The following is a 56,265-nucleotide window of genomic DNA, read 5'->3' on the forward strand; positions in this document are numbered from 1 at the left end:
CACGCGACGCAAAGGGCCCAGAACGGCGTGGTACTCGTGCCGGGCCTGGTCCAGATTCCCGGCACGCCCCAGTTCGTGGGCCCAGGCCACTCGCGCCCAGAGCGCTGCCGGGGCTTCCTCGCCGACCTTCGCGCAGGTCGACAAGTACGCCTGGTGGGCGGCTTCGACCCCCTTGGAGAAGACGGTCCGGAAGAACATCCTGGCCGAGTGCCCGTTCGGGAGTCGAGCTTGAGGGCGAGGGGCATTCCGCCGAGGCGCCGCGCCAGGGCCCGCGCGTCCGCCATCGGACCGGCGTTGCCCGCGAAGTCGACGAGGACCTCGGCACCGTCCTCGGGGGAGAGGACGTCGACCGGACGGCACGTGGCCTCGCCGCCCCACATCGCGGGGTTGCCGATCCGTGTGGTGACGACGGTCAGCCCGGCCCCGCTGGGCCGGATCCAGCCGGTGCCGTCGCCGGGTGAGCCGTGCAGGGACGCCGTACGGCCGGGCTCGTCGACGTTGTCCACGACCAGGAGCCAGGGCCGCTGCGCGCCGTCCAGGGCGTGCCACACCAGATCCGTGGCGCTGGCCCGCCCCGACCAGGCCTCCTCGATCCGTGGCTCGGGCACGCCGAGGTCACGGGCGACCTGACGCATCCCGGTGACGAGGCTGTCCCGCGTCGCGGCGGAGAGCCAGAAGACCTGGTGGCCCTGGTCCTTGGCGAGCCGGGCGAGGCCGAGCGCGACGGTGGTCTTGCCGCAGTCGCCGAGTCCGTACAGGACCTGGATCCGGTCGCGGTCCGCCGTCAACGCCCGTTGCAGTTCGGCCATCAGGCCGTCACGGCCGCGCACCCGGGGCGGCAACTCTCCGTACGGGGCACGCACGGTGAAGGTGCCGGGTACGGCGGTTGCCGGGGCGGTGTGCGGCGAGGGATCCGGCCCGGACGCGTCCCCGGCACGCGTCCGCCGCCGCCACTCCCGCTCGGCCGCCTTGGCGTCCTCCTGGGCCCGCCGCCAGGCCGCGTCCGGCTGGACCCGGCAGCACTTGAGCAGCGCGGAGACCGTGCTCCAGCTCGGCGCCCGCGAGCCGCCCAGGGCGTCGGAGACCGTGGTGCGGCTCAGACCGCAGGTGCCGGAGACGTCCCGTACGCCGCTGAAGCCGTGCTTGCCGAGCAGGCGCCGCAGCCCCATCGCCAACGCCCGCATCTCCTCGGGCGCTTGCGGCTCGACCGGCTTCAGCTCGTTCATGTGTCCCTCCCCGTGCCACGACCCGACGTCCGAGCGTACGGGCTGGGTCCGACATCCACGCGGCTGTCCGCACATGTCCGCGCCGTCCGCCCCCGGACACCCGGACAACGCCTCCTCCCGCAGGTCCGCGCGGTCCCGTCCGCACCCCGTCCGCACTCGCTTCAAGCCACCGCACCGCCCCCCATATCCAGGTCACCGAGCGGCGGAACGGCCGTCGCGACAGAGCCCGCAGGGGCCGAACGGAGGCAACCGGCAATGACGATCGCGCAGTTCATCGCAGAGCACGGTGAGGATGTCCTGAACGCGGTGCGGTGTATCCGCCTCGCATACGCGGTGTGGAGGGTCACCAAGGACGTACGGAAAAAGCGCCACTCGACCTGACGCGGCGGGCCTGCGAAGCTGGGCAGCGATCTTCGGGACCGGAGCCGAACCGCCGAGAGGAACCGCCGTGTCAGACCACCGTGCCCCGCATCTGCACGAGATCCGGTTGGGGGACGAGGCCATGGGCCCGTACGGGATCGCCACCGGGGCGGACGGTGCCCTGTGGCTCACCCTCAACGGCGGCGGTGAGGTCGCGCGCCTCACCGTGGACGAGGAGTTCACGCGGTACGGCATCGAGGCGCCGGAGTCCGGCCCGACCGTCATCACCCCCGGGCCCGACGGCGCGCTGTGGTTCACCCGCACCAAGGACCACCACATCGGCCGCGTCACGGTCGACGGGAAGGTCGAGGCGTTCCCCGTGCCGACGCCCGACAGCGGGCCGTACGGGATCGCCCCCGGGCCCGACGGCGCGCTGTGGTTCACGGAGTTGAACGCCGACCGCGTCGGCCGCGTGGACGTGGACGGGGAGTTCACCGAGTTCGCCCTGCCGGTCGAGGGCGGGTTCCCTTCGATGATCACGGCGGGCCCCGACGGCGGGCTCTGGTTCACCCTCAACCAGGCGAACGCGATCGGCCGCATCGGCGTCGACGGCCGGGTGGACCTCCATCCCCTGCCCACCGAGGGCGCAGGACCGGTGGGCATCGCCTCCGACGGCGAGGCCCTGTGGTTCGTCGAGATCATGGCCGGGCAGATCGGCAGGATCTCGGTGGACGGCCGGATCGAGGAGTTCGCGCTCCCCGACCGGACCGCCAAGCCGCACGCCATCGTCGCGTCGGCGGCAGGGGAGTGCTGGTTCACCGAGTGGGGCGCCAACCGAGTCGGCCGCATCACGACCGCGCCCCTCAAGCCCCTCGACGCGGCCCTGATCCGTGAGTACGAACTGCCGACGCCGTCTTCCGAACCGCACGGCATCACGCTGGGCCCGGACGGGTCGCTCTGGGTGGCCCTGGAGAAGGGCGCGGTCGTCCGCGTCACTCCCTAGCGGGCGTCAGTTCCCGCAAAGGGCCGCCGACTTGACGTAACCGCCCGCGTTCTCGTCGTCCGTGCCGAGGAGCGCGGTGCGCGAACCCGGCACGCACTCCAGCGCCTCTATCTTGTGGCCCTTGAACTTCCGCAGTACGTCAGGGGACTTGGCGACGGACAGACGCACCTTCCCGGAGCGGGCGCCGACCGCCACCTCGCCCGCGTGCGTGACCGCCGAGTCGAAGGGCCCGTCGTCGCCCGGGTCCGACGCCGAGCTGATCAGAAGCCGGCCCTTGGCCGTGACGGAGATGTCGGAGACGTGCCGCACCTCGCCCGCGGGGTAGGGGGCGCGGTAGCGGGCGGTGGTGACCGGGCCGAAGTCGGCCTCGCCGTACTCGTTGAAGCTGAAGGGGGCCGCGCGCAGCGTCGACGGGCGGCTCTTGCCCGCGCCACGGTCGGCCCAGACCGCGGCCAGCTTGCCGCCCCGCGAGGCCAGCGCGAAGCTCTCGTAGTCGTCTCCGTCGGCGATCGCGGGGAGCGGGGACACGTCCAGTACCTCGGCCGTCGAGCCCGTCCGGCCCGTCGTCCTCAGGTGGTAGACGAGACCCCGGCTCGCCAGCGCCACGTACTCGTCCGACGTGCCCGGCACCGCCTCGATCGCCTCCAGGTCGACCGGCTCGCGCGCCCCCGACCAGACGAGCGGCTCGACCGTGGCCGAGGCGGAGCGGCCGGAGCGGAAGGTGAGCGCGGCGACGCGGTTCTCGCCGGGCTTCTTGTTGTCGCGCACGATCAGGGCGTGCGTGGCGCCGTCCGAAGGGCCGGTGCGCGCGAGCCCGCTGATGCCGGAGGTGATGTCGTCACCGGCTCGCTGCCAGCCGCCGTTCGCGGCGGGCGCGGTGGCGGTGCCCGCCGTGACGAGCGCCGCGGTGGCGGCGGTGAGCATGGTGATGCGGAGGAACATGGATCCAGGCTACGTACGCGAGCGCGGGGCACCCCACCGGGGGTGCCCCGCGCGGCAGTTCCGTGCGGGATGGCGGCCGCTATCCGATGTGGTACGAGTCGCCGTACACCTTCCAGTCCAGCGGCGGGTCCAGGTTGAGGTTCTTCCTCCTGAGGAAGACCCGCTGGGCCGTGTCGACGCGGCTGGTGTCCTCGTGGGCCTCCTCCTGCTTCATCGCCCAGACGCGCGCGTCCAGGAAGGCGTTGAGGTACGTCACCTCGTCGCCGCCCTGCGCCGGCGTCTTCGCCGAACGCAGCGCGCGCTTGCGGATGTTGCGGAAGCTGGTGGAGTCGCCGCCGTCGCCGTGCATCACGATGGCGTCGTAGTAGCAGAACTGGCCGAGCACGCCGATGCCGTCCGTCTTGCCCTGCTTGACGGCCGGGTTGAAGTAGACGCGGTCGCGCTCGTCGTTCTGCGCCTTCTGGAACGCCGGGTCCTCGGCGGCCTTCTCCCAGTCGCGTACGAAGGTGGGGTCGAGCCCTTCGTGCGAGTCGGTGCCGTCGACCCTGCGCAGCGCGGGCAGGTACTTGGCGAGGACGTTGCCCGGCTTGCGCTGGGTGTACAGCTCGACGAGGTCCAGCATGTCGCCGGTGCCGGAACAGAAACCGATGATGCCCGCGGTGTAGCCGCGGCCGTCGTCGATGTCCTCGATGTAGCGGTAGTAGTTCTTCCAGTTGAGGCTGGAGTTCTCCGCGCTGCAGACGAGCTTCATGGCGATCTCCTTCTTCGCCGGATCGTCGAGCCCGATGGCCTTGACCGACAGAGGAGCGGGCGTCGCCGTCGCCGTCCGGGTGGCGAGGAGCGGGCCCGCCACGGCAGAGGCGCCGAGGAAGGCGAGCAGGGTGCGGCGGGAGGTGAGGGTGTGCGGGCGGTGGTGCGGGGAGTGGGGGGTCTGCACGAGGGCCTCCAGGAGGGGGAGTTCGTCGTTCCGCGTACTGTTAGGAAGGTTTCCTACCAGAGATCGGGCATGACGTATACCCGTCAAGACAGGTCCGCTTAGACGGGGCCGGGTAAGCGGAATGGCCGGACATCGCTCTGGCAGCGCTTCCCGCCGCTCCGTACGCTCCCCCTCGCTCACGCTTCACGCACCACGGCACTTCTCCAACCCCCCTCCTTCGCAATGGAACGGAGAACCATGGCTGGTGCACTGCTGCTGACCGGTGCCATCGCGGCGCTGTTCGGCTCCACGCTCCCGGCGCACAGCCCCACCGGGACCCTTGAACCGCCGCCCGACAAGATCGTGATCGAGGTCGCCACGGTGAACGGCTCGGGCTGTCCGCGCGGCACCGCGGCCGTCGCCGTCTCCGAGGACAACACGGCCTTCACGGTCACCTACAGCGACTACCTCGCCCGGGCGGGCGGCGGCGCGGACCCCACCGCGTTCCGCAAGAACTGCCAGCTCAACCTCATCGTCTACGTCCCGCAGGGCTTCACGTACGCGATCGCGAGCGCGGACTACCGCGGTTACGCCTCGCTCCAGCCGGGCGCCAAGGGCATCGAGAAGGCCTCGTACTACTTCCAGGGTTCGTCCAACACGGCCGCGATCACCCATGAGTTCAAGGGCGCCCACCACGACAACTGGCAGGCCACCGATACGACGGACTGGGCGCAGCTGGTCTGGGCGCCGTGCGGGGAGCGGCGCAACTTCAACATCAACACGGAGTTGCGTGTCGACGTGGGCACGTCGGACCCCGCGAAGTCGAGCTTCATGACGATGGACTCGACGGACGGGGACATCAGCACCAAATACCACATGGCGTGGAAGCAGTGCCCGCCGCGCCGTTGAAGCCTTCACGGTGACAGCGGTTTCTTCCGTTTCTTCGGTGTCCTCGGTCTCCTCTAGCCGATCGGCCGGCTTGAGGGGACCGAGGCCTCGATGTGGGCGAGGTGGGCGGCGAGGATCTCGTCGAACGCGGCGCGGCGGTCCACCCCCAGGGGGCGGACGTCGCGGGCGAAGTGGGCCAGGGCGGGGAAGCGTTCGGGGTCGGCGCCGAGTACCGCGACGCGGAACAGCTCCATGCCCTGTTCCTGCTCTTCGGGGGTGGTGGCGCTCATCCCGGCCTCGGAGGCGATCAACGCGGCGATGAGGATCGCGATCCGGTGGTAGCGCGCCGGGATCTCCTCGTCGGGCAGCCCCGACGCGCGCAGGGCCTGTAGTGCCTCTTCCATGATCAGCCGGGAACCGGTGCCGCTCGACGCGTAGCGTCCCCAGACCGCGGCGAGCTGGGGCTGCTGCCCGAAGGCCTCTCTCACGCGAAGGGCCAGGGCCGTGAGGCGCTGCTTCCAGTCGCCTTCGGGGTGGTAGCCGTCCATCGCGGTCAGGAGGATCCGGTCGGCGACAGCGCGCAGCAGTTCGGTCTTGCTGCGGAAGTGCCGGTAGAGGCTGGAGGAGTCGGTCCCGAGGGCCGCGGCCAGCTTGCGCACGCTGAACGAATCCGTGTCGCTCGTGCGCAGCAGTTCCGCCGCCGCGTCCAGGATCTCTTCGGTTGCCCAACGCCTTCGGCCTGCCATTTTGCTCCTCTCGCCGGCCCTCAGCGTAACTTATGCACTTGGTGTTGCACGCACCGCGTGCATAATGAGGACATCGGCATGTCGGGCGGACCGGCATGCCGCTCGTGCCCTGTGGCCCGGGTCGGACGGCCGATGCGTGGCCCGCCCCGGGGGAGACGAAAGGACGCATGACGTGAAGAACCCACTGGATTCGGCTGTGCTGGACGCGGCCATCGAAGACGTGCACCGCGCCGGGGTGCCCGGCCTGTTCGCCGAGGTGCGAGACGGTGAACAGGTCTGGCGCGGCGCCGCCGGGGTCGCCGATGTCGTCACCGGCCGCCCCGTCACCGCCGACATGCGACACCGGGTCGGCAGCATCACCAAGACCTTCACCGCCGCCGCGGTCCTGCAGCAGGTCGAGAGCGGTCAGATCGGCCTCGACGCACCGATCGGCAGATACCTTCCGAAGCTGGTTCCCGGAGAACGCGGTGACGCGATCACGGTCCGGATGCTGCTCAACCACACCAGCGGCCTCGCCGAGTACCTCCCGTACGCCTACCCCTCCCTCAAGGCGTTCCCCGCCCTCGCGGACACCGGGCCCCAGAGCCTGGACGACCACCGGTTCACGCGGTTCGACCCCGCTGAACTGATCGAGATGGGGGTCACCGCACCCGCCTTCGGCGCCCCGGGCGGCACTCCGGGGCTGTACTCCAACACCAACTACCTGCTCCTTGTCCAACTCCTGGAAGAGGTGACCGGTACTACGGCCGAGCAATACATCACCCGGAACGTCATCGAGCGTGCCGGACTCCGGGACGCCCACCTCCCCGCCGGACCACACGTCGGCGGGCCGCACTCGCAGCTCTACGAGGCGTGGTTCGGCATGATCGACCCGCCGCGCGACTACAGCGTCTACGACATGTCATGGGTGGGTCCCTCGGCCTCGCTGATATCAACCGTCACGGACCTCAACCGCTTCTTCGGCATGCTGCTGGCCGGGGAGATCGTCAGCCGGTCGTCGCTGGCGCAGATGCAACGCACCGTCCCGGTCATCTCCCAGGAGGGAAAGACGATCGACTACGGACTCGGCCTGCACCCGATGGAGGGCCCCGGTCAGGGCACCTTCTGGGGCCATGGCGGCACGGTCTGGGGCGGTGGAGCGCTGGCCATGATCCGTGCCGACGGCAAGCGGCAGATGGCGGTCGCGGTGAACATGCAGAGGTGGAACAGACTCGACTCCTCCGGCGTGCCGCAGCCCCACCCCATCGACGCCGCGCTCGCGACGCTGTACCGCGTGGCGATGTACGGCTGACCATGGAGACGGCCGGGCCACCCAGGCCAACCCGGCCGGCCCCGAGCCCTGCGCCTGACCAGATGAACGATGACCGCAGAACGGATGTGTCGCCATGACCGTTACCCCGATCGATCTCTTCGCCTCCTTCATCCACCTCGACCAAGGCGGCCAGGCGTGCGCCGCGAAACCCGTGTTCGACACCGAGCGGGACGGCTGGCAGCTGATGACCTTCCATGTGGAGACCGATGCCGACGTCCACGCCGACCATTGGGAAGTCCACTCCGCCGCCGACGAGGTCGTGTCCTGCCTCAGCGGCGGGATACGTCTCTGCTTCCGCCCGCAGCGGCCGGGTGAGAAGGAGGAGGAGATCAAGCTGACGGCGGGAACGGCGGTCGTCGTCCCGCGCGGGCGATGGCACCGCATCGCACTGGACGCCCCCAGCGACATCATGTCCGTCACCGTTCCACGGGGCAGCCGCCTGGAGAAGTGCGGCGAAGCCTAGCCGGGCCCGTCACATACGGTCATCATCCACAGCGACGCCCGACCCAGGCCGCGGCTCACGTCCGCACATACCCGTGGCTCGCCCTAGAGGTCGTTTTCCTCTGGAGAGTCCGTTTGCTCTCAACATGCCCTTGCGAAGGGTTAGGGCCGAAGGGTTGTCAGGAGTGCATGTGCCCCATGAGGTTCGCGGGAGGCCCGGATTGCCTTCTCATCCCGCAGAACCTGCCTTACTCCAAAAGACGCAACCCGCACCGCTTCGCCCCTGACTGGCGCGCTCAGTTCCTTGAAGCGAGCTACACCTGTGAAGCATCGAGGCTCACGAGAGGGCGCAAACCAGTGGAAAACGACCTCTTAGCAGTGCCTCTGCCAGGGGCCCAGGTACGAACTATCGATTTCGTATCGGCCAGCTCTCGGCACCTTGAGGCGCACCCACTCGCCCTCACGTTCGATGCAGCCGGCGTTGGTTCGCAGCCAAGGTGAATAGGCGATGCGCAGACTCACCGCCCCCTGTTTCCGGGTGCGGAGGGTGAACTTGGCGTTGTCGCTGCTGATCACAGATGCACCAGCGCCGGCGGCCATGGGGCGGGCATTTTTGACTGCGTAGATCCGCCAGTTGGCGTCGTGCCACACCGGCTTCAGCCAGTTGGGCTCGCTCTTTACGAGTCTGGCCTCATCCTTCGCCGCGAAGTCGGGCTCACCGGTCGGCAGAACGACGTACCCCACCGCCCAGTTGTTGAGCCAGGAGCGGTACTTCGCGGCCGAGAACCGGCCCTCGTAGAAGAGGTCACCTCGCTCCACGTCCACCTGCCGATTCCAACCACGGGCGAGATTCACATAAGGGCCAAGCACGGTGGTCTCCCGGTGATTGATCGCTGGCACGACCTCCACGCGGGTTCGGTTTGCGTCCAGCCGGTCCAGCGCCGCCAGTACGCCACGCGCTTCTGTGGCCCACGCCGGCACTGGTGTCGACATCTTCGTCACATGAATGGTGTGCGACGTGACCCACTGGGCGGAGAGCACGAGTCCGACACCGAGCGCCGTCTTTTGTAGCAGGCGCCCCTTCCCGGTGAGTAGCGCGGCGAGCAATACCGGGCCGCCGAACAGCTCAGCCAGCCGGACGACATTGGCTCCCACGGGCGTGGGGATCAGCGCCGACAGGATGATGCCGAGCGTGTAGGTCGCGGCGCTGTAGCGAAGCACCCGCCAATCGGGCGGGGCAAACGCAGCAAGTAGAACACTGAAGAGGATCGGCTTCCACAGATCGCTCGTGGACATGGGCATCACGCCGCCGAAGGGGAAGAGCAGCGTCGTCAAGCCCACCACCGCAGTGGGTGGAGTGCACAGCACGAGGGCTTTGCCGAAGTCTCGGTTCAGGAGCCAGCCTGTGCCACACACGAGAAGGAACAGTCCTGCCACCGGGCTGGCCATAGTTGCCAGCGTGCTGAACACGCCGGCCGCAACAAGCCGCTGGCTTCTTCCCGTCAACATCAGACACGATGCCAAGGCCAGCGCGACACCCAGTGCGAAGGTAGACCGTCCTGAAGCGACGTTGCCCCATAAGAACAGCACCGCCAGGAGCGTGGGCCACATCGGGTTGCGGATGCCGCTGCGCACGAACACGCAGCCGATTAGCCAAGAAGCGGCAATACCTGAGGCCACGGTGACAGTGCGCACGCCGAGCAGCGCCATCAGTTGGGGGGCCAGGACGCTGTAATTTCCTACATGGACGCCGCCGTACCAGGCGAGGCTGTAAGGCGATCCAGGGTGTTCGGCAACAAACCGGGTCCAGGAAACCTGTGCGGCAAGATCCCCGCCTCCAGTGGCGAGGAAGACGGCCCATAGAATGTATGCGGGAAGGGCGAGAACGCTGGCCGAGATGGGAACGCGATGCTGCTTCCAAAAGGGGTGCAGCCGCCTCGGCCCGACGGGAGAGGTGTTCTTTTTTTGGGCAGGCAGCCCAGTCCTCGACGAGGCAGTGGATGCCACTGATGGATTCCGTTCAGTAATTTTGCCGAGAGGCCGCCTACCCTGTAGGTCAATCCCGAATCGGCAGCTATTCTCCAGGAAGCGCCAGCCGGACGTTATGCAGGTAGCGCCTATTTGAGCTTTTCAGATCATCGAAATAAGACTTGTCTCTGTTGATCTCTATTTCCTCCAGCATTTTTTCTGTCGAGAGCCAGATGGCGACTAGGTCAGTCTTCTTCTTGCATCTCACGTCAGACGCTGCGATGGCGATCTCTCGTTTTGTTGGATCGCCCTCTCCTGCCCACTTCCTAGCAGCCCCCCAGGGGGTTGCGTAGTCAAAACCGGCCGCTTTCATGCATGCACTCCACCGGGCGGTAGCGGTTTTCACGCGGTGATCGCGTTTGGCTGCGTCGAATGTACTCGACTTCAGGTCGTTGAACTTCGCGAAAGAGGTCTTTGCGCCACGTGTCAGTCTCCGGCCGGCCTCCTTCTGACAGTCTGCGGCTTGGGAAGCGGCGTCCTTCGATAGGCTTGCCAGTCGCTCTCTCATCTGTTTGACCACGCTCCTGTACTCCGGCGAGGACAGGAGCTCCGCAGGTGTGTGATATCCAAACCTACTGGCGACATTCGGCTCGACGACGCCGAAGTGGAGACGATTTCGCCAACTAGGGACACTTTTGGGCGACTTGATTCGCCTCCACTCATGTCCCTTCTCCCGCATACATGGGCGAACTAGAGCATCAGTTGCCGCATACGTCTTGATAATGTCATTGTCGGATAAGTCGTAGGAATCGAAGGGGAAGACAATGCCCCTGGCCTCTATGGTTGGAGCAGGTACGTCTGCCTCCGGCCCGCCGTCCGCCCGAGCTCCGCCGGAGCAGCCGACCGCGACCAGACCCAGGATTACGAATGAAATATATCCCCTACGCATTTTCATTCTTCCTTAATGCTTTAAATGCCGCCTGGGGGGCGCCGCGCATGCGGCACCCCCCAGGCATGCAGTTTCCTTAGAACCCGTTCAGGGAGCTGGCCTTGTTCTCGAAGTTATTGTTCTCGAAGTCGGCGTCCTCGCTATGGGGCTTCAAGCCGTAACTCTGGCCCTGGTAGTTCACATCCTGGTGCAAGTGGACCCAGTGGCCACACTTGTTCTTGGCGGCGTTGGCGTCGTCGTTCATGGCCGCACCGCTCGACCACTTGTTTCCACTGAAGGTCGAGTCGTTCCCCGAGAATGCACGGGACCCGTCCCTGAAGCCGTTCGTGTCCCAGAGCGTGAAGCACGCCGAGGCCTGCGGACCGCTTTCGGCGGCGGTCGCGGCGGGGGCGATTGCAACGAGGCTGGTGGCGCACACGGCCACAAGGCCGAGCGAAAGAGTGAGCTTGCGCATTATTTCCTCTCGAATTTTACGTCGGTAGCGAGATCCGCAGCATGGGGCGGAATTTTCTGCTCCACTTTCCGGTGGTCCCGTCGGTCGAACGCCTGAATACAAACATTGCATTCCCGTAATGGTCAACGCGTTTATGGCGGTGTCGTGGCATATGGCTAGAAGCGGTCGCCATCTGGGGGGCGAGGCGTCGCTGGCGGTGACGGTGGCATATGGCTAGAAGAAGTCGCCGACTTTAGTGAAAGCCGTCCTGCGAACCATCAACCGTGCCCGTTTGCCGTCCCCTGTGTCACGTAAAGTCCATTTTGTCTGATCAGTGCGCAAGAGGCTGAAAGTGCGCGCCAGGAGGAATGCAAAGTGATCTTCGCGTTTGGCCGTGAGTGTCCGAAAGCGGTAACGTCACGCTCCGAACTCTCACCCCTTCGAGCGGCGTGAAAGATGCGGCCGAAAAGGGGTGGCCTGTTTCCTCCCTTTAGCTCAGCCCCTACTGTTCAGATTCGTAGCAGAGAAATGAGAGGTGTGAGGTGCTGGTAAGCGGCGCCGCTTTGACGGCTATCGGCCTAATGTCCATCTTTGTGTCTTTCGTCATGAGTACCGCGATTGTGCGTCGATTTGCCCAGAGCGCCCTCGAAACCGATGCGCGTGCCACTGATAGGTGCATCAGGAAGCAGAGGACGCAACAACTCGCAGTGGCTATCCGACCAGCTCGTCGCACCCTCGCGACCGGGTTGTTGCTCGCTACTTGCGGCATAGGGATGATGGTCTTGGCCTTCCTGCGTTGACTTCAGCCCTTCCATCTCATCGCTCTCGCCGTCGCAATGGTCCTCATCCGACCTGCGGCCGAGACGGGATAGCGCCCCGTCGAGTGACCGCCCACACTCCCAGCCCGGCGCAGCTGAACCCCGCGCCGAGGGCGCAGACCGCGCCCCAGCCCGCCGCCGCGTACAGTGCGGTCGCCGCGAGTGCCCCGACTGCGCTGCCGATCGAGTAGAAGACCATGTATCCGCCGATGAGCCGGCTGCCCGCGTCCGGGCGCAGCGCGTGGATCAGCGTCTGGTTGGTGACGTGCACCGCCTGCACGGCGAGGTCGAGCAGGACCACTCCGAGGAACAGGAACCAGAGCGAGCTGCGGGCGAAGGCCAGCGGCAGCCAGGAGGCGGCGAGCAGCGCGAGGGCGATCCCGGTGGTACGCCGGGAGAGCCCGCGGTCGTTGAGGCGTCCCGCCGCCCCCGCGGCCAGCGCGCCGACGACACCGACAAGCCCCAGCGCCCCGATCGCGCTGTGGGACATGGAGTACGGCGCCTCGCTGAGCGGCAGAGCGACGCTGCTCCACAGCGTGCTGAACGCGGCGAAGATCAGCAGACCGAACAGGGCCCGGAGCCGCAGCAGCGGTTCCCGCGCGAACAGGGTGATCATGGAGCGCAGGAGCTGTCCGTAGCGCAGGGGCGTGGGCGGAGTGCCGCCGTGGCGCGGCAGCACGCGGGACAGGATCAGCGCGAGCAGAGCGGTGAGCGAGGCCGAGGCGAGGTAGACAGAGCGCCAGCCCGCGAGATCGGCAAGGAGGCCAGACGCGGTGCGGGCGAGGAGGATGCCGATGACCACGCCGCTGGTGACCAGGCCGACGACCCGCCCGCGCTCGGCGGCCGGTGCCAGCGAAGCCGCGAAGGCCACCAGAGTCTGCGTGACGACGGCGAGGAACCCGGTCGCGGCCATGCCCGCGAGGAGGACTGCCGCCGTGGGAGCGGGGGCCACTACGGCCAGCGCCCCTACCAGGAGCAGTAATTGGGCCACGACGAGCCGCCGTCGGTCGGTTATATCGCCCAGCGGTACGAGGAAGAAGAGGCCGAGCCCGTAGCCGACGTGGGTGAGGGTGACCACGCTGCCGACGAGCGCCGGGCTCATTGCGAGGTCGTGGCCGATGGTCACCAGGAGCGGCTGGGAGAGATAGAGGTTGGCGACCGCTGTCCCGCAGGCGAAGGCGAACAGGGCGACTAAGCCACGGGACAGCACGAACCCCTCCAGGGATCTGGTTTCAAGTTGCTACCAATATCGGTGGGAGGGACCTTAACCCGTCTTGGTAGCATGTTGCAACCAGGCCTGTTGGGTATCGGCGCAAGTGAGGCGAGGAACGCCATGGTGACCAGAACCCGCTTCGACGACAGCGACTGTCCCGTCGCCCGGTCCGTGGACGCGATCGGCGACTGGTGGTCCCTGCTCATCGTGCGGGACGCCTTCGACGGGAGCCGGCGCTTCGGGGAGTTCCAGCGCAGTCTCGGCGTGGCAAAGAACATCCTCACCGCGCGCCTGCGCACCCTGGTCGAGGGCGGGGTCCTCGCCTCCGTCCCCGCCTCGGACGGCAGTGCCTACCGCGAGTACGTACTGACTCCCAAGGGCGAGGCGCTCTTTCCCGTCATCGTGGCCCTGCGGCAGTGGGGCGAGGAGAACTTCTTCGCCCCCGGCGAACCGCACTCGGAGCTGGTCGACCGCCGGCAGGGCCGACCCCTGCGCGCACTGGAAGTGCTCTCCGAAGACGGGCGACGGCTGACCCCCGAGGACACCACAGTCCACAAGGTCGCCCGCCCAGAGTGACCGGGGGCTGGGCTACGAAGTCGTCAGCCGGGCATGCACCCGTTCCGCGACCCTGTACGTGTCACCGGCCGGGCGCGTGGCCAGGCGGCCCGGGTCGCGGAGCCAGGCGTCCTCCAGGGCGAACCAGTCGATCTTCCGGGGCTCGCGGGCCTCCGCGAGTGCGGCCCGCAGTTCCTTGAAGTACCGCTCCCAGCGCAGCCGGTAGAGGCCGCCGACGAGCCCCGCCCACTCGCGGTTGGCGTAGTCGCGCAGTCCGGCGTCCGCCCCGGAGCGGTTGCCCCATACGGTGAGCAACGACAGCTGGTCGTAGGCGAGTTGGTCGCGTTCGCGCGCGTCGGCGCCCCACGCGCGGGCGTCCGCGACCCAGCGGCCGAGCAGGTGGCGGGAGTCCGTGGCCACGAGCCGGTCGAGCAGGTCCATCAGCTCCAGCCAGTCGCGGGTGAGCCGGTCGAAGCGGGCCGTGTCCTTGGCGTCGTACGCCTCCTTGACGCGGGGCAGCAGGACGCGGCCGCGGTTGGAGAGCGCCTGCCGGGCGACGTCGAGCAGGTCGCGTCGGTACGCGGTCGAGTCCCGCAAGTCGCGCCGCACGGCGAGCAGTTCAGCAAGCGCGGGCTCGAACTCGGACGGCTCGTACCGCATCTTCTTCGGCGACCAGGACGCCGCCGATCTCGCCGCGAGGTCGGGACGCGCCCCGAAGAGGCCGTCGGCGCCCTCGGCCCACTTGTCGGCGCGGGTCGTTCCGTAGGCGGTCCGGCGCAGTACGTCCCATGCGGCGGCGGCGTGCGGATCGGCGGCGCCGTACCGCGCGGTGGCCCACTCGGCGAACCAGGCTTCGAGGTCCAGGTCGCCCACTCTCCAGGCCAGTTCGGAGAACAGCTCGAAGGCGGCGGGGTTGTTGTCGGCCGCTTCCGGCATCAGGGCGATGCCGCTGAGGGTGCTGCCCTCCTTCGTGCGCCACTTCTCGAAGCGCGCGGCCCACTCAGGGGTGTTGGCGCCGAGCGTGGTGTGGCCGCCGAAGTTCCAGATGGAGCCGAAGGCGTAGGGCGTGGAACCCCAGTCGGCCTCGCGGTCGGTGATGTGCGGGAAGCGGTCGGAGATGCCGTCGACGACGAGCATGCGCTTCTTGTCGACGGCGTCGGTGATGGCCTTCGGCGGGTTGCGCTGCCAGCCGAGGATCACCCAGGTGGCGCCGGGGTGCGCGGTCCGCAGAGCCTTCTCGACGCTCCTGGCCGCCTCGGCCACCGGCACGTCACCGGGTTTGCCGCCCTCGTGGAGCAGGTCCATCTTGTACATCGTGGACGGGCCGAACAGCTCGTCCTGCGCCCGGTAGAACGCGGCGGCCACCCGCGCGAAATGGCCGGTGCGCGGATCCAGCCAGTCGGGGCGCGCGAAGCCCAGCCAATTGCCCTGCGGGACCGTCCTCGACCCGGGGTTCTTCGTCTCGAAGCCGGGCGGCACGGTCCCGAAGTAGCCCGGCAGGACCGGCGTCATGCCCAGTTCGCGCAGCCGGTCGCAGATACGGCGGCCGAGGCGGGCGCGGGCGTCGACGAGCTGCCGGGAGACGGGGTGCGGGAACGACGACATGTTCTGCAGGAGCCACCACGGCTGGTGCGCGGGGGCCGGGATCCAGGCCCGCAACTCCTCGTCCCCGTAGCCGAACTCCTGGAAGGCGCGGTGGTAGACGGCGTCCGCGCCGACGTACACGAGGACTTCGTTGTAGCCGTGCAGCGCGAGCACGTCGATCTCGCGCTCCCAGTAGTCCCAGCCGTGATAGGCGCCCGTGTAGCCGTCGTTGGTGTCGTTCAGGACGAAGCGGTGCGGGGTGTTGGCCCGGACGGTGAGGGGCCAGGCGGGGGCGGGGAGCTGTCGGGGCAGGTCGGTCTGGCTGCCCGCCCAGGTGATGTTGGCGTGTGCGGTGTGCTTCAAGTAGTGGCGCAGGCCGGTGAGTTGGGTGGCGGGTGTGGTCCCGGTGACGGTGATGCGGCCGCGCTCGCCGGTGACCTGGAAGGAGTCCCCGGCACCCGGCTTCGGCGGGACGGTCCGGAAGGTGAGCTGCTTCCAGTGGCGGGGCAGCAGCCGCCGGGCCGCGTCGGCGGCGGCGACAGCGCGGCGCGTGGCGGGAGCGCCGTCCGCGGGAGCGCCGTCCGCGGGGGTGCCGGAACAGGCGACGGCGGCGGTACCGGCGAGGCCGGTGAGGAACGTGCGGCGGTGGAGATGCACGAGGACTCCGTCGGTCAGGAGGGGGCGTACGAGAGGGGTGTACGGGAGAGGCGTACGAGAGGGGGCGTACCGAGATGTCTCCCCCGCACGCCCCCCGCCTCTAACCGTCCGTCAGCCTTCTACCCCCCCCCTCTTCTACCCCCTCCTGTCGGAAAGTCGGCGGTCCTCACCGGGCGGCGTGCCGCAGCTGGGCCCGCCCGGCCCGTCGAACTGCACCGAGCCGAAGAAGTCCTGGTAGGTGGGGAAGAAGTTGCCCTTGCCGGTGGGGCCGGCGGAGGTCACGGCCGTACAGCCCGTGTAGTGCTCATCGGACCAGAGATAGATGGTCGAGGCCGTCCGGTTCCAGTCCGACTTCGCCCGGTCGTTCATCCCGAGTGCCGCGAGATCCGGGGTATTGCCCCGGAGCTTGATCATGTCTCCGGTCCCGTCGAGGCCGGAGAACATGCAGTAGTAGCCGTCGGGGCACCGGTCGTACCCGTCGGCCGCGTGCGCGGGGGAGACGGGGACCGCGACGGCGGCAGCGGCGGCCGCCGCCACGAGCAGTGCGGAGAACTTCTTCTTCATGGACGCTCCTTGTGTTCCGTGAACTCCAAGTGTTCCGTGAACTCCGGCCCGCCTCGCCGATCCGTTCAGCGTGTCGCGATCCCCCACAGGAGGCGTGTGCCGGTCGGTGGGCGTTCGGGCCGGGGTGGTGCCAAGCCCCCCGGTACCCGAACGGGCTCTGGGGTTACTTGTGAGTAAGGTAGAGTCGCCCCTTATGCGCTTTATTCGAACAACTGCTCCCCTTCGGGTGGTCCGGGCGGCAGTCCTGACCACCATTCTGACCGCCGGCCTTCTCGCCGGCGGCGGGGTCTCCCACGCGGCCAGTGCGGTCTCCGAGATATCCGACCCCGGCCAGTTCAAGCTGACCAAGAAGTACGACTTCGCCGACCAGGTCGAAAAGCTCAAGGCCAACAGTAGGTTGACCCCGGTGAAGGACCCGCTGTCCGCCCTGGCCGGCACCGGGCACACGGGCAAGAACGGTCTTTGCTACCCGACCCCCTTCCACCCCGGCATCGGCGCCGAGGGCTACTGCTGGAACAACCAGGACGACTCCACCGGTGGTCCCGAGAGCTGGACCCCCCAGGGATTCGCCGTGAAGGTCGACGATCCTCGCTGGCAGGCAGTCACCTGGCACGCTTCAGAGGCGGAAGGCGCAGAGCGGTTCGCGCGCATCACGTTCGTCGACCGATCGTCCGCCACCCCGCGCTTCAACCACGCACTGCTGGTGCTCCCGGACAAGGTCTCCACCTTCCGGGCCGACGGCATGCACGCCGACAGCGTGGTCTGGAAGGGCGACCGCATCACCATCGGAACGGGAAGGCGCCTGCTGACCTACGACATCAATGACCTGATGAAGGTCCAGGCCCTTGATGGCACGGTCGGAATCTGGGAGGACCAGACGTCCTCCGCCCACTACCACAACTACATCCTGCCCCCTCGGACCGAGCACACCACCACGCCCCTCAGTGGCGACAGGTGCACCGCCGTCACCGGGACGAGTGCCTGCCTGACCTCGCTCAGCTACGACAGCACCGGTGGCGGCTCCCTCGTCTCCAGCGAGTACGTGAAGGACGGGCCGGGCGGCCGGATCATCCGCTGGCCCTACAGCCTCGGCGACACCGTCGGCGAGAGCAAGCAGGCCACCGCCGCCTGGACCTCGCCGATCCACAGTCAGCAGGGCGCCGTCTTCGCCGAGGGCAATCTCTTCGTCAGTGGCTCGTGCCCGGAGAGCTTTGACAACAGCGCCGATCACGGCACCGGCATCGACTCGTGCATCCACAAGGCAGTCCCCGGTGAGAGCCCGCACGTGCTGACCGCGGCACCGGACATGACCCAGAACCTGGCCTATGACCCGGTCGGCAAGCGCGTCTGGGGCATCAACGAACGGTACAAGGCCGACGAGCCTCGGCGCGTTGTCTTCTCCATCAAGACGACGCCCACGCCCATCACCACGGTCCGGTTCAAGAACATCGGCAGCGACAAGTGCCTGATGCAGTACGGCGGGAGCCTGAACTCCGGAGCCAACGCCGTCCAGTGGAGCTGCAACGGCAAGAGCCCGCAGAACTGGTACTGGGACGGCCAGAAGATCCGGAACTTCTCCAGCAACCTCTGCCTCACCGTGTCCGGTGCGAGCAAGTCCAATGGCGCCCAGATCACTCAATGGACCTGCAACGGCAGCACCGCGCAGAACTGGACTCTCCGGAAGAACCAGGCCGGCGGCGGCGCCCACATCGTCAACGCCAACAGCAACCTCTGCCTGACCTCGAACTCCGGCAGCGCCGACAACGGGGCCAACATCGTCCAGTGGGCCTGTAACCCCCAGGAGATCAAGCACTCCTGGAACGGCGGCTGATCCCGCCCCTCCTGCCCGCACGGCCACCTCGGCCAACTCCGCCGCGACGCGGTGGCCAGGAGCGGTAAACGGGTCCCAAGTCCCTGGCCGCAGGGACTTGGGGCCTTCGTCGCGAGGGCCAATGGCGGGCACTTTCCCGTCCGCGGATTGGCAGTGTTGATCGATGCCCGCAGGGCAGACGAATGATCAACAACCGACCGACGCCGACGAGAGAGTGACGTAACACCGTGAGCGCGCCCGAAGCACCAGAAACACCGGCACAGCCCGCTCCGGAGGCCCTCGCCCGGCACCGCGCGCTCTTCCGGGCGATCCAGCGCCGCAAGCACCCGCGCCTGCGCCAGTCGGACATCACGGTGACCGAGGAGGCGCAGGTCAAACGCGCGGTGAAGGCGACCGCGCTGGGCAACGCCATGGAGTGGTACGACTTCGGCGTCTACGCCTACCTCGCCGTCATCATCGGCAAGGAGTTCTTCCCCTCTGGGAACGACACCGCGCAGACCCTCTCCTCGCTCGCCACCTTCGCCGCCGCCTTCCTCGTGCGCCCCATCGGCGGCATGTTCTTCGGCCCGCTCGGCGACCGCGTCGGCCGCAAGAAGATCCTCGCGCTCACCATGATCATGATGTCGACCGCCACGCTCGCGATCGGCCTCATCCCGAGCTACGCCACCCTCGGCGTGTGGGCCCCGGTCCTGCTCGTCCTCTGCCGCATGGTGCAGGGCTTCTCGACGGGCGGTGAGTACGGCGGCGCCGCCACCTTCATCGCCGAGTACGCCCCCGACAAGCGCCGCGGCTTCTGGGGCTCCTTCCTGGAGTTCGGCACGCTCATCGGCTACACGGTCGCCGCGGTCCTCGTCACCACGCTGACCATGCTGCTCAGCGACGACGCCATGCAGTCGTGGGGCTGGCGCATCCCGTTCCTCGTCGCGGCCCCGCTCGGCCTCATCGGCCTCTACCTGCGGCTGAAGCTCGACGAGTCGCCCGCCTTCCAGAAGATGGAGGAGGGCGAGGGCCCCGCCGCCGAACGCCAGAAGAAGTCCTTCAAGGACTCCTTCATCGGCCAGTGGCGGGCGATGCTGCTCTGCATCGCGCTGGTCGCCGCGTTCAACATCACCGACTACATGCTGCTTTCGTACATGCCGACGTACCTCACCCAGCTCGGCTTCGGCGAGACCGGCGGACTCATGTCGATCGTGATCGTCATGCTGATCCTGATGGCGCTCATCAACTCGGTGGGCCGCCTCTCGGACCGCATCGGCCGCAAGCCGGTCCTGATGGCGGGCTCGGTCGGCTTCTTCGTCCTCGCCCTCCCCGCCTTCCTGCTGATCAAGCAGGGCGGCACGGTGGCGGTCTTCACCGGCCTGCTGATCCTCGGCCTCGCCCTGGTCTGCTACCTCGGTGCGATGTCCTCGTCGCTGCCCGCGCTCTTCCCCACGGACGTGCGATACAGCTCCCTGTCCATCGGCTTCAACATCTCCGTCTCGCTCTTCGGCGGTACGACGCCCCTGGTCGTCGCCGCGCTGATCGGCGCGACCGGCAACGACCTGATGCCCGCGTTCTACACGATGCTGGCGGGCCTCGTCGGCATCATCGCGGTCGCCGCGATGAAGGAGACCGCCCGCAAGCCCCTGGAGGGCTCCCCGCCGTCGGTCGCGACGGACGAGGAGGCCAGGGAACTGGTCGCGGCCCAGCGTCAGCCGCGGGACGCGTAACCCACGAACTCCGCCCAGGCCCGGGGCTCCAGCGCGAGCTGGGGCCCTTCGGGGTTCTTGGAGTCGCGTACGTGGATGGTGGCGGGGCAGGGGGCGATCTCTACGCAGTCTCCGTCGCCGCCACTGCTGTAACTCGACTTGCGCCAGGCGAGGGCGACTTCGAGGCAGTCGTCACCGGAGCCGCCGCTGTAGCTGCTCTTGAACCACGCCAGTTCGGGGGTGCCCATCATGCTCCTCGCATCCGCTCCAACAGGCTCACGGAGTCTTCGAACGAGAGAGCCTGTGCGCGCATCTTGGCATACCGCATCTGGAGGATGCTGATCTCTTTTGGGTCGGAGATGAGCTGGCCGCTTCGCTGGCCTTCGGAGTAGGCAAACCACTTGTTGTCGGGCGTTTCCAGCAGTTGCATGGGGCCGTCGAGTCCCGCATGACTCTCCCGCGCCAGCGGCAAGATCTGCACCTCGATGTTCCTGTGCTCGGCGAGCGCCAGCACGTGGTCGATGAGTTCCATGGTGACGTCATGCCCGCCCGCATGGCGCAGGAACAGGTGTTCTTCCAGGATGAAGCTGTACGCCGTGTTGGGCCGCTCAACGAGCAGACGCTGCCGCTCCATGCGAGCCGTCAGCTTCTCCCCGATCTGCTCGTCGCTGAGGGGCGGAAGCCGGTTGGCGAACACCGTGCGAGCGTATGCCGGGGTCTGCAACAGACCCGGGATCACCCGGCATTCGTACGTATAGAGGGCGATCGCCTCCTGCTCCATCTCCGCCCACTGTTGGAACCACTTGGCAAGCCCGCGCTTCCGCGTGAGCTGATTCGCGGCGAGGCGCAACGTGCCGAACGCGTCGAGGGAGGCCTCGCAGCGGTCGACGAAGGCCGGTGGCGGGAACCGCCTGCCCTGCTCGATCGAGGCCAGGAAGTGCGAGGAGCAGCCGACCTCGACGGCCAGTTCCTCCTGGGTCACCGCCGCGCGCTTGCGGAAGCTCTTCAGGACGGCGCCGAAGGTCTTCAGACCGTCCGACGCCTCGGGCTCTTTGCTGCTTGACGACATCTCGGGCAACCCCCGACGCTCGTGTACCGATCCCCGCCAACGCCCCAATGGTCACGGAACGTTACCCGCTCTGTCCACCCTTTGTACTCGTACGCTGACGGAGCGTACGGGTTTGGTTGCTGGTGTAAGGGTCGTGGCGGGGCCACGGTGGGCGCCATGCCAACGCAAGCCCAACCCGCGACGACTGCGCGGGAATTCACCCAACGTCTCAGCGCCACGCCCCGGGGCGCCCGTCTCGCGAGGCGGCTCGCCAGGTTTCACATGGACGGCTGGGGCATCGCGTACGACAGCGAACTGTCCGACACGGCGGAGGCGATCGTGGCCGAACTGGCGGCGAACGCGGCGACGCACGGCCGAGTGCCGGGCCGCGACTTCGAGCTGCGCCTGACGCTGCGAGCGGACACGCTCCGTACCGAAACGCTGCGTATCGAGGTGACGGACACGCGCGGCGAACGTATGCCCCCCAGAACGCCCGAACCCCCGGAGGCCGACGGGGAGTCGGGCCGGGGGCTCGTGATCGTGGCGGCGCTGGCGGCGGAGTGGGGGGTGGTGGAGAGGCAGGTGGGCAAGACGGTCTGGGCGGAGCTGCGCCGGGACCGCGCGACCGCGGTGGCGGTGTCAGAGCAGCAGGACGAGGGCGTAGACGAGGAAGAACGCGGCGATCAGCAGGGAGAGGCCGAGGATGAGGGCGAGGGGGCCCTTCGACCATCCCTTCGGCGGATCGTGGGCGGGCCCCGTCTCCGACATGCCGCCGTCCGCGGGCGGACTCTCGCCCGGCGGCACGCCCCGGCCGGGCTGCGTACCTGAGGTGCCGCGCGGGTCCGGCTCCGGGTCCGGGGCCGGATCCGGGTGCTGGTCCGGGGGTGGGGGAGGAATCATGCGACCCAAGCTCTCACGCTGCTCGCTGTGAGTCGGAGCAAAGCGCGGGCGGCGCACGCGGAGTCCGGGCGGAGATACACCCGGACGGGCCAGCGGTAGCCTACTGCCGACTGACACCGCGGCCCGGTGGGGGCTGGTCGCGCAGTTCCCCGCGCCCCTTACGGGGCCCGGCTGAGCGCCCCTTTAGGGGCGCGGGGAACGGCGCGAGCAACCACGACGCACCCGCACGAAGAACGGACACACATGCCGGCCATCATCGCGCTGCTGGGCACGGTGGGGTTCATCCTCGCTCTGACGGGACAGGGCGGTTGGTCCCGGCTGGGCGGAGCGGTAGCGGGCACCGCCCTGTTCGCTTTGTTGCTCGTCCCGCTCGTCAGTACGGCCGCGCTCTTCCTGGCCGCTACTCCCTGCGCCGCCACGACCGGGCGGCCAGGAGGCATGCCGGCCAGCGACGCCTGCCCGGCGCGGCCACGCCGACAGGACCGTCCCGCCGCCAGAGCGCCTTCGCGCCTCAAGGCTCTCCCGCAAATGGTCATGAGGCGTGTTGGCCTGACTCCTGAGGCAAGGGCCCGCTACGGAGCCGCGCTAGTAATAGCCCTTCGTGCCGTCGAGCAGCTCCCGGACGATGTCCGCGTGCCCCGCGTGCCGCCCCGTCTCCTCGACGAGGTGGATCAGCATCCAGCGGAGGTTGGCGCTGCCGGAGCGGAAGTCCGGGCGGCGGCCCACGTCGTCCAGGGAGGCCGCGGCAACGATCTCGTTGCTGCGGGCGCACTGGGCCTCGTACTCCGCGAGGAGTTCTGCGAGGGGGCGGCCGCCGGTGTGCCAGTCGGCGTCCTCGCTCGACTCGTCGAACGACGGGTTCTGCTTCTCGTCGCCGCCGAGGAACAGCACTTCCAGCCACATGTGCTCGGTCCAGCGCATGTGGGAGATGAGACCGGCCATCGTCATGGCCGGTGAGGTCGGGATGACCGGGCGGCGCGCGTCCTCGTCGCTCAGCCCCTCGCATTTCCAGCGCAGGATCTGCCGCTGCAGGTCCAGCCAGCCGATGAGCGCGGTGCGTTCGTCCGCTTGGAGCGGGGGGCGTTCCAGTTCCGATGTCATGCCGGCGCACGGTACCGGGGCGGTCGGGAGGGGACACCTGGTTTTACGGGCCCTTCTGGGTTACTCGCGGCCCGCGGGTTCGCGGCGCCCCGGGCTGCGGCTGGCCAACATGTCCCACGACCAATCGCGGGAGAGCCCGTCAGGGGCGCGGGAACTGCGCGAGCAACCACGACGCACCCGCAGGGAGACCCCGTAAGAAAGCCGGGCGGGCCTAGGCTGTGTCGTCAGCGCCGTCTGGCCGGGTTCACTTGCTGGTGATGCTCCACGTGCCGTCACCAGTCGCAGCGGCGTTGTCGAGGGCGGTCCACGCGGCGTCGTCGAGCTTGAGGGCGTCGTGGAGGTAGGCGGAGACCGCGTCGGCGACGAGGGCGACGCGGACGGGGTCCTCATCGGTGGTCTCGGCGGCCATCTCGCCGGCGAGGCCGCCCAGGGTGTGCTCGCCCTCGGCGATGGTGAGCAGGCTCTTCGGGGACGGGCTGAGGTGGTAGGCGTCGGTGAACCACTCCGGTCCCCGGGTGGAGAGCTGGGACTGGTCCTTGCCGCCCGCGATGACCAGGGCCGGGGTGGTCATGGTGGAGTAGTCCGGCCTCATGAACGGAAGGTGTTCGGCGGCGAACGGGGTGAGGGTGTCGCCGGTTCCGGTCGCGGCGATCAGCGCGCCGGCCGAGACCGCGGAGTGGGAGAAGTCCTCTCCGGGAATGCCGTCGGCGTCGAGTACGCGTGCGCCGAGGACCGCGCCGGCGGTCTGAGCGCCCCAGGAATGGCCGACGATCGCGATGCGCTCGGGGTGGACGCGGGTCTCCAGGCCCGCCTGGAGAAGGATGTCGCCGAGGTTGTCGAGGACCGCGTGGAGGTCGGCGATCCGGACGCGCCAGATGGTGGCGAAGCGCGGATCGTCCCACCCGATGCCGTTGCGGCGGGAGTCCAGGTGGGTGGGCTGCACGACAGCGAATCCGGCGGCTGCCCACCGGTCGACGAGAGGCTCGTATCCGTCCAGGGACCATGCGTTGCCGTGGGAGAACACGATGACGGGAAGGTGCTGGCCCGTCAGCGGGGCGGTGACCTTTACCTGGAGGTCGAGGCTGCGGCTGGGCGCGGGAACAGTGAGGGGCTTGACCGCGACGATCTGCTGGTCGAGATGGCTGGAAGGCATGGGGGACCTGCGCTTTCTCCCTGGGATCGCTCTGCCATACTTTGGCGGAGCATCGTTCCGCCAAGTTAGCGGAACATTGTTCCGCGAGTAAAGGGAGAGTCTCGTGCCGGAACCGGCCGGAGTACGTCAAGCACAGGCGCAGCGCACCCGCAGCGGCGTGCTGGCGGCCGCGGCGGCGGTCTTCGTGGACCAGGGCGTGCAGGCCCCCATCCGCGATATCGCCGAACGCGCCGGCGTCGGCGTCGGCACCATCTACCGGAACTTCCCGACACGGGCGGACCTCGTCACCGCCGTCTACCGGCACCAGATCGACACCTGCACCGCACTCGCGCCCCGGCTCCTGGAGGAATCGGCCTCCCCGTTCACCGCCCTGACCCGCTGGGCGGACGCGTTCGTGGAGTTCCTGGTGACCAAGCACGGCCTCGGCGCCGCCCTGGGGTCCGGCGATCCAGGGCTGGAGAACCTCCACGCCCTCATGCTCGACACCCTGGTCCCGGCCTGCGCGACGCTGCTCGACGCCTGCGCCGCCGCCGACGAAATCGGCCCGGACATCACCGCCTACACGCTCATGCGCGCCATCGGGAACCTCTGCATCACCGGCCCCGACTACGACCGGGCCGACGCCGAGCACATGGTCGCAACCCTCCTCGCCGGATGCCGCCGCAAGGCATAGCGCGGGCCGGGCCCCCGCACTCGGCCGATCAACTGCCGCCGGGACCGGACGGGCGGCTGCGGCCTAGGCGGCGCCCGGAGAGCAGGCGGCGGGAGGGCGCCGCGCCGTCGTCTCCCGGGGCACGACCCGGTGACTCAGTACCGTCGTCGCCGCCCCGTCGGCCCCGTCGATGATGTGGCGCGCGGCGAGGGAGCCCATCTCGTACAGCGGGAGGCTCACCGTGGTCAGGCCGACGAACTCCGCGGTCCGCAGATCGTCCATGCCCGCCACGGAGATCTCCTTCGGCACGGCGATCCCCGCCTGCCGCAGAGCGCTCAGCGCGCCGACCGCGACCTCGTCGTTGGCCGCGAGGATGGCGTCGGGGAGCGGCGGGCGGGCCAGGAGCCGCAGCGTGGCCGCGTGCCCCGCCTGGTAGTCGAAGCCGCCCGGCACGCAAAGTGCCTCCTCGGCGAGGCCCGCCTCGGCCATGCGCGACAGGAACCCCTCGCGGCGGTGCAGGCTGACGGTCATCCCGGGCGGGCCCTCGATGAACGCGACACGCCGGTGGCCGAGTGAGACGAGGTGGTCGGTGATGTCGTACGCCACCGCGCGGTTGTCGACGACGAAGGACGGGCCGCCGAGGTCGCGCACGGCGAGCGAGACGGTCCGGATGCCCTGCTCCCGCGCCCGGCGCACGGCCTTGGCCAGCCGGGGCGTCTCGGGATCGTCGACGTGGCCGCTACCCGCGAAGATGACGCCCGCCGCGCGGTAGTCCCGCATCGCTTGGAGGCGGCTGATCTCCGTGGTGGTGCGCCGGTCGACGTTGGACAGCATGGTGACGTGACCGGCCCGGGTCGCCACGTCGTCCACGCCGCGGGCGATGACGGAGAAGTACGGGTTGTCGATGTCGCTCACGAGGACGCCGACGAGCCGGCTGTGCGGGGAGACCATCGCGCGGGCGAGAGCGCTCGGCGAGTACTCCAACTCCTCGGCCGCCGCCAGGACTCTGGCCCGGGTCTTCGCCGAGATCGGGTGGTCGGAACCGCTCAGCACGCGCGACGCCGTCGACACGGCCACGCCGGCCACGCGGGCGACCTCCACCAGCGAACTCACGCGTGACCACCTCTCTCCCTGTGGGAAACGTTTGCCTTGTCATGTCCAACTTGGCACAGACGGTGGCATGTTCACAAGCGGCAACCGGCCTTTAATCGTGGGGAGTTGAGGGTTGACGGTTCCGCCTCGTGGGTGTCTAGCCTTTGGCAAGGCATACGTTTGCCCAACCATTGACCAGGGGGAAGTCATGCCCAATCGGATCTGGCGGCTCACCGCCACCCTCGCCTTATGCGCCTCCGCCGCGACGGCGACCGCCTGCGGCAGCGGCCCGGGCACCACGGCCCGCGCCGACGGAACGCTCTCCTTCACCGTGGCGGTCGTCGAGCCGGACCTCACGACCGTGCCGGTCCTGGCGGCCGTCGACGCCGTACGCCGCCAGGGCCACGACGTGGACGTCGTGGAACTCGCCGCTCCCGAACTGGCCATCGAGGGCCTCGCCCAAGGTGAGTACGCGATCTCGGCCGAGGCCACGGGCCCGGCGCTGAGCGCCATCGAACAGGGCGCGCCCATCAAGATCATCGCCGATGTCGTCGGCAACCAGTGGGCGCTCTACGGCAGGCCGGGCGTCGCCTCCTGCGACGACCTCGACGAGCGCCCGTTCGGGATCTTCAGCTCGGGCGCGGTCGCCACCGCCATGGCCAAGGACTGGGTGCGGTCGCACTGCACCGCCGACAACCGCCCCCGCTACCTCACGCTCGGCGGCTCGGACGTCCGCGCGCAGGCCCTCGCGGCGGGGGAGATCGACGCGACACCGCTGGAGCTGTCCGACGCCGTCGCCCTTGAGGCGTCGGAGGAACCGGCCGCCTCCCGGCTCACCAAGATCGCCGACTTCGCCAGGACCCTGCCGGACCTGCACCCGCAGACCGTCTACGCGAACGCCGGGTTCCTCGGCGAACACCGGGACGTGGCCCAGGCGTTCGTGACCGCGCTCGTGCGCGAGCACGCCCGGATCAACGCCCGGCCCCGGCACCTGGCCCGCCTGGCGCGCACCTACCTTCCGGGCGAGGACGAGGCCGATGTCGTCCGCGCCGCCGAGCGGTACCGGAAGGCGGGACTCTTCGACGCGGCGGCCCTGACCCCGCGCAACATGCAGGGCACCATCGACTTCTTCGCCCGCGCGGGCGTCATCGGACGGGGCGTCACCGCGCGGGACGCGGCCGACCTCAGCTTCATCGAGGCGGTGTCATGACCCTCACGGCCACGCCCCGCAGGACGCGCCGCGGGCCCGGCACGCGGGCGGGCCCCCGCCCCGCGCACCGCCCCGGACCGCTGCGGCGCTTCCTCGGCATGAACCTGCCCTACCAGCTCCTGACGTTCGCGGTCTTCGCCGGAGGCTGGGAGCTGTACGCCCGCGCACGCGGCGGCCTCCTGCTGCCCGGCTTCACCGAGACGGTCCGGGCCACGGTCGCCCTCCTCGGCGAGGCGGAACTGTGGCGCGCGCTGTACGTCAGCAACCAGGCGCTGCTGCTCGGGTTCGCCCTCGCCGTCGTCGTCGGCATCCCGGCCGGCACCGCGCTCGGCCGCTTCCGGCAGTTCGAGCGGTACGCGGACGTCTACCTGAACATCCTGCTCGTCACGCCCATGGCCGCGCTCATCCCCCTGCTCGTGATGTCGATGGGCGTCGGACCGGCGTCCCGCGTCGTGCTCGTCGCGCTCTTCTCGGTCGTGATGGTGATCGTGAACAGCCGCGCGGGCGTGCGGCAGGTGGACCCGGCGCTGATCGAGATGGCCCGCTCGTTCGGCGCCGACGAACGGCGGATCTGGACACGGATCCTGCTGCCCGCAGCACTGCCCGCCGTCATGACCGGCATCCGCCTCGGCCTCGGCCGCGCGGTCACCGGCATGGTCCTCGTCGAACTGCTCATGGTCTCCGACGGGCTCGGCGGCCTGATCCTCACCTACCGGGGTCTGCTCAAGGCCCCGCCGCTCTACGGCGTCATCGCGATCATCCTGGCCGAGGCGCTGCTCCTGGTCTCCGCCGCGCACTGGGCCGAGCGCAGGCTGACGCGCTGGGCCCGCCCGAACGAACCCCGCTCCCTGAGCGCATCAGGCCCCCGGACGGCGAGGAGCTTTTGATGATCACCGTGCACGGACTGTGCAAGTCCTTCACCGCGCGGGACGGCGAGACCGTCGAGGCGCTGCGGGACGTCGACCTGGAGGTGGCCGAGAACGAGTTCCTGACCGTCCTCGGCCCCAGCGGCTGCGGCAAGACGACCCTGCTCAGGGCCCTCGCGGGGCTCGTGCCCTGGGACGACGGCGACATCCTCGTCGACGGGGAGCCCGTGCGCGGCCCCGGGCCCGAACGCAGCATGGTCTTCCAGAACTTCGCGCTCCTGCCCTGGGCGACCGTCCTGGAGAACGTCGCCTTCGGCTTGCGCCTGCGCGGCGTCGCCCGCGCCGAGCGTGCCGAACGCGCGCGCTCACTCCTCGCCACGGTCGGGCTCGCGGGGTGCGAGGCCAAGCTGCCCGGCGAGCTGTCCGGCGGCATGCAGCAACGCGTCGGCATCGCCCGCGCCCTGGCCGTCCGCCCTCGGGTGCTGCTCATGGACGAGCCGTTCGGCGCCGTGGACGAACAGACACGCCGGCTGCTCCAGGAAGAACTCCTCGCGCTCTGGGAGGAACACCGCCTGACCGTCGTATTCATCACCCACAGCATGGAAGAGGCCGTGCTCCTCGGCGACCGCGTCGCCCTGATGAGCGCCCGCCCCGGCCGGATCGCCGAGATCGTGCCGGTGGGCCTGGAGCGGCCCCGCTCCCGTGACATCAGCGGGCTCGCGCGCTCGGGGGAGTACGCCGAGATCACCACGTACTTGTGGGAACGGCTGCGCGAAATGCACGCGGAGCACCGGCGGGACGGGGTGGCCTCGTGACGACGTCGGGGCGGGGTCCTCTCATGGCGACGCTGGTGAGCCTCGCGGGCGGCGCCGCGCTCTGGGAGCTTGCCGGGCGCACGGCGGACACGTCGTCGCTGCCGCCGCTGAGCCAAGTGCTCGGCCGGCTCGCGGAGATGACCCGCGAGGGCACGCTCGTCGGCAGCGTGGGCGACAGCCTCGTCAATCTGGCGCTGGGGCTCGCGATCTCCCTCGTCGCCGGGCTCGCCGTGGGCACGGCGATGGGCCGCGGGCGCCGGACCGAGGCGGCGCTCGGCGTGTACGTGCACGCCTTGCTGACCGCCCCTTCGCTGGTCTTCGCGCCGGTCTTCTTCTCACTGCTCGGGGCGGGCCGCGCCTCGATCGTGGCGGTGGTGGTCATGTACGCGGTGTTCGTCGTCATCGTCAACACGGCCTCGGCCGTGCGGACCGTGCCCCCGCACCTGGTCGAGATGGCGCGCTCGTACGGCGCGAGCGAACGGCAGGTGCTGGTGCGCGTCGTGCTGCCCGCCGCGGCCCCCCTCATCATGGCCGGGGTCCGGCTCGGCGTCGGCCGCGCCGTCACCGGCATGGTCAACGGCGAGATGTTCATCGCCGTGGTGGGCCTCGGCCGCCTCGTCACCGAGGCGGGCGGACGCTTCGACAGCGCGGGGGTCCTCGCCGTGCTCCTGATCGTGATCGCCGTCGCGCTGGGGGCCCTCGCGCTCGTACAGGCCGTCGACCGCGTGGTCACCCGCTGGACTCCGACGACATGGAAGGACGCGCGATGAGTGAATCAACGGGGTGGGCGATGAGTGAACCAAAGGGGCGGGCGAGGAACGGCTCGAAGGCGAGCGGCGTGAAACTCGACGCCTACAGCCACATCCTGCCCGCCCGCTACTTCCACCGGATGCGGCAGCTCGCCGTCGACACCGGGGCCCTCCGCCGCTGGCTGGAACTGGACGCCCTGCACGACCTCGATGCGCGCCTGCGCATGATGGACGAGTTCGGCGACGGCTACCAGCAGGTGCTCACGCTCTCCTCGCCGCCGATCGAACTGCTCGCCGCCCCGCCGGACTCCCCGGCGCTCGCGCGGCTCGCCAACGAATCGCTGCACGCGCTGTGCGAGCGCCACCCCGACCGGTTCCCGGCCTTCGTCGCCTCCCTGCCCATGAACAACCCCGACGCGGCGCTCGCCGAACTCGCCTTCGCCCTCGACGACCTCGGCGCCCGCGGCGTACAGCTCTTCACCAACGTCAACGGCCGGCCGCTGGACGATCCTGCCTTCCACGGCGTCTTCGCCGAGATGGCCCGGCGGGACCTGCCCATCTGGCTGCACCCCGCCCGGGGCGCGGGCTTCGCCGACTACGCCACCGAGGACACCTCCCGGTACGAGATCTGGTGGGCGCTCGGCTGGCCGTACGAGACGAGCGCGGCCATGGCCCGGCTCGTCTTCTCCGGCCTGTTCGAACGGCACCCCCACATCAAGATCATCACGCACCATCTGGGGGCGATGATCCCCTCCCTCGAAGGGCGGATCCGGCTCGGCTGGAGCGAACAACTGGGCAGCCGCACCGCCGGAGACGACCTCACACGGCTGCGGAGCACGGCGCTGCCGCGCCCGCCACTGGAGTATTTCCGCCGCTTCTACGCCGACACGGCACTTTCGGGCTCCGCCATCGGCATCCGGTGTGGCCTGGACTTCTTCGGCACCGACCACGTCCTGTTCGGCACGGACTGCCCCTTCGATCCGGACGGCGGGCCCGGATTCATCCGCGAGACGATCCGCGTCCTGGACACACTGGACCTCACGGACACCGCTCGCGAGCAGATCTACCACGGCAACCTGCTGCGCCTGATGCGGGCGGAGACGAAGGGATGAGCATGGTCACCTGGAGACGTGTCACCGCGGCAGCCGTCACGCTGACCGCGGCGCTGCCCCTCCTCGGCGCGGCACCGCCGCCCGCCGCCGCACAGCCGCGTCCCCCCGCCCCGCGCACGGAGATCGCCCGTACGGAGATCCCACGCACGGAGATCGTCAGTACGGCGGCCGACGGCACGCGGGGCGACAGCCGCTCCCTCTCCCCCCGGATCAGCCACAACGGCCGGTACGTCGCCTTCGACTCCGAGGCGTCCAACCTGATACCGGACGACACCAACGGCCGCGGTGACGTGTTCCTCCGCGACCGCCGCACCGGCTCCCTCACCCGCGCCGGAGTCGCCGACGACGGCGGCCAGAGCCAAGAGGGCTCCTGGTACGGGGCGTTGAGCGGGGACGGCCGCGTCGTCGGCTTCTCCTCCGGGGACCCCGCCATGGCGCCCGGCGAACGGCCCGCCGACGGCGACTACGCGTACGTACGCGACCTGCGCGAGGGCCGCACCGAATTCGTCGGCATCGCCCCCGACGGCGTGCCCTTCCGGCGCTCCAGCCTCGCCGCGCTCAGTGGGGACGGCCGATACGCCGCCTTCTTCGGGTACGTCGAGCTGCCCGGGCCCCCCTTCTCCAAGGCCACGCTCTACCTGCGCGACCGCGAGCGCGGCACCACGGAGCAGATCAGCGAGACCCTCGCCCCGGGGCCCCTCCTGAGCGACGTGACGCTCAGCGCGGACGGGAGCCGGGTGGCCTTCCGCGTGTACGACGACAGCAGGGTGAACATGGCGAGCGCGGTGTACGTCCGTGACCGCCGCACGGGCCGGCTCGACGTCGTCGACCACACGCCGGGCGACCCGGCGCCGGTCAGCCGCTGGTACGGGCAGCCGTCCCTCAGCGCGGACGGGCGCTTCATCGCGTACGTCACCAACCGGGACGGCAAGCCCGCCAACCACCCCTACGCCCTGTGGGAGGTCTTCGTCCACGACCTGCGCACCGGCCGCACGGTGCTCGCGAGCACCGCGCCCGACGGAGGCCCGCTCGACAAGGCCGCGAGGTCGCCGCGGATCAGCCCCGACGGCCGGTACGTCGCGTACACCACAGGGGCCTGCGCCACCGCCGAGCCGGAGTGCGGCTCGGCGGCCTACCTGCGCGATCTGCGGGAGCAGGGCCTCGCGGCGACCCGCCGGGTCAGTGTCGCCGCGGACGGCGGCTTCCCCGACCACGGGGCGGAGGCCCCGGTCCCGGCGCGGGGCGGCTGCCGGGTGGCGTTCCAGTCGGACTCCACGAATCTGGTGCCCCACCACCCGGACCGCACCACGGACATCTACCTGCGCCGCCTGTGCTGAGTCCCTAGGAGTACAGGGTGGCGAACAGCCCTCGCTCGGGGGAGCCGTCCGGGGTCTGCCAGACCCCGGCGACGTGGCCGATCGCCTCGGGCGGCGCGACGGGCGCGTCGTTCTGGGCGGGGCGCAGGACGCGCTGGAGACGGAAGGTCATGCCCTGCGGCGCGGGCAGCTCCGTGCTCTCCTGGCCGTCGGCGGCGGCAGTGGTGAGGTCCGGGGTGAGGTCCGGGGTGAGCGGGGAGGCGTCACCGGTGTAGGAGCGGGTGACGTCGCGGTCGAGGGCGTCACTGACGCTCTGGGCCTGGGCCTGGACCCGGCCTTCGACCAGCGCGAGCAACTGGGCGGCGAGCACGGGGTCGTGGCAGCCGTCGTAGGCCCAGCGCGGGCCCAGCACCCCGTGCTCCATGGTGCCGACGAGCGCGTGCTCCGCCCCGTCGAGCGGGGCGCCGCGATAGGTGAGCGGCACCAGGTAGGTGGTCGGTCGGGCGCCGGAGGTATCGGTGACCACGATGAACTCGATGCCGACCTCCCCCTCCGGATCGTCCAGCCGGAAACCGCCGGCCTTGACCAACTCCGGCTCACCGGACCCGGAATACCACGACCGCGAAGGCAGCCAGGAGGTGAGCAGCTCCAGCTTGGTCGGCTTGAGTTCGGTCTGGTGGATGACGGCCATGCCGTTGGTTTCCTTCCGTTGACCGGGCGCGCCCGCGCACCCGGGATGGCGAGGGGCGGGGGACGCTGGACGCTATGGCTTGCGGGCCACCGCGCCGTACGCGTCCACCGTCGTCGCCTCCTGGGTCTCCGGGCGCCAGCGCGTCACCTGCGCCACGCCCGGCTCCAGCAGTTCGAGGCCGTCGAAGAAGGCGCCGATCTCCTCGACGTCGCGTACGTAGTAGGGGATCGCGCCGCTCTTGTTGTACTCGTTCGACGCCGCGATCATGCCCTCGCTCGTGGCCGTCGAGTCGCTGATCACCAGGTAACTCCCGGACGGCAGACCGGCCATGAGCCGGGCCACCAGGTCGCGGGCCTGCTCGTGGTCGGCGACGTGGCCGAGGGTGTTGAGGATGATCAGGGCCACCGGCCGCGAGAGGTCCAGCGTCTTCGCGGCCTCCCGCAGGATCGCCTCGGGGTCGTAGAGGTCCGCGTCGATGTACGCCGTCTCGCCCTCGGGCGTGCTGGTCAGCAGGGCGCGGGCGTGGGCGAGGACGAGGGGGTCGTTGTCGACGTAGACGATGCGCGCGTCCGGCGCCGCGCGCTGGGCGACCTCGTGGGTGTTGTCCGCCGTCGGCAGCCCCGTGCCGATGTCGAGGAACTGCCGCACCCCCTGCTCCGTCGCCAGGTGGCGCACCGCGCGGCCGAGGAACTGGCGGCTGGTGCGGGCCACGTCGACGAGACCGGGGAAGATCTCCTTGATGTGGTCGCCGAGTTCGCGGTCCTTCTCGTAGTTGTCCTTGCCGCCGACGAAGTAGTTCCAAAAGCGTGCGGAGTGCGGCTTGCTGGTGTCGATGCGCGCGCGCACGTCGGCGGCGGAGCCGAGCTGGGGGTCGTTCTCTGACACGAGAGCCTCCTGGGACCTACATCAGGTAGTTCGACGATCAAGCCCCAATCTAGACGGCCCCCAACCGGCGCCGGTCACCAGACCTCTTCGACCCACTCCGGGTGGTCGATGAAGGGGTTCCTGTTGTGCTGGTACTTGTCGAAAATGACCTGGTTGCGGTTCTTCTCGAAGGCGTCTGGCGGGTCCTCGTCGTTCCACTGCTTCAGGACCGAGAGGCGGCCGATGGCGGGCGCGCTTCCGTTGTCCACCTTGTCGTTGGGCTCCAGGTCGGGGAAGCCGGACTCGCCGTCGTAGCGCACGGCCATGTAGAGGATCATGCGGGCCACATCGCCCTTGACCGCGTCGCGGGGCTCGAAGGAGTCGCCGTCCGTGAGGTTGCCCGGCGCCCCGGCGACCGCGCCGCCGCCGTTGTCGAAGTCCTTGTTGCCGCGGATGCTGTTGACCGTGACGTCCTCGGGGCGCAGATGGTGGATGTCCGTGCCGGGGCCGGTCGCCGTGCCGAAGTCGCCGTGGGACTTGGCCCAGACGTGCTCGCGGTTCCAGTCGCCCTGGTCGCCGCCGCTCGCGCTCTTGGCCCGCGAGGTGCCGGTGTAGAGCAGGATCACGTTCGCGCTGTTGGCCGGGTCCTGGTCGGTGGTCTTCAGCGCGTCCCAGACCTGGTCGTACGAGAGCTTGGTCTGGTCGCTGACGATCGTGTGCAGCGCGGACTTCAGCGCGGGGCCGGTCTTGCCGAGCGCGTCCCGGTAGTACGTGTCGTCATAGGCGCCAACGGCCGGGGGAGCCGGGGCCGTTGTGGGGGAGGCGGTGGCCGTGGCCGTGGCCGGCACGGTGATGCCGGCGAGCACGGCGGCGGTCAGGGCGAGGGGTTTCCAGCGGCGTACGCGGGGGGCGGGCATGTGGGGGGTGTCCTTTCCCGGATGGTTTCAAGGGGCCTCAAAGGGCCTCAAAGGGCTTCAAGGGGTGCCTCAAGAGGCGTGCGGTCTACGCGAGTTGACTGATCAACCATCGGGAGGGTGGCATGGATGGGCGTACGGCTGTGTGAACGTCGTGGGTCGGTCGGGTAACGATGTCATGTACGCGTCCGGAGGGCGTCACGGTGTGTCGCGGTACGTCGGGGTGCGGCCTGGTGCGGCCCGGTGCGTCGGGGTGCGGCCTGGTGCGTCGCGGTGCGGCCTATTGCGTCCGGTGATTTACGCGAATGCCCAGGTCAGAGGCGTGACTCCAGCGAGCCGAGGGGGGTGCGGAGTGCTAGCGTGGGGATGAGGAAGCGATGTCATGCGTTGCCAGTCCTGCGGGTTCGAGAATCGCGTCGGCTCTGCCTACTGCGAACAGTGCCGCACCGCGCTGACCCGCCCTTGCGCCTCGTGCGGCGACCCCGTGTCGGCCTCGGCGCAGTACTGCCCGGCATGCGGGGCGTCGACATCGGGCGGAGTCCGGCCGCCCCCGGCCCCGCCCCCGCACTCGCCCCCGCCCCGTCCCTCTTATGCGCCACCCGCCCACCGCGCCCCACCCGCGCACGGAGCCCCACCCGCTCACCACGCCCCGCCCGTTCACCGCCCCCGCCCCCCTGAGGCGACCTCACGCGAAGCCCCCGCCGGGCACGGGCGCGACCACCAGTACACCGGAGTCGTACGAGACTTCCAGGCGCGCCGCGAACAGTGGGGAAACGGCGGCGAGGAGGAGATCTGGCACTTCCGCGTCGAACGCCACGACACCAGCGGCAACGCCCTCAAGCTCATCCCCGTGGAGATGCGAGGCTTCTCCTTCTCCGGCTCCGTGAGCAACGGCGACGAAGTACGGCTGCACGGCCGCTGGCGCGACGGCACCCTGCGCGCCGACGAGCTGACCAACCTCACCACGCACGCGCGCGTACGGGCCAAGGCGTACCGCGGCCTTCGCGTCCTGGCCATCGTGCTGGCCGTCATCGTCGGCCTGTTCGTCATCGGGATGTTCGTGAGCGTCGGGATCTCGGCGTGTACGGGCACCGGGGGCCCGCCTCCGGGATGGCCCGGGGAGCCCTGACATGAGCGACCCGGTGACCACGGCAGCCGTCGACTACCTGCAACGCACCCGGCTCCATCCCCTCTGGCAGACGGGCGCGGAGGCCGTGGTCCCCATGGCGGCGCGCCGCGCGGTGCGCGTGACCGGCGTGGGGCAGCCGGTGTCCACTCAGACCCAGGCCCAGATCCCGCCGCCCGGCGGCAGATCCTCCGACGACCCGGGGTTCGAACCCGCCACGCTGCCCCTGCTCGTGGGGCTCGCCGGGGCGGGCGCGCCCCTGGCGTTCCTCCTCGACGGCAGCGGGCAGGGCACCTCGATCCGCCTCGGCACCTGGGCCCAGGAGGGCATGGACGAGGCGGGCCTGGACGCGCGCCAGCGCATGCTGCTCGGCATCCTCGACGGCTGCTACCCGGCGGTGGGCATCACGGCGGCCGGCGTGGGCGTGCCCCGGCTCGACTTCGGCGCGCTCGCACTCGGCGTCCCCGGCCCCGCCGCCGTCGACGCCCGCGACGGCGCCCTCCCGGTCGACCGCCTGATCCGCTCCATGAGCGGGACGCGCTGGGCCGCGCTCGTGCTGGCCACCCCGGTCGGCCCGGACGCGCTCGGCGCCGACCGCAACCGCGTGCTGAACGAGATGCGCGTGGTCTCCTCCGCCGTCGAGGCCAGAGGCGTGAGCAGCCCGCTCGCCGCGCACTACGTCGACCTGCTCCAGGCGCGCCTGGAAGCGCTCGCCGACGCACACGCGCGCGGCGGCTGGCGTACGGCCGTCTACCTCTTCGGCGAGCGCCCCGAGGACGTGACCGCCCTGGCCAGCGCCTGGCGCGCGGTGTTCTCCGGCGCGAAATCGATCCCTGAGCCCGTGCGCACGCTCCCGCACCCGGCCGTGGCCGGGCTCGGCGGCGGCTGGGCGCTGCCCGCCGACCCCGAGCAGCCGGGGCCGAACCTGTACCAGCACCCCTATGCCGCCCAGACCGTGCTGAGTTCGGCGCAGCTCGCGGCGTACGTGCACCTGCCCCAATTGGAGACGCTGGGCTTCTCCGTCAGCCCGCTCGCCCGCTTCGACGTCGTCGCGCCACCGGTGAGCGGCGACGAACACCACCTGGTCGTCGGCGACGTGCTCCACCATCACCGGGCGAGGGGCACCACGTACCGCGTGCCGCTGCGTTCGCTCAGCCGGCACGTGTTCATTCCGGGCACGACCGGTTCGGGCAAGACCAACACGATCATGGGGCTGCTGATCGAGGCGGCCGGGAAGGGCGTGCCGTTCCTCGTGATCGAACCGGCCAAGACCGAGTACCGGGCCCTGATCGAACACCCCACCCTCGGACGGAACCTCCAGGTGTTCACCGTCGGGAAGGCCACCGTCGCGCCCTTCGTCCTCAACCCCTTCGAGGCGCCGGAGGGCACGACCGTCAGCGAACACCTCGACCTGCTCCGCGCCGTCTTCACGGCCGCGTTCGGCATGTGGACCCCCCTGCCGCAGATCCTGGACCGCTGTCTGCACGAGGTCTACGCCGACCGTGGCTGGGACCTGCGGACCAACCTCAACTCCCGGCTCGGCGGCGCGACCGGCCCGGGAAGCGGGGCGACCGGCGGCCCGGGGAGCGGGACCGCGGACGCCTTCCCCACCCTCTCCGACCTGATCGCGAAGGTCGCCGAGGTCATCCCCACCCTCGGATACGAGGACCGGATCGCCGGAGACATGCGGGCCGCCCTGCTCACCCGCCTGGAGTCCCTGCGCCGCGGCGCCAAGGGAGCGATGCTCGACGTGTCGCGCTCGCTGCCGCCCGCCCAGCTCTTCGGCACACCCACGGTCGTGGAGCTGGACGCCCTCGGGGACGAAGGGGACAAGGCGTTCTTCACGGGCCTGCTGCTGATCCGCCTGGTCGAGCACCGCCGCGCGCAGGGGCAGTCGCGCGACCTCGTGCACCTCCTCGTGGTGGAGGAGGCGCACCGGCTCCTGGAGAACGTGCGGGCCACGTCCTCGGAGGAGGCCGCCAACCCCAAGGGCCAGGCCGTGGAGACCTTCTCCAACCTGCTCTCCGAGATCCGCGCCTACGGGCAAGGCGTGGTCATCGCCGACCAGGTGCCGGTACGCCTCGCACCCGACGTGATCAAGAACAGCAATCTCAAGATCACCCACCGCGTCATCGCCGGGGACGACCGCGAAGCGCTCGCCGCGGCGATGGCCATGGACGAAGCGCAGGCCAGAGCGCTCATCACGCTGGGCGTGGGCGAAGCCGTCGTCTTCAGCGGGGGAGACGACGCGCCCCTGCTGGTGCGCGTGCCGCCCGTGAAGGACCCCCTTTCGCCCCGTCCGCCCACCGACGTCCAGGTGCAGGAGCACATGCGGCGCTGGCGGGAGGCGGGAGCCTTCACCGAACTCTTCCTGCCGCAGCCGTTCTGCGCCGAGACCTGTGCGACCCCCGAGGCCTGCGCGGCCGCCAGGGAACTCACCGGCGACGTGTACGTCCAGCGCGTCCTCTCCCGCGTCCTTACGTCCACCATCGACGAGTCGGGGGCGCTGGACCGGCTCTGGGATGACCTCGGCACCGCGCTGCGCGCCCGCCGACCCACCTCCGTCGCCACGACCGACCTGCTGCGCGCCTTCGCAGGCCACGGCGCGGAGTGGCTGACCACCCGGCGCGGCAGCCAGCGCGGCTGGTCCTACGCCGACACCGGCGAGCTGTGCGACCGGCTGCGGGCGGTACTTCTGAGCAAGGCCGACCAGGCCGGCCAGGCCGACGCGACCGGCAGGGGCGACTTCGGAGGCGGCGGCGGTACGGCGGCGCTCGTCGGCGCACTACAGGAGACGGCACGGCGCCTGCACGCCCGCCAGTTCGAGCCCTATCCGGTCTGCCACCTGGTCTGCTCCCAGGATCCGCCGCTGTGTCTGTACCGAGCGGCGGTGGCGGACCTGGTGGCGTCCCGCCGCTACCAGTCGCCGTGGCGGGACGCGGACCGCGACGACGCGGCCTCCGAGGACAAGCGGCGCCGTCAGACGTGGGAGATCTGCCAGGACGCGGCCTACGAACTCATCGAGTTCCCCACCGACGACATGCCGGAGGAGGCGAGGACCGCGCTCGACACCGCCGCACGGCGTACCTGTCTCTGCTTCGAACAGCAGATGCTCGCGGACGACCAGCGCAAGCCGCCCCGCACCGCCCGCCGCATCCTGGCCCACGTCCTCGGCGAGGCGGGATTTGGAGGGGCGGGGACAGGAGGAGCAGGGGCCGGCGAGGCAGGAACGGGAGAGGCAGGCCGGTGATGGGATCGCTCCTCGACAAGGTGCGCGCCGACAACGACCGGGCGGCGGAGGCGTCCCGCGCCAAAGGGCAGGCCGAATACGACAAGTTCAGCAGGGAGTCGGCGGAGCTGGGCGCGCAGGTCATGGAGCGGACAGGCCTGCCGGGATCCGACATCGCCGCCGCCATGCTGCGCTCTGCGGCGGGCAACCACGACGCCTGGACCAAAATGGGCGGTCAGCCCGGGAAACTGCCCGGCGGGCTGGGCGGCGCGGACGGCCTCGGCGTCGGCACGCCCAAGGCGGACGCCTCCATCGAGAAGATGCTGCCCGGCACCGGAACGCTGCTGAGCGGCTCGGCCGCCACCAAGTTCGGCGAGGGCGTCGACCTCGACCTGAAACTCGGCCTCGCCCTCGACGGCGGCCGTGGCGGGGGCTCGCAGAACCCGATGCCGAGCGGTGCGACCGAGCTGTCGTCCCGCCCGCTGACGGAGGCCTCCACCGAAAAGAGGGGCCGCGTCCAAGATTTCATCGACAGCACTCTTCGTCACTGACAGACCGGATGACGCCATGTCCGAGCGCTACAACGAACAGAGCGGACAGACCGAACAGACCGAGAAGGCCAGAGCCTCCACCGAGCAGGGCCGCGAAGGACCGGATTCCTCGGTGCGGCAGGACCGGCCGGACCTGAACGGCAAAGGCGGCGACTCCCGCCCCGAAAACGCTGCGTCCTACCGCACCATGGAGCTGCGTCCGGAGGACCGGCTGAGCGAAATGCCGCCCCGCACCCTGGAGTTGCGCCCCGAGGACATGACCCGGGATGCCATGCGACTCACGAATTACGCGGAGAACACCCAGAACGCGCAGAGCATGCAGGGCACGCAGAGCACGCAGAGCACGGAGAACACGGCGTCCGGCGGCATGAGCGGCCCGAACGCCACCTCCTCTCCCGGCCGCTCGGAAGCGCCGCCCGTCCAGACCGACGACCCGAGGGTGAAGCCTCCCGAGCAGAAACCTCCCGAGCAGAAGCCCCCGGAGCAGAAGCCCCCAGAGCAGAAACCGCCGGAAAAGAAGGGGCCGGACGGCCGGACCGACACGGACGTCCGCAAGGAACTGGAGAAGAGGACGGGAAAGAGCTACGGCGAACTCGTCGTGGGGCTGGGCAAGGGCCCGATCGACCCCGCCAAGATCTCGCCCCGCGACGTCGAGCGCGAGCTGGTGAACAACGGCACACTCCGGCCGACCACGATGGACACCAAGGAACCCGTCGTCATCGACAACGTCCTTACCCCGCACCCCTACCAGCCGGACCGCTTCGTCACCGAAGGCCGCGTCGGCCCCGAGAGCAAGATCGACGCGGACAAGGCCGCCGGACAGCAGGCCGTCAGGGACGCCGCCACCAAGGGGATCGCGCAGGCCGTCGCCGGTACCAAACCCGGCGCCGCCTCCGAGGGCCTGGTCAAACCCGCGCCCGAGCAACGGCGGTACGAGCCCCGCCCGCCGACCACCTACGAACCCCGCCAGGGAGCCCACCACCCCGAACCCCCCAAGTGGGGCGGCCTCGGCCCCCAGGGCCCCGAGAAGAACAGCCAGCTCACGGCGCCCCGCGTCGTCACGGGGGAGATCAAGACCCAGAACTCCGCCGACGCCGCCAAGGACGTGGCGCTGACGAAATGGGCCGCCCAGCACCCGGACACGGCCTGCGTGGCCGTCGTGACGTACGACGCCCACGGCAACCTCTCCATGGACGTCTATCTGGCCGGAGGCAATCAGGACCTGGTCTGGCACAACGACAACATCGGACACGTCGACCCGTCACAGCTGCCGAAAGAGGCCTACCAGTCGAGCGCGTTCGGCACCAAGATCGAACCGGCCGTGACGAAGTACGTGGGCGAATACCTCGGCCAGCACTTCCAGGCCAAGTCGGGCAACGCCACAGGCCCCGACTTCGTCCCCGGCCGGCCGGTGATGAAGTTCAACCTGATGACGAAGTAGCGCCCGGCCCCCGTCGGCACACGTCGGCACCCGTCGGCGCCTCAGAGCCCGAGCCGGCCCGGTTCGCTCGCGAGGGCCCGGAAGTACTCACGCGGATCCTCCACCATCCGCCGCTCCTTGAGGTCGAGCAGCCCGCCGAGGGAGGAGACCGTCGCGGCGACCGTACCGTCCGCCTTGGTGATGATCTGTTCTATACGGAACGTCTTGCCCTCGCCCCACACGAACGCGCAGCTCACCGTCGTCTCGTCGCCCGCCCGCAACTCGGCGCGGTAGCGGATGGTGTTCTCCAGGGCCACCGGACCGACACCCTTGTCGAGGAGGTCGGCCTGCGTGATCCCGGCCGCCCGCAGCAGCGACCAGCGGGCGTGCTCGGCGTACTGGAGATAGACGGCCTGATTGAGGTGGCCCTGCGAGTCCGTCTCGTACCCACGGACGCCGATGCTGACGGAGAACGGCTCTGTCACGGTGTTCCCTTCACTGGACTTCCCGATGATCCGGTGCTGCTTCCCGATGGTCCCGCTGGTCTGCTTCTGGGTGGTCCGCCGGTGCTGTGCGGCTCACGTCCTTCTCGGCGAGGCCAGCAGATAGCGGGCCCCGCCGCGCGGTCCGGTGTGCTCGCCGGTCTGCCAGCCCGCCCGCTCCAGCGCCTCCGCGCACGCCCGCAGCCCCTCCGGGGACGGCTCCCGCACGGCGACGGCCTCGGGCTGCGGGGTCCCCGTCACCTCGTACCCCTCGCGGCCCGGGCGGGCGGGAGGCAGGCCCGCCGCCTCCAGGGCCAGCGCCGCCGCCTGGACGAGATGCGTGCGCTCCCACGCGCAGGGCCGGTCGCGGGCCCCGTCCGCGTTCGTCATCCGGCGCAGCTCCACCAGGCCCTCCCAGGCGCCCCGGACCTCCCGCGCCCGCGCGGCGCCCTCGCTCCCGGTCACCGAGGTCTCCGTGCCGGTCCGGGCGGTGAAGACACCGGGGTCCGCCGCCGGTTCGGGCGGAGGCGGAGCCTGCGCGGGCTGCCGCGCGGCCTCGTCCCGCAGGCGGTGGCCCGCGGGCGACAGGAAGAACGCGTGCGGGGGCCGGGGATGGCGGAAGGCGAGCCGCGCCCGCACCAGGGCCGTCAGCTGGGCCTGCGTGCCGGACAGGCGGCCCGTCTCCGGATCCGCGGCCTCGATGATGCGCCGCTGGGCGGCCGTGGGTGGCTTCACCGCGCCCGCACCCCCTTCCGCGTCGGTCGGCGTCAACTGCTTCCGATAGTGCCCTGTGCCACTGACATCAGGAGTTCGAGCACCCGCCGGTCGTCGTCCGCGCCCGCCCGCTCACCGGGGGTCCCCGGGTAGGTGTCCAGGAGCACGTCGGTGGCGCCGAGAGCGGCCAGGGTCTCCAGGTCGCCGCGGATCTGGTCGAGGCTGCCGTGGCCGAGCGGGCGGTCGTCGGCGTCCGGCACACCGCCGAGCCGGATCTGGAGGCGCGGCGCGAGATCCGGCACCGGGCGGCCCGCGGCCCCGGCCTCGGCCGCGATGCGGGGGAGCGCCGTGCGCAGCGCCTCCCGTGTCGGCATGAACGGATGCCAGGCCTCGCCGAGACGGGCCGCGCGGCGCTGCGCGGCGGGGGAGTTGCCGCCCACCCAGACCGGCAGCTGGGGGCGGGTGGCGGGCGAGGGGGCGGTGCGGACATCCTCGTACGACACATACGTGCCCTGGAACGACGTCGGGTCCTCGCGCCACGCGGCACGGATCGCCGTGAGGTACTCGTCGGTGATCGCGCCCCGCTCGTGGAAGGGGACGCCCAGCGCCGCGTACTCGGCGGCGGACCAGCCGACGCCCGCGCCGAGGATGAAACCGGCGGCGTTGAGCCGGTCGATGTTGGCGGCGAGCCGCGCGGTCTGCAACGGGTGCCGGTAGGGGATCACCGTGATCGTGGTGCCGAGCCGCAGCCCCGGCACGCGCCCCGCCAGATGCGCGGCGAGCACGAACTGGTCGTAGAACGGCGCCGGATAGACCTCGTGGACGTCGGGCGTCACCGCTATGTGGTCGGAGATCATCGCGAACTCGAAGCCGAGTTCACGGGCGTCGGCCGCCTGCCGCACCAGGGAGTCGGGGGTGGTGCCGGAACCGAAGTTGAGGAGATTCACGCCGTATCGCATACCGGCAGTCTTGGTGATCAAGAGCGCGGGTGTCGAGTCCCGGCGCCCGCTACGGCCGCAGGTTCCAGCTCGCCACCACCGGGCGCCCGTGCTCCGTGCTCAGCCGGCTGATCGTGCCCGTGGCCATGAGGAACATCGAACCGCCCGACGCGGGCAGACCGAGGCGCCGGGCCGTGAGGACGCGCAGGAAGTGGCTGTGGGCGAAGAGGACCACGCTGCCCTCGTTGTTGGCCAGCGCCGCGTCCACCTTGGCCAGCATCCGGTCGGCGCGCTCGCCGACCTGCTCCGGGCTCTCGCCGGGGTGCTCCGGCGGGCCCGCGGCGACACCGTCGGTGAAGAGGTACCAGTCGGGCCGGGTGCGGTGGATCTCGACGGTCGTCACACCCTCGTACGCTCCGTAGTCCCACTCGCGCAGATCCGCATCGACGTACGCGTCCGGGAACCCGGCCAGCTCCGCGGTCTCCCGCGAGCGCCGCAGCGGGCTCGTGAACGCCGCACCGATCCGGAACCGGCCGACGAGCGGGGCCAGCGAGCGGGCCTGCTCCCTGCCGTTGTCCGTGAGGGGGATGTCCGTCCAGCTGGTGTGCTGCCCGGTGAGGGCCCACGACGTCTCGCCGTGCCGGACGAGGAGCAGATCGCCCATGGTCGCGCCATTCCTGTTCTTCCGGTGGTGACCGGATTCTTGCGGTGGTGCCGGATTCTTGCGGTGGTGGCCGAACCGTCCGGTCCGGCCACCACCGAGACTGCCACGCCTCCGCCGTCACCCGCGTGGCGGGGGCGCGGCTACAGCCCCTGCGGCACCCGCGCGGGGCGGCCCGAGCCGCGGGTCAGGGCGTATCCGCCGACGCCCGCGAGCGCCGCGAGGACACCGCCGCCCGCCGTCCACAGCCAGCGCGACGACCACCAGCCGGAGGCCCAGCCGTCCTCGGGCTCGGTCGCCGCGGCCGGCTTCTGCCGGTCCGAGCCCGCGCCCGGCACCAGCGGCTCCCCGAGCGCCCCGTCGACGGCCTGCGCGCCGCCCGCGTCGGTCGTGGTGACCTTCGCGTCGGCCCGCACCGGCAGCCCGAGGTCGTCGGCCTTCAGGTCCGTGACCGTGAGCCGCAGGTAGTAGGTACCGGGCAGCGGATCGTTCGCCCACTGCTCCGACCAGGCCCTGACGGTACGCAGCGTGCAGGAGAGCGAGACCGAACCGGCGTCCCGCGCGGCCTGCCGCTTCGGCGTGCCGAGGCGGCAGGCCTGGCGGCGCCGCAGACCGTCGTACACGTCGACCTGCCAGGTGGAAGCGGCGTGTCGCGCCGCCGCGTCCGGCAGCTTCACCGTGGCGTGCACGGTGGCCCGCTGCCCGGCGTCCACGGGGAACGCCCAGTACAGGTAGTCGCCCGTGGACGCCTCCGCGGTGGCCTCCTGGTCGGGGCGGATCGCGGTGGCGGTGCGGAAGGAGGTGCCCGCCTCGGTCGGGGCCGCGTCGTCCTTGGGGTCCTCGCCGTCATCGGCGGCGGCTGCCCCGGGGAAGGCCAGCAGGGCGGTGGCGGCCAGCGCGGCCACCTGGCCCAGCACACGTGTCGTACGCATCAGTTGGTCCTCCAGACCGCGAAACGCCAGCGCGAGAGCCAGCCCCAGACGAGACCGGCCAGGAAACCCACGAGGACGAGCAGACCGAGCAGCCACCAGCCGTGGCCGAGCCCGAAGGAGGCCACGTCCGAGGCCTCGTCGGGGGAGTCGACCAGATCGACGGCCAGCTCGACCGGCAGACCCGGCGTCTTCTTCACCGAGGCGGGCGCGGAGAAGGAATTGCTGACGCGCAGACAGACCGTCTCGGTGGCCCCGTACTTGTCGTCCTCGGACATGTCGTCCGCTTCCGGCCTCGGATAGCGCAGCCCCGTCGAGATGACGTCCGTACGGCCGTCGCCCGACTCCTGGCCGCGTACGATCTCACGGCCGTTCGGCGTCTCGGCCCGCAGCAGCACGCCGTAGTCCTGGTGGACGGCACGGTCCGCCGACACGCTCACGGAGGCGCGCAGCTCCTTGCCCTCGGGGACGTCCACGCGGTACCAGCGGTGCTCGCCGAACTCCTCGCGGTCGGTGTAGAGACCGGACTTCAGCCGCGGGGCGTCGGTGCACTCCGCCGCGCCCTTCGCCTCCACCGGGGTGACGACCGGGTCGGCGGCGCGGTCCACCAACTGCTTGACGCGACCGGCCAGTTCGTCGGTGTGGCGGATCGAGGTGTACGTCCCGCCGGTGGCCTCCGCGATGCAGCTCAGCTGGTCGCGGGTCTTGGCGTCCGGCACCAGGCCCAGGGTGTCGATGGTGAGGTGGATGCCCTTGGCGGAGATCTCCCGGGCCACCACGCACGGGTCGAGCGGCTGGCAGGTGTCCTCGCCGTCGGATATCAGCACGATGCGGCGGCTGCGCCCGGCCGTGTCGTCCGTCAGGTCGTCGGCGGCCTTGAGCAGCGTCGGGCCGATCGGGGTCCAGCCGGTCGGCGCGAGGGTCGCCACGGCGGTCTTCGCGTCGGTGCGGCCCGCCTTGTCGAGCCGCTCCACGGGGTAGAGCAGCTCGGTGTCCTTGCAGCCCGTCTTGCGGTCGTCGCCGCGGTAGTTGGCGCCGAGGGTACGGATGCCGAGCGCGACCTCGTCCGGGGTGGCGTCCAGGACCTCGTTGAACGCCTGCTTGGCGGCGGCCATCCGGGACTTGCCGTCGATGTCGCGGGCCCGCATGGAGCCGCTGACATCGAGGACCAGCTCGACCTTGGGGGAGGGCTGCTCCGGTTCGTCGTCGTCATCGGCGGCTGCGGGGCCCGCCGTGACGAGCCCGGCGGTCAGGGCGGCGAGCAGGGCGATGACCCAGGCCGCCGGCCGTTGTCTTGTGATCATCGCCGGATCTTATTGATCTTGGCGTGGATCCCCCAAAACGGCGCCGGGGCCCGGTCCGGGGAGCGGCGCCTCAGCCGTCCTTCAGGGCGCGGTCGAGGAGCGGAAGGAGCCGGTCCCAGTGGCACTGGAACGCGGCGGGGCTGAAGGCGTCGGTGTCGGCCATGGTGAAGCCGTGCAGGGTGTCGGGGTAGATCTCGACGGTGTAGGCGACGCCCGCCGCGTCCAGGGAGTTCTTCACCTCGCTGATGGCCTCGGGCGACAAGTCGTGCTCGGCGAGGCCGAGATGGACCTCGGCGGTGAGGTCGGGGATGAGCCGGTGCGGGCTGTCGGGCGCGTCGGTGACCAGGAAGCCGGGGTGGAATCCGGCGACGGCGGCCACCTTCTGGGGGTGGGCCGTCGCGGTGCGCATCGCCAGTGCGGCCCCCAGGCAGTAGCCGGTGGTGCCGACCGGGCCGCCGCTGACCTCGGGCTGGGCGGTGAGGAAGCCGAGGTAGGCCTCGGCGTCGCGCAGGACGCGCTCGGTGGTGTGCGCCTCGACCAGGGGCATGGCCTGCGCGAAGACCGCGGGCCTGGCCTCTTCCCCGATGTGCTCGGGCAGGTCGAGGACCGGTGCGGGACCGTGCCGGTAGTACAGGTTGGGAACGAGTACGTAGTAACCGTGCTCGGCCAGTTCGCGGGCCATCGCCTCAAGGACGGGCCGTACACCGAAGGCGTCCGGGTACATCAGCACCCCGGGGTGGCGCCCGTCCCCGTCGGGGAAGGCGGCGAAGGCGTCGGCCGGGCCGTCGGGTGTGGGTATCTGAACGGTTTTGGTGGGCATGGTGGATCTTCCTTCCCCGGGATCCGGCGATGATACGTGCGGCGCGGCACCGGGGAGGGATCCGCACCGGGGAGCGATCCGCCACCGGAAAGCACTCCGGCACCGAAAAGCGATCCGTCACCGGGAAGCACTGCGTCATCGCCCCTCACGTATCCCGAGGATGTACGCCGCGGTGAGCGCGACACCGCGGTCCTCGTCCCGCGCCAGCTCGGCCAGCGCGCCCGACGCCGTGCTCCCCGGGACATCGGCGAGCGCCTGCGTCAGCCGCCGCCGTACGGACGGCTCGGCCGCGGCCCGCGCGAGCCGCTCGGCGATCCCAGCGGCGATCCGCTCCGCCTGGGCGGGGCAGCTCGCGAGCGCGCCCAGAGCGTCGGCCGCGTCGACGTCGTTCACCTCCGCCACGACCATGTCGATGAGCGTCGGCACCGCGTCGGCGACCCCGCGCATCCCGAGCGCCAGGGCCGCGTGCCCGCGGACCACGATGTCGGGGCCCGCGAGGGCTTCCCGCAGCAGCGCGGTCGCCTCCTCGTGCGGAATCTCGACGAGGGCCTGGACGGCGCGTTCGCGCACCTCGGCCGCCGGTGAGCCGAGCCCCCTCGCCAGCAGCGCCCATCCGCCGCCTTCCGAGCGCGCAAGGGCCCAGCGAAGGGCCCCGGCGACGTTCGGGTCCGACTCGCTCAGGACCGCCTCGACCAGCGCCTCCACCGGCACCGGGACCTCCTCCGCCGAGGCGAGGGCCGCGCGCTGGCGCTTGCCCGCGCTCTTCGAGCCGAGATCCTGGAGGAGCGCGACGATCTGGAGGACGTCCTGCCAGCCCGCCGGTTCCGCCGCGTCGATCCGGCGGAGCCGGGTCAGCAGCTCCGTCTCGCGCGCGATGCGCTCCCGCGTGCGGCGGACGAGGTCGTCGACGAGTTCCGAGGGGGTGAATCCGGGATCGTCGAACGCGCGCCCGGCCTCGCGCAGCGAAAGGCCCAGCGACCGCAGGCTCTCGATGTGGAAGATCCGCCGGATGTCCTCCTCGGAGTACTCCCGGTACCCGCCGCCGGTACGGCCCGTCGGCCGCACCAGGCCGAGCGCGTCGTAGTGCCTGAGCATGCGGGCGCTGACCCCCGACAGCCGCGCCACCTCACCGATCAGCACCGCGTGTCACTCCTCTTCGCCCTCCTCGCCCGCGCCGCCGAGTGCGACGACGCGCTTGGCCTCCTCGATCGCGCACTCGAATCCGGCGTCCGGGTCGCGCAACAGCCGTTCCGTGGCGCGCGCGTGCGCGCGTACGGCGGGCTCCGGGTCGATCATCGCAGCGTCGAGCGCCGGCACGATCACCTCGCCCAGCGCGATCAGCGCCCGGCTCAGGCTCAGCTGCGTCTCCCGCCCGCCTCGCCCGAACTGTGCCGCCAGTGCCGCCGCCAGCCCGCGTTCTTCTCCTTCGGGTGCGAGCACGACCGCCGCCCGCCAGGCGCTCCGCGCCACCTCGTCGTCGGCGTCGGACAGCAGCGCCGGGGTGATCGCGGGCCATGCCTGCCGGTCCCCGATCTTGGACAGGGTGTGCAGCGCCTGGCTCCGTGCCTGCTCCCGCTCCGAGCGGACCTCGCCGAGCAGCGCCGGGACGGTCACGGCCGCCGGGTGGCGGGTCAGCGCCCAGGTGAGCATTTCCCGTACGTAGAACTCGGGCTCGACCGCGCACCGCTCGACGAGCTTGCCGACGAAGCGCGGGTCAGGGTCGGTACCGACCGCGAGCGCGGCGCGCAGCCGCACCGAGGAGCGCCCGTCCTCCAGCCCTCGAAGGGCACGCATGCGCTCTGTGACCGCCTCTGCGGCCGTATCCGTGTCCTGTTGCGACAGGGGCATCGGGATCACCTCCTCGACGCAGTGAAGGCCTTGTCACCGTGTCAAGGTCAAACCAGCGACACACCGCGTCCGGCGAAGAACGGCTCGAACGCCTCGGCGGACATGGAGGCGGTCCGCGTCGCCGCGTCGATGCCCGACGGATTGTGGAAGTGCAGCCGCCCGTCGGCCGCGCGGCCGGTGAGCAGCACGAGATGGCCGCCGCGATCCGGCGCGGGGCGGTGCGGGCGGCGGATCTCGAAGTGGACGGAGGCGATGACCTGCCGGCCCTCGTCCAGGAGCGTGCCGATCTCCGCGACGGACAGGTGCCGGTGGACCACGGCGTCGACGCCGTGCGCCTCGCGGGCGTACTCGGCGAACGGGGCGTAGATCATTCCCCGGATCACCCCGTCGGCCTCGGTGTAGGCGCCGTATTTCAGCGCGCCGTCACGCAGGGCGAACAGGGACGGCGCGGACGGACCGAGCGCCATCTGATAACACGTCAGGCCGCACAGATGGCCGCACCAGCGGGCGTAGTCGTCCAGGGTGGCCGCGCCCGACTCCCGCCACGCCGGGTCCGCGGCGCGGTCGAACCCCTCGTACACGATGGGCCCGACGAGACCGGGCGAGGCGAACTGCGTGCGTACCGGGGCCCGGCAGGTGGTGCAGAGGGGCATGTCACTGACGATAGCCGCTCAGGAAGCGGCCGATGCGGCTGATCGCCGCGTCGAGGTCGTCGGCGTGGGGGAGGGTGAGGATGCGGAAGTGGTCGGGGCGGGGCCAGTTGAAGCCGGTGCCCTGGACCACCTGGATCTTCTCCTGGAGCAGGAGGTCGAGGACGAACTTCTCGTCGTCGTGGATCGGGTGGACCTTCGGGTCCAGGCGCGGGAAGGCGTACAGCGCGCCCTTCGGCTTCACGCAGGACACGCCGGGGATCTCGTTCAGCTTCTCCCAGGCCCGGTCCCGCTGCTCGTACAACCGCCCGCCGGGCGCGGTCAGTTCGCGGATCGACTGGCGCCCGCCGAGCGCGGCCTGGATGGCGTACTGCGCCGGGGCGTTGGGGCACAGCCGCATGGAGGCGAGCATCGTCAGCCCCTCCAGGTAGTTCTTCGCGTGCTGCTGCGGGCCGGTGACGACCAGCCAGCCCGAGCGGAAACCCGCCACCCGGTACGTCTTGGACAGTCCGCAGAAGGTGAGGACCACGAGGTCCGGGGCGAGGGCGGCGACGCTGTGGTGCACGGCGTCGTCGTACAGGATCTGGTCGTAGATCTCGTCGGCGAAGACCATCAGGCCGTGCCGCCGCGCCAGATCGAGGATGCCCTCCAGGACCTCCTTCGGATAGACCGCGCCCGTGGGGTTGTTGGGGTTGATGATCACGACGGCCTTGGTCCGGTCGGTGATCTTCGCGGCCATGTCGTCGAGGTCGGGGTACCACTCCGCGGACTCGTCGCACACGTAGTGGACGGCCTTGCCCCCGGAGAGGGTGGTGACGGCGGTCCACAGCGGGAAGTCCGGCGCGGGGATGAGGACTTCGTCGCCGTCCTCGAGGAGCGCCTGCACCGCCATCGTGACCAGCTCGGAGACGCCGTTGCCCAGGAAGACGTCGTCCACGGAGACCTCGTCGAGGCCGAGCGCCTGATAGCGCTGGGCGACGGCGCGCCGGGCGGACAGGACGCCGCGCGAGTCCGTGTAGCCGTGCGCGTTCGGGAGCATCCGGATCATGTCCTGGACGATCTCCTCGGGCGCCTCGAAGCCGAAGAGCGCGGGGTTGCCGGTGTTGAGGCGCAGGACGCTGTGGCCCGCCTCCTCCAGGGCGTTCGCGTGCTCGATGACGGGGCCGCGGATCTCGTAACAGACCTCGCTGAGCTTGCTCGACTGCCGGAACTCCATGCGGTGCGCCTCCCGTGACGTGAGTTACTTGGTTTTACCAAGTCCCCCCTTGGAAAGTCCAACAACTTGTCTAGACTGCGTCACATGTCACCTCGCCGAAGCTACGACCAGTACTGCGCGGCGGCCCGGGCCCTGGACGCCGTGGGCGACCGCTGGACCCTCTTGGTCGTCAGGGAACTGCTGGTCGGCCCCCGCCGCTACACCGACCTGCACGCCGATCTGCCGGGCGTCAGCACGGACGTCCTCGCCTCGCGCCTGAAGGACATGGAGCAGCAGGGCCTGACCACGCGCCGCCGACTGCCCCCGCCCGCGGCGGCGTACGTCTACGAACTCACCGCCCGAGGCCGGGAGTTGCTGCCTGTCCTGGAGGCGCTGGCCGCCTGGGGCGCGCACGGCCTCGACGAGCGCAGGCCCACCGACGCGGTCCGCGCGCACTGGTTCGCGCTCCCGCTGCTGCGGAGCCTGGCGCGGACCGGCGCCGAGGGCGTGGTGGAGGTGCGGCTCGACGAGGGCCGCTTCCACGTACGCCTCGGGGCCGGCCCCGAAACATACGGAGACGGCCCCGCGCCGACCGCCCCCGACGCCGGCCTCACGCTGGACGCGGCCACGTGCGTGGCGGTCAGCAGGGGTGAACTCACCGTCGGCGAGGGCGTACGGGAGGGCCGCATCGAGGTCTCCGGCGAGGGAGTCCTCGCGAAGGCGCTGCGCGCGTCGTGACCGGGGCGGCTGGGTGAGGGCGAGCGCCCGGTGCGGCCGCTCCGAACGGTGACCACGGCACCGTCGTCACGGCGCGGGGCGGTCCAGGCCGTGGCGGTGGGCGAGGACGATGGCCTGGGCGCGGTCGCGGAGGCCGAGCTTCATGAGGATGCGGGTGATGTGCGCCTTCACGGTCGCTTCGCTGATGTACAGCCGCGCGGCGATCTCGGCGTTGGAGTGGGCCTGGGCGAGGAGGGGCAGGACTTCGCGTTCGCGGGCGGTGAGCTGGTCGTAGCCGACGGGTGGGGCGGGGTCGGGGGCGGGGAGGCTGGTGTAGCGGTGGATGAGCGTGCGGGTCATCTGGGGGGAGAGGACGGCGTCGCCGCGGTGGGCGGAGCGGATGGCTTGCTGGATGAGTTCGGCGGGGGCGTCCTTGAGGATGAAACCGTCGGCGCCCGCCTCGAGTGCCTGGTGGAGATAGGTGTCCAGGCCGAAGGTGGTGACGATCACGATGCGGGGGCTGTGCGGGCGGGCGCGAAGGTGGCGGGTGACAGCGATGCCGTCGGTGCCGGGCATCTGGATGTCCAGCAGGATGACGTCGGGGTGGCCGTGGTCGGACTGGGCGAGGGTTTCGGCTCCGGAAGCGGCTTCGGCGATGACGGTGAGGTCGTCGGCGGCGTTGACGATGAGGGAGAGCCCGCCGCGCACCAGCGGTTCGTCGTCGGCGATCAGGACGCGGATCTGGTTCATGCGTTGCTCCGGGGCAGGGTGGCGGTCAGGGTGTAGCCGCCGTCGCCCTGCGGGCCGGCGGTCAGGGTGCCGCCGAGGGCGGTGACGCGTTCGCGGAGTCCGGCCAGCCCGGTCCCGCTTCCGGTGGTGGGCGACGGCCGGTCGCCGTCGGGTGGGCCGTTGGTGACGGCAATGGTGAACTGGCCGGATGTGCTGCGCAGGGTGATGCGGACGGGGGCGCCGGGGGCGTGGCGTGCGGCGTTGGTCATGCCTTCCTGGACGGTGCGGTAGGCGGTGACGGCCAGCGGCCTGGGCAGCTCCATGGTCAGGGCGCCGGTGTCGAGGGTGGCGTCGACACCGCTGGAGCGGGCGGCATCGACGAGCGCGGCCAGCTGTTCGAGGGTGGGCGGTGGGCCCTCGGGGCTGCCGGGGTCGTGGCGCAGGACGTGGAGCATGGAGCGGAGGTCTTCCATGGCCTGTCGGCCGGCCTTCTCGATGGAGGCCAGGGCGGTGACGGCGGCATCGGGATCCTTGTGGGCGACCAGGCGGGTGCCGGTGGCCTGGAGGACCATCAGGGTGACGGCGTGGGCGACCGTGTCATGCAGATCCCGGGCGACGGCGTGGCGCTCGGCGGTGACGGCCGCGCGGATCTGTTCGGCACGCCTGTGTTCGGCATCGCGCCGTGCCCGCTCGGCGCGGGCGAGGTCGAAGCGGGCCAGCGCTGAGCGCCCGAGAAGCCAGACCGCCCACAGGGCAAGGCTGACGAACACGGCGTCCCAGAGGGGGTCGCCGTTGACGGCGATCGGGCCGGCCCATTCCTCCGCCAGGCACAGCCCCAGCAGCGCCAGGGACTTCGGGTGGCCGGATGCGTACCGGCCTGCGGTGAACGCCGCCGTGAGCAGGGCGAGGAACGGCATCGCCAGGTTCGTGGACGGCGTCAGCCAGGCCGTCTGCGCCATGGCCGCGCTCACGGCGAGGATCACGGCCGGCACCGGGTGCCGACGTCCGGCCGCCAGTGGCGCGGCCATCCCGAGCGCGCACAGTGCGTTGAGCCAGACCGGCCCCGCCAGGCCGGGCGAGGACGCGGCCTCGCGGGTGGCGACCCCGCCGAACGCCACCGCCGCGAGGCTGCCCCACCAGGCGATGGTTGGGGCTGAAAGACGAGGTGGCAGAGGGGTCGCGGTCACCTCGCCAGTCTAGGAACCGGCCAAGCCCCGCCCGGGTGTGCCGCATACGACGAAAGTCGCATAGGCGCTCTCCCGGGACCGGCTCGCGTCCGACGAACGTCTCACCGACAACCCCGACGTGCGCCCGACGCCCTACGGCCCCTGCGATTCCTAGCGTTGAAGCGTTCCTCGACAACGCTTCCCCAGGAGGATCCGTGGACCAGCCCTCTCATCACCATCGCCGTCGTGTGATGCCGCGTCGGCCGCCGGAGCCGGTATGGAGGGCGGTGATCAACCCCTGCGGCATCACCGAACTGCCTCAGGACGCCCGCACCGCCCTCCACCAGCGGGCCGCCGCCCGCGGCCGGTGATCTGCCCTGCTTCCGCCGCCCGGCCCGGTGTGGCCGACCGACCCCACCTCGACTCCTCAAAGGGACACCTCGTAATGCACCCACCCCTTGGCGCGGACACCAGATCCGCGGCCGTAGCAGGCCGTACGCGTGTGACGGACCTGGACGCTCTGCGCGGCTTCGCCCTGCTGGGCATCCTCATCGTCAACGCCACCTACTTCGCCTCCGCCTTCCACGGCACCGGCGTGGCCGACCCCGCCGTCACCACGGTCGCCGACCGGGCCGTCAGCACGCTCGTCACCCTCCTGTTCGAGACCAAGTTCTATCTGCTGTTCTCGTTCCTCTTCGGCTACTCCTTCACCCTCCAGCGCCTCTCCGCCGAGCGCCGCGGCACCCGGTTCACCGCCGCGTTCCTGCGCCGCCTGGCCGCCCTCTTCGCGATCGGCGCGGCCCACGCGGTACTGCTGTTCACCGGCGACATCCTCACCACCTACGCCCTCCTCGGGCTGATCCTGCTCACGGTCGGCGGCCTGCGGGTGCGCACCGCGGCCACCGCCGCCTGCGTCCTGCTGGTTCTCACCGCCGCCGCGTACGCCGGACTCGGCGCGCTCCAAGCCGCCTTCGGCCCGCCCAACACCCTGGACGCCCAGGCCGCGACCGCCCACGCCCTGCGCACCACGGCCCTCCTCGCGGGCGATCCGGCACAGGTCATCACCGCTCACCTGCGGGAGCTGCCCGACACCGCGGCCCTCCTGCTGTTGTTCCAGGCCCCCTGCGCCCTGGCGATGTTCCTGCTCGGCCTCGCCGCAGGCAAACACGGCCTCCTCAACCGCCCCGCCAGTACCCTCCTGCTGCGCCGCGTCCAGGTGACCGGCTTCCCCATCGGCCTCGCGGGCGCCGCCCTCTACACCCACGCCACCACCCACTGGACCGGCACCCCCGGCGAGGCCTACGCCCTGGCCGTCGACGTCCTCACCGCCCCCGCCCTCGCAGCCGCCTACGCCGCCACACTCCTGCGCCTGCTCCACGGCCGCCATGGACAGAGGATCAGCGGCACCCTCGCACCCGCCGGCCGCATGGCACTGAGCAACTACCTCGCCCAGTCCGCCGTACTGGCCCTCGTCTTCACCGGCTACGGCCTCGCCGCCGTCGGCCGGCTCCACCCCGCCGCGGTCCTCCTCCTCACCCTGGCCCTGTACACCTGCCAGCTGTACGCCTCCGCACGCTGGATGCGCACCCACGCATACGGCCCCCTGGAATGGCTGCTGCGCGCCGCGACCCACCTGGCTCTGCCCCGCTGGCGCCGGACCGCGCCCCCACCCGCTTGACCGGGGCGGGCCCATCCGCCCCCGGCCTCCCCCGATCACCCACGATTACTATGCACTTCATGCCAGAGGCTGGAAGCAAGATGGGTGGCCCGGAAAAATGCTGAGAGAGGTCACCGCGACCCGCTACATCGAGCCCCTGCGCACCGGTGGCTCCGTGCCCGGGGTCGTCGAGGCCGACGATCTGGGTACGTACGTCGTGAAGTTCACCGGCTCCGCCCAGGGCCGCAAGGCACTGGTCGCCGAGATCATCGTCGGGGAACTGGCACGCCATCTCGGCCTGCGCTTCCCCGAGTTGGTCCTCGTCCACTTCGACCCGGCGGTCGGCGCCGACGAGCCGCACCAGGAGGTCCAGGACCTGCTGCGCTCCAGCGCGGGGCTCAACCTCGGCATGGACCTGCTGCCGGGCGCGAAGGACTTCACCCCGGACGCCGTCGACGTGGACCCGCTGGAGGCCGGCAAGGTCGTCTGGCTCGACGCCCTCACGGCCAACGTCGACCGCACGGTGCACAGCTCGAACCTCATGGTGTGGCCCACGTTCGGCACGCGGCCGCCGAAGCTGTGGCTGATCGACCACGGCGCGGCCCTCGTCTTCCACCACCGCTGGGGCGCGTCCGCACCCGACAAGGTTTACGACTTCCGCCACCATGCTCTGGGCGGCTACGGCCCCGACACGGCCGCCGCCGACGCCGAACTGGCGCCCCTCGTCACGGAGTCGGCCCTCCGCGAGATCGTCTCCCTCGTGCCGGAGGCGTGGCTGGCGGACGAGCCTGGCTTCTCGTCCCCCGCCGAGGTGCGCGAGGCCTATGTCGGCTTCCTGCTGGCCCGCGTGCGGGCCTCGGCGGTTTGGCTGCCGAGGGGCTTTCCCAGCCGGGGTGAGCTGGCCGCCTCCGATGCCCGGCGGGCGGCCGCCATGGAGGCGGGGCGCCCGGACTGGCTGAAGCGCGTTCCCGACCTGCATGGGAAGCCTTCGGCGGAGCGGGATTGGTCGGGGCACATCCAGTAGTGCGGGTCGGGTGTGGCTGGGCGCGCAGTTCCTCGCGTCCCTTGCCCCGCGCCCCTTACGGGACGCTCATGACGAAGCCCCCGGCGCTGTGCGGTGCCGGGGGCCTCGGTCATGGACGTGTGCGCGGAAGTCAGCGCAGCTGCTCGTAGGCCGGGAGGGTCAGGAAGTCCGCGTAGTCCTCGTCCAGGGAGACCTGGAGGAGGAGGTCGTGGGCCTGCTGCCACTTGCCGGCCGCGAACGCCTCGTCGCCGATCTCGGCGCGGATGGCGTCCAGTTCCCGGGCCGCCACCTCGCGGGCGAGGTCCGCCGTAGCCCTCTCGCCGTTCTCGAAGACGACGCCCGCGTTGATCCACTGCCAGATCTGCGAGCGCGAGATCTCCGCGGTGGCGGCGTCCTCCATGAGGTTGAAGATGGCGACGGCGCCAAGGCCCCGCAGCCACGCCTCGATGTAACGGATGCCGACCTGGACGGCGTTGACCAGGCCGTCGTACGTGGGCTTCGCGTCGAGGGAGTCGACGGCGATGAGGT

At 70.6% G+C, this 56,265-nt stretch carries 54 protein-coding genes and 2 pseudogenes (2 of these 56 only partly in view); 23 read left to right on the plus strand and 33 right to left on the minus strand.

Annotated elements, in window-relative coordinates; genetic code table 11:
* Positions 1-1,226: the 5' portion of an XRE family transcriptional regulator gene (locus DMA15_RS30825; protein WP_125515974.1), read on the minus strand. It extends 25 nt beyond the left edge of the window; 1,226 of the gene's 1,251 nt are visible here — the first part of the coding sequence; the start codon lies at positions 1,224-1,226; the stop codon falls past the left edge of the window.
* A 502-nt stretch (positions 1,227-1,728) separates the two neighbouring features.
* Between DMA15_RS30825 and DMA15_RS30830 the strand changes: the two genes are divergently transcribed.
* Positions 1,729-2,589 carry a virginiamycin B lyase gene (locus tag DMA15_RS30830; RefSeq protein WP_125518115.1) on the plus strand — a complete coding sequence of 287 codons (861 nt, stop codon included), beginning with the start codon at positions 1,729-1,731 and terminating at the stop codon, positions 2,587-2,589.
* A 6-nt stretch (positions 2,590-2,595) separates the two neighbouring features.
* On the opposite strand, the gene DMA15_RS30835 is transcribed toward DMA15_RS30830, so the two are convergent.
* Together DMA15_RS30835 and DMA15_RS30840 are read right to left on the minus strand one after the other, a co-directional pair.
* The gene (locus tag DMA15_RS30835; protein WP_125515975.1) at positions 2,596-3,531 is read right to left on the minus strand and encodes a hypothetical protein; all 936 of its coding nucleotides are present in this window, start codon (positions 3,529-3,531) and stop codon (positions 2,596-2,598) included.
* Between the two features lie 79 nt (positions 3,532-3,610).
* On the minus strand, positions 3,611-4,468 hold the full coding sequence (locus tag DMA15_RS30840) for a chitosanase (protein ID WP_276314378.1): 858 nt from the start codon (positions 4,466-4,468) through the stop codon (positions 3,611-3,613).
* 237 nt (positions 4,469-4,705) lie between these two features.
* On the opposite strand from DMA15_RS30840, the gene DMA15_RS30845 reads away from it, so the two are divergent.
* Positions 4,706-5,356 (plus strand): DUF4360 domain-containing protein, encoded by a 651-nt coding sequence (locus tag DMA15_RS30845; RefSeq protein WP_125515976.1) that lies wholly within the window; start codon positions 4,706-4,708, stop codon positions 5,354-5,356.
* Positions 5,357-5,409: 53 nt separating this feature from the next.
* Here DMA15_RS30845 and DMA15_RS30850 read toward each other — a convergent pair whose 3' ends face one another.
* Positions 5,410-6,081: a helix-turn-helix domain-containing protein gene (locus DMA15_RS30850; protein WP_125515977.1), complete on the minus strand. Its 672-nt coding sequence runs from the start codon at positions 6,079-6,081 to the stop codon at positions 5,410-5,412.
* Between the two features lie 172 nt (positions 6,082-6,253).
* Between DMA15_RS30850 and DMA15_RS30855 the strand changes: the two genes are divergently transcribed.
* Positions 6,254-7,372, plus strand: a complete 1,119-nt coding sequence (locus DMA15_RS30855; RefSeq protein ID WP_240660039.1) for a beta-lactamase family protein — start codon at positions 6,254-6,256, stop codon at positions 7,370-7,372.
* A 94-nt stretch (positions 7,373-7,466) separates the two neighbouring features.
* Positions 7,467-7,856, plus strand: a complete 390-nt coding sequence (locus DMA15_RS30860; protein WP_125515979.1) for a cupin domain-containing protein — start codon at positions 7,467-7,469, stop codon at positions 7,854-7,856.
* Between the two features lie 350 nt (positions 7,857-8,206).
* Here DMA15_RS30860 and DMA15_RS30865 read toward each other — a convergent pair whose 3' ends face one another.
* The 4 genes from DMA15_RS30865 to DMA15_RS30880 all read right to left on the minus strand — a co-directional run bounded on the left by DMA15_RS30865 (position 8,207) and on the right by DMA15_RS30880 (position 13,212).
* Positions 8,207-9,841 carry a hypothetical protein gene (locus DMA15_RS30865; protein WP_240660040.1) on the minus strand — a complete coding sequence of 545 codons (1,635 nt, stop codon included), beginning with the start codon at positions 9,839-9,841 and terminating at the stop codon, positions 8,207-8,209.
* A 67-nt stretch (positions 9,842-9,908) separates the two neighbouring features.
* Positions 9,909-10,751, minus strand: a complete 843-nt coding sequence (locus DMA15_RS30870; RefSeq protein WP_164551861.1) for a hypothetical protein — start codon at positions 10,749-10,751, stop codon at positions 9,909-9,911.
* Positions 10,752-10,827: 76 nt separating this feature from the next.
* Positions 10,828-11,205, minus strand: coding sequence for a peptidase inhibitor family I36 protein (locus tag DMA15_RS30875; RefSeq protein WP_164551862.1), 378 nt, complete (start codon positions 11,203-11,205; stop codon positions 10,828-10,830).
* Between the two features lie 822 nt (positions 11,206-12,027).
* Positions 12,028-13,212, minus strand: a complete 1,185-nt coding sequence (locus DMA15_RS30880) for an MFS transporter (RefSeq protein WP_125515982.1) — start codon at positions 13,210-13,212, stop codon at positions 12,028-12,030.
* A 123-nt stretch (positions 13,213-13,335) separates the two neighbouring features.
* On the opposite strand from DMA15_RS30880, the gene DMA15_RS30885 reads away from it, so the two are divergent.
* Positions 13,336-13,791: a helix-turn-helix domain-containing protein gene (locus DMA15_RS30885; RefSeq protein ID WP_125515983.1), complete on the plus strand. Its 456-nt coding sequence runs from the start codon at positions 13,336-13,338 to the stop codon at positions 13,789-13,791.
* A gap of 12 nt (positions 13,792-13,803) precedes the next feature.
* Here the strand turns inward: DMA15_RS30885 and DMA15_RS30890 are convergent, their stop codons facing one another.
* Both DMA15_RS30890 and DMA15_RS30895 read right to left on the minus strand, forming a co-directional pair.
* Entirely contained in the window at positions 13,804-16,011 is a 2,208-nt protein-coding gene (locus DMA15_RS30890) for an alpha-N-acetylglucosaminidase (RefSeq protein WP_125515984.1), read from the minus strand.
* Positions 16,012-16,146: 135 nt separating this feature from the next.
* Positions 16,147-16,575, minus strand: a complete 429-nt coding sequence (locus DMA15_RS30895) for a peptidase inhibitor family I36 protein (RefSeq protein WP_125515985.1) — start codon at positions 16,573-16,575, stop codon at positions 16,147-16,149.
* Positions 16,576-16,768: 193 nt separating this feature from the next.
* On the opposite strand from DMA15_RS30895, the gene DMA15_RS30900 reads away from it, so the two are divergent.
* On the plus strand, positions 16,769-18,406 hold the full coding sequence (locus DMA15_RS30900) for an RICIN domain-containing protein (protein WP_125515986.1): 1,638 nt from the start codon (positions 16,769-16,771) through the stop codon (positions 18,404-18,406).
* Between the two features lie 227 nt (positions 18,407-18,633).
* Positions 18,634-20,115, plus strand: coding sequence for a glycine betaine/L-proline transporter ProP (gene proP / locus DMA15_RS30905; RefSeq protein WP_125515987.1), 1,482 nt, complete (start codon positions 18,634-18,636; stop codon positions 20,113-20,115).
* On the opposite strand, the gene DMA15_RS30910 is transcribed toward proP, so the two are convergent.
* Both DMA15_RS30910 and DMA15_RS30915 read right to left on the minus strand, forming a co-directional pair.
* A complete protein-coding gene (locus DMA15_RS30910; RefSeq protein WP_125515988.1) occupies positions 20,097-20,345 on the minus strand; it encodes a DUF397 domain-containing protein in 249 nt (82 codons plus the stop codon). The two genes, proP and DMA15_RS30910, sit on opposite strands and share 19 nt — an antisense overlap.
* Entirely contained in the window at positions 20,342-21,163 is an 822-nt protein-coding gene (locus DMA15_RS30915) for a helix-turn-helix transcriptional regulator (RefSeq protein WP_125518118.1), read from the minus strand. The genes DMA15_RS30910 and DMA15_RS30915 overlap by 4 nt, the downstream gene beginning before the upstream one ends.
* Positions 21,164-21,319: 156 nt before the next feature.
* Here DMA15_RS30915 and DMA15_RS30920 point away from each other — a divergent pair.
* Positions 21,320-21,751: pseudogene (locus DMA15_RS30920) on the plus strand (ATP-binding protein); the annotation flags it as partial.
* Positions 21,752-21,781: 30 nt separating this feature from the next.
* Here DMA15_RS30920 and DMA15_RS37725 read toward each other — a convergent pair.
* The 3 genes from DMA15_RS37725 to DMA15_RS30935 all read right to left on the minus strand — a co-directional run bounded on the left by DMA15_RS37725 (position 21,782) and on the right by DMA15_RS30935 (position 24,296).
* A complete protein-coding gene (locus DMA15_RS37725; RefSeq protein WP_125515989.1) occupies positions 21,782-22,042 on the minus strand; it encodes a DUF6480 family protein in 261 nt (86 codons plus the stop codon).
* 585 nt (positions 22,043-22,627) lie between these two features.
* Positions 22,628-23,143, minus strand: coding sequence for a DinB family protein (locus DMA15_RS30930; RefSeq protein WP_125515990.1), 516 nt, complete (start codon positions 23,141-23,143; stop codon positions 22,628-22,630).
* 244 nt (positions 23,144-23,387) lie between these two features.
* Positions 23,388-24,296: a chlorophyllase gene (locus tag DMA15_RS30935; RefSeq protein ID WP_125515991.1), complete on the minus strand. Its 909-nt coding sequence runs from the start codon at positions 24,294-24,296 to the stop codon at positions 23,388-23,390.
* 103 nt (positions 24,297-24,399) lie between these two features.
* Here DMA15_RS30935 and DMA15_RS30940 point away from each other — a divergent pair, with 103 nt between their 5' ends.
* Positions 24,400-24,969 carry a TetR/AcrR family transcriptional regulator gene (locus DMA15_RS30940; protein WP_125515992.1) on the plus strand — a complete coding sequence of 190 codons (570 nt, stop codon included), beginning with the start codon at positions 24,400-24,402 and terminating at the stop codon, positions 24,967-24,969.
* 63 nt (positions 24,970-25,032) lie between these two features.
* Here DMA15_RS30940 and DMA15_RS30945 read toward each other — a convergent pair whose 3' ends face one another.
* Positions 25,033-26,061, minus strand: coding sequence for a LacI family DNA-binding transcriptional regulator (locus tag DMA15_RS30945; RefSeq protein ID WP_125515993.1), 1,029 nt, complete (start codon positions 26,059-26,061; stop codon positions 25,033-25,035).
* Between the two features lie 187 nt (positions 26,062-26,248).
* Here DMA15_RS30945 and DMA15_RS30950 point away from each other — a divergent pair, with 187 nt between their 5' ends.
* Genes DMA15_RS30950 through DMA15_RS30975 form a run of 6 tightly spaced genes read left to right on the plus strand, consistent with a single transcriptional unit; the run spans position 26,249 to position 32,129 of the window.
* Positions 26,249-27,250, plus strand: coding sequence for an ABC transporter substrate-binding protein (locus DMA15_RS30950; RefSeq protein WP_125515994.1), 1,002 nt, complete (start codon positions 26,249-26,251; stop codon positions 27,248-27,250).
* Positions 27,247-28,137: an ABC transporter permease gene (locus DMA15_RS30955; RefSeq protein ID WP_125515995.1), complete on the plus strand. Its 891-nt coding sequence runs from the start codon at positions 27,247-27,249 to the stop codon at positions 28,135-28,137. Before DMA15_RS30950 ends, DMA15_RS30955 begins: the two co-directional genes overlap by 4 nt.
* A complete protein-coding gene (locus DMA15_RS30960; protein WP_125515996.1) occupies positions 28,137-28,931 on the plus strand; it encodes an ABC transporter ATP-binding protein in 795 nt (264 codons plus the stop codon). The genes DMA15_RS30955 and DMA15_RS30960 overlap by 1 nt, the downstream gene beginning before the upstream one ends.
* A gap of 23 nt (positions 28,932-28,954) precedes the next feature.
* Entirely contained in the window at positions 28,955-29,701 is a 747-nt protein-coding gene (locus tag DMA15_RS30965) for an ABC transporter permease (protein ID WP_125515997.1), read from the plus strand.
* A 20-nt stretch (positions 29,702-29,721) separates the two neighbouring features.
* The gene (locus DMA15_RS30970; RefSeq protein ID WP_125515998.1) at positions 29,722-30,792 is read left to right on the plus strand and encodes an amidohydrolase family protein; all 1,071 of its coding nucleotides are present in this window, start codon (positions 29,722-29,724) and stop codon (positions 30,790-30,792) included.
* 2 nt (positions 30,793-30,794) lie between these two features.
* A complete protein-coding gene (locus DMA15_RS30975; RefSeq protein WP_164551863.1) occupies positions 30,795-32,129 on the plus strand; it encodes a PD40 domain-containing protein in 1,335 nt (444 codons plus the stop codon).
* A gap of 4 nt (positions 32,130-32,133) precedes the next feature.
* Here the strand turns inward: DMA15_RS30975 and DMA15_RS30980 are convergent, their stop codons facing one another.
* From DMA15_RS30980 to DMA15_RS30990, 3 genes are all read right to left on the minus strand, one after another.
* Positions 32,134-32,799, minus strand: coding sequence for a 1,4-alpha-glucan branching protein (locus DMA15_RS30980; RefSeq protein WP_125516000.1), 666 nt, complete (start codon positions 32,797-32,799; stop codon positions 32,134-32,136).
* Positions 32,800-32,871: 72 nt separating this feature from the next.
* Positions 32,872-33,684, minus strand: a complete 813-nt coding sequence (locus DMA15_RS30985; protein ID WP_125516001.1) for an SAM-dependent methyltransferase — start codon at positions 33,682-33,684, stop codon at positions 32,872-32,874.
* Positions 33,685-33,758: 74 nt separating this feature from the next.
* Positions 33,759-34,580: an endonuclease gene (locus DMA15_RS30990; RefSeq protein ID WP_125516002.1), complete on the minus strand. Its 822-nt coding sequence runs from the start codon at positions 34,578-34,580 to the stop codon at positions 33,759-33,761.
* Positions 34,581-34,959: 379 nt separating this feature from the next.
* On the opposite strand from DMA15_RS30990, the gene DMA15_RS30995 reads away from it, so the two are divergent.
* The 4 genes from DMA15_RS30995 to DMA15_RS31010 are packed head-to-tail and all read left to right on the plus strand — an operon-like array spanning position 34,960 to position 40,924.
* Positions 34,960-35,706: a zinc ribbon domain-containing protein gene (locus tag DMA15_RS30995; RefSeq protein ID WP_125516003.1), complete on the plus strand. Its 747-nt coding sequence runs from the start codon at positions 34,960-34,962 to the stop codon at positions 35,704-35,706.
* Between the two features lies 1 nt (position 35,707).
* The gene (locus DMA15_RS38070) at positions 35,708-38,953 is read left to right on the plus strand and encodes an ATP-binding protein (protein WP_125516004.1); all 3,246 of its coding nucleotides are present in this window, start codon (positions 35,708-35,710) and stop codon (positions 38,951-38,953) included.
* On the plus strand, positions 38,950-39,483 hold the full coding sequence (locus DMA15_RS31005; protein WP_125516005.1) for a hypothetical protein: 534 nt from the start codon (positions 38,950-38,952) through the stop codon (positions 39,481-39,483). The genes DMA15_RS38070 and DMA15_RS31005 overlap by 4 nt, the downstream gene beginning before the upstream one ends.
* 16 nt (positions 39,484-39,499) lie before the next feature.
* Positions 39,500-40,924, plus strand: a complete 1,425-nt coding sequence (locus DMA15_RS31010; protein WP_125516006.1) for a hypothetical protein — start codon at positions 39,500-39,502, stop codon at positions 40,922-40,924.
* Between the two features lie 41 nt (positions 40,925-40,965).
* Here the strand turns inward: DMA15_RS31010 and DMA15_RS31015 are convergent, their stop codons facing one another.
* The 11 genes and pseudogenes from DMA15_RS31015 to DMA15_RS31065 all read right to left on the minus strand — a co-directional run bounded on the left by DMA15_RS31015 (position 40,966) and on the right by DMA15_RS31065 (position 50,465).
* Positions 40,966-41,388, minus strand: a complete 423-nt coding sequence (locus DMA15_RS31015; RefSeq protein ID WP_125516007.1) for an acyl-CoA thioesterase — start codon at positions 41,386-41,388, stop codon at positions 40,966-40,968.
* 93 nt (positions 41,389-41,481) lie between these two features.
* A complete protein-coding gene (locus DMA15_RS31020; protein ID WP_125516008.1) occupies positions 41,482-42,120 on the minus strand; it encodes a hypothetical protein in 639 nt (212 codons plus the stop codon).
* Between the two features lie 32 nt (positions 42,121-42,152).
* The gene (locus DMA15_RS31025) at positions 42,153-43,058 is read right to left on the minus strand and encodes a TIGR03619 family F420-dependent LLM class oxidoreductase (protein ID WP_125516009.1); all 906 of its coding nucleotides are present in this window, start codon (positions 43,056-43,058) and stop codon (positions 42,153-42,155) included.
* Between the two features lie 49 nt (positions 43,059-43,107).
* Positions 43,108-43,701, minus strand: coding sequence for a histidine phosphatase family protein (locus DMA15_RS31030; RefSeq protein ID WP_125516010.1), 594 nt, complete (start codon positions 43,699-43,701; stop codon positions 43,108-43,110).
* Positions 43,702-43,841: 140 nt separating this feature from the next.
* Positions 43,842-44,630, minus strand: coding sequence for a hypothetical protein (locus DMA15_RS31035; RefSeq protein ID WP_125516011.1), 789 nt, complete (start codon positions 44,628-44,630; stop codon positions 43,842-43,844).
* Positions 44,630-45,931, minus strand: a complete 1,302-nt coding sequence (locus DMA15_RS31040; RefSeq protein WP_125516012.1) for a VWA domain-containing protein — start codon at positions 45,929-45,931, stop codon at positions 44,630-44,632. The genes DMA15_RS31035 and DMA15_RS31040 overlap by 1 nt, the downstream gene beginning before the upstream one ends.
* A 70-nt stretch (positions 45,932-46,001) precedes the next feature.
* Entirely contained in the window at positions 46,002-46,751 is a 750-nt protein-coding gene (locus DMA15_RS31045; protein WP_125516013.1) for a dienelactone hydrolase family protein, read from the minus strand.
* A 135-nt stretch (positions 46,752-46,886) separates the two neighbouring features.
* Entirely contained in the window at positions 46,887-47,891 is a 1,005-nt protein-coding gene (locus DMA15_RS31050) for a HEAT repeat domain-containing protein (protein WP_125516014.1), read from the minus strand.
* Between the two features lie 6 nt (positions 47,892-47,897).
* A pseudogene (locus DMA15_RS31055) lies at positions 47,898-48,663 on the minus strand (HEAT repeat domain-containing protein).
* A complete protein-coding gene (locus DMA15_RS31060; protein ID WP_125516016.1) occupies positions 48,647-49,252 on the minus strand; it encodes a peptidase in 606 nt (201 codons plus the stop codon). Before DMA15_RS31060 ends, DMA15_RS31055 begins: the two are co-directional and overlap by 17 nt.
* Before the next feature lies 1 nt (position 49,253).
* Positions 49,254-50,465 (minus strand): pyridoxal phosphate-dependent aminotransferase, encoded by a 1,212-nt coding sequence (locus tag DMA15_RS31065; protein WP_125516017.1) that lies wholly within the window; start codon positions 50,463-50,465, stop codon positions 49,254-49,256.
* Between the two features lie 84 nt (positions 50,466-50,549).
* Between DMA15_RS31065 and DMA15_RS31070 the strand changes: the two genes are divergently transcribed.
* A complete protein-coding gene (locus DMA15_RS31070) occupies positions 50,550-51,182 on the plus strand; it encodes a helix-turn-helix domain-containing protein (protein WP_125516018.1) in 633 nt (210 codons plus the stop codon).
* A gap of 66 nt (positions 51,183-51,248) precedes the next feature.
* Here the strand turns inward: DMA15_RS31070 and DMA15_RS31075 are convergent, their stop codons facing one another.
* Positions 51,249-51,911, minus strand: coding sequence for a response regulator transcription factor (locus DMA15_RS31075; RefSeq protein ID WP_125516019.1), 663 nt, complete (start codon positions 51,909-51,911; stop codon positions 51,249-51,251).
* A complete protein-coding gene (locus DMA15_RS31080) occupies positions 51,908-53,077 on the minus strand; it encodes a histidine kinase (protein ID WP_125516020.1) in 1,170 nt (389 codons plus the stop codon). Before DMA15_RS31080 ends, DMA15_RS31075 begins: the two co-directional genes overlap by 4 nt.
* Positions 53,078-53,271: 194 nt before the next feature.
* Between DMA15_RS31080 and DMA15_RS36860 the strand changes: the two genes are divergently transcribed.
* The 3 genes from DMA15_RS36860 to DMA15_RS31090 all read left to right on the plus strand — a co-directional run bounded on the left by DMA15_RS36860 (position 53,272) and on the right by DMA15_RS31090 (position 55,737).
* Positions 53,272-53,427, plus strand: coding sequence for a hypothetical protein (locus DMA15_RS36860; RefSeq protein WP_164551864.1), 156 nt, complete (start codon positions 53,272-53,274; stop codon positions 53,425-53,427).
* 131 nt (positions 53,428-53,558) lie between these two features.
* Entirely contained in the window at positions 53,559-54,734 is a 1,176-nt protein-coding gene (locus tag DMA15_RS31085; protein WP_240660041.1) for a DUF418 domain-containing protein, read from the plus strand.
* Between the two features lie 97 nt (positions 54,735-54,831).
* A complete protein-coding gene (locus DMA15_RS31090; RefSeq protein WP_125516022.1) occupies positions 54,832-55,737 on the plus strand; it encodes a HipA family kinase in 906 nt (301 codons plus the stop codon).
* A gap of 130 nt (positions 55,738-55,867) precedes the next feature.
* On the opposite strand, the gene aceB is transcribed toward DMA15_RS31090, so the two are convergent.
* Positions 55,868-56,265 carry the end of a malate synthase A gene (aceB, locus tag DMA15_RS31095; protein WP_125516023.1) on the minus strand. 1,222 nt of this gene lie beyond the right edge of the window, so 398 of the gene's 1,620 nt are visible here — the last part of the coding sequence; its start codon lies beyond the right edge, outside the window — the gene reads right to left on this strand; it ends in the stop codon at positions 55,868-55,870.

The organism is Streptomyces sp. WAC 01529 (assembly GCF_003945545.1).
Taxonomy (GTDB): domain Bacteria; phylum Actinomycetota; class Actinomycetes; order Streptomycetales; family Streptomycetaceae; genus Streptomyces; species Streptomyces anatolicus.

Coding starts and splice junctions, on each gene's coding strand:
- DMA15_RS30955 (WP_125515995.1), top strand. CDS start 27,247: ATGACCCTCACGGCCACGCCCCGCAGGACGCGCCGCGGGCCCGGCACG.
- DMA15_RS30960 (WP_125515996.1), top strand. CDS start 28,137: ATGATCACCGTGCACGGACTGTGCAAGTCCTTCACCGCGCGGGACGGC.
- DMA15_RS30860 (WP_125515979.1), top strand. CDS start 7,467: ATGACCGTTACCCCGATCGATCTCTTCGCCTCCTTCATCCACCTCGAC.
- DMA15_RS30980 (WP_125516000.1), bottom strand. CDS start 32,799: ATGGCCGTCATCCACCAGACCGAACTCAAGCCGACCAAGCTGGAGCTG.
- DMA15_RS30895 (WP_125515985.1), bottom strand. CDS start 16,575: ATGAAGAAGAAGTTCTCCGCACTGCTCGTGGCGGCGGCCGCCGCTGCC.
- DMA15_RS30875 (WP_164551862.1), bottom strand. CDS start 11,205: ATGCGCAAGCTCACTCTTTCGCTCGGCCTTGTGGCCGTGTGCGCCACC.
- DMA15_RS31025 (WP_125516009.1), bottom strand. CDS start 43,058: ATGCGATACGGCGTGAATCTCCTCAACTTCGGTTCCGGCACCACCCCC.
- DMA15_RS30830 (WP_125518115.1), top strand. CDS start 1,729: ATGGGCCCGTACGGGATCGCCACCGGGGCGGACGGTGCCCTGTGGCTC.
- DMA15_RS30835 (WP_125515975.1), bottom strand. CDS start 3,531: ATGTTCCTCCGCATCACCATGCTCACCGCCGCCACCGCGGCGCTCGTC.
- DMA15_RS31090 (WP_125516022.1), top strand. CDS start 54,832: ATGCTGAGAGAGGTCACCGCGACCCGCTACATCGAGCCCCTGCGCACC.
- DMA15_RS30870 (WP_164551861.1), bottom strand. CDS start 10,751: ATGCGTAGGGGATATATTTCATTCGTAATCCTGGGTCTGGTCGCGGTC.
- DMA15_RS31060 (WP_125516016.1), bottom strand. CDS start 49,252: ATGCCCCTCTGCACCACCTGCCGGGCCCCGGTACGCACGCAGTTCGCC.
- DMA15_RS30900 (WP_125515986.1), top strand. CDS start 16,769: ATGCGCTTTATTCGAACAACTGCTCCCCTTCGGGTGGTCCGGGCGGCA.
- DMA15_RS30850 (WP_125515977.1), bottom strand. CDS start 6,081: ATGGCAGGCCGAAGGCGTTGGGCAACCGAAGAGATCCTGGACGCGGCG.
- DMA15_RS30845 (WP_125515976.1), top strand. CDS start 4,706: ATGGCTGGTGCACTGCTGCTGACCGGTGCCATCGCGGCGCTGTTCGGC.
- DMA15_RS30935 (WP_125515991.1), bottom strand. CDS start 24,296: ATGCCTTCCAGCCATCTCGACCAGCAGATCGTCGCGGTCAAGCCCCTC.
- DMA15_RS30995 (WP_125516003.1), top strand. CDS start 34,960: ATGCGTTGCCAGTCCTGCGGGTTCGAGAATCGCGTCGGCTCTGCCTAC.
- DMA15_RS30930 (WP_125515990.1), bottom strand. CDS start 23,143: ATGACATCGGAACTGGAACGCCCCCCGCTCCAAGCGGACGAACGCACC.
- DMA15_RS30950 (WP_125515994.1), top strand. CDS start 26,249: ATGCCCAATCGGATCTGGCGGCTCACCGCCACCCTCGCCTTATGCGCC.
- DMA15_RS31070 (WP_125516018.1), top strand. CDS start 50,550: ATGTCACCTCGCCGAAGCTACGACCAGTACTGCGCGGCGGCCCGGGCC.
- DMA15_RS31035 (WP_125516011.1), bottom strand. CDS start 44,630: ATGCGTACGACACGTGTGCTGGGCCAGGTGGCCGCGCTGGCCGCCACC.
- DMA15_RS30885 (WP_125515983.1), top strand. CDS start 13,336: ATGGTGACCAGAACCCGCTTCGACGACAGCGACTGTCCCGTCGCCCGG.
- DMA15_RS37725 (WP_125515989.1), bottom strand. CDS start 22,042: ATGATTCCTCCCCCACCCCCGGACCAGCACCCGGATCCGGCCCCGGAC.
- DMA15_RS31065 (WP_125516017.1), bottom strand. CDS start 50,465: ATGGAGTTCCGGCAGTCGAGCAAGCTCAGCGAGGTCTGTTACGAGATC.
- DMA15_RS30975 (WP_164551863.1), top strand. CDS start 30,795: ATGGTCACCTGGAGACGTGTCACCGCGGCAGCCGTCACGCTGACCGCG.
- DMA15_RS31040 (WP_125516012.1), bottom strand. CDS start 45,931: ATGATCACAAGACAACGGCCGGCGGCCTGGGTCATCGCCCTGCTCGCC.
- DMA15_RS30915 (WP_125518118.1), bottom strand. CDS start 21,163: ATGTCGTCAAGCAGCAAAGAGCCCGAGGCGTCGGACGGTCTGAAGACC.
- DMA15_RS30910 (WP_125515988.1), bottom strand. CDS start 20,345: ATGATGGGCACCCCCGAACTGGCGTGGTTCAAGAGCAGCTACAGCGGC.
- DMA15_RS31075 (WP_125516019.1), bottom strand. CDS start 51,911: ATGAACCAGATCCGCGTCCTGATCGCCGACGACGAACCGCTGGTGCGC.
- DMA15_RS31045 (WP_125516013.1), bottom strand. CDS start 46,751: ATGCCCACCAAAACCGTTCAGATACCCACACCCGACGGCCCGGCCGAC.
- DMA15_RS31030 (WP_125516010.1), bottom strand. CDS start 43,701: ATGGGCGATCTGCTCCTCGTCCGGCACGGCGAGACGTCGTGGGCCCTC.
- DMA15_RS30990 (WP_125516002.1), bottom strand. CDS start 34,580: ATGCCCGCCCCCCGCGTACGCCGCTGGAAACCCCTCGCCCTGACCGCC.
- DMA15_RS30970 (WP_125515998.1), top strand. CDS start 29,722: ATGAGTGAACCAAAGGGGCGGGCGAGGAACGGCTCGAAGGCGAGCGGC.
- DMA15_RS30965 (WP_125515997.1), top strand. CDS start 28,955: ATGGCGACGCTGGTGAGCCTCGCGGGCGGCGCCGCGCTCTGGGAGCTT.
- DMA15_RS38070 (WP_125516004.1), top strand. CDS start 35,708: ATGAGCGACCCGGTGACCACGGCAGCCGTCGACTACCTGCAACGCACC.
- DMA15_RS31010 (WP_125516006.1), top strand. CDS start 39,500: ATGTCCGAGCGCTACAACGAACAGAGCGGACAGACCGAACAGACCGAG.